The organism is Limnohabitans planktonicus II-D5 (assembly GCF_001270065.2).
GTDB classification, from domain to species: Bacteria; Pseudomonadota; Gammaproteobacteria; order Burkholderiales; family Burkholderiaceae_C; genus Limnohabitans_A; species Limnohabitans_A planktonicus.
The window spans coordinates 1-57,671 of record NZ_LFYT02000011.1; the positions used below are offsets into that span (position 1 = coordinate 1).

Consider the following 57,671-nt stretch of genomic DNA (forward strand, 5'->3'; position numbering starts at 1 on the left):
GAGGCCAACAGCGTGGTGGAAGTGCAAGACTTGGTGACCGCAGGCAACACTGCTCTGGCAAAGATCGAGAACTACAACGGCACCACAGCCCTGAACGTGGAAGACTACGCAGCAGCTGGCATCACCGGCGTGACCACCGACAACTTGGCCGCCGTCAACGCCCAAGTGCTGGCCGCAAAAGCAGGCGAGGCCAACAGCGTGGTGGAAGTGCAAGACTTGGTGACCGCAGGCAACACTGCTCTGGCAAAGATCGAGAACTACAACGGCACCACAGCCCTGAACGTGGAAGACTACGCAGCAGCTGGCATCACCGGCGTGACCACCAACAACCTGGCCGCCGTCAACGCCCAAGTGCTGGCCGCCAAAGCAGGCGAGGCCAACAGCGTGGGTGAAGTGCAAGGCTTGGTGACTGCTGGCAACAATGCATTGGCAAAGATCGAGAGCTACGACGGCACCACCGCCTTGGGCTTGGAAGACTACGCAGAAGCTGGCATCACCGGCGTGACCGCAGAAAACCTGGCCGCCGTCAACGCCCAAGTGCTTGCCGCAAAAGCAGGCGAGGCCAACAGCGTGGTGGAAGTGCAAGGCTTGGTGACTGATGGAAATAACGCGCTGGCAAAGATCGAGAACTACGACGGCACCACAGCCCTGAACGTGGAAGACTACGCAGAAGCTGGCATCAACGGCGTGACCGCAGAAAACCTGGCCGCCGTCAACGCCCAAGTGCTGGCCGCAAAAGCAGGCGAGGCCAACAGCGTGGCGGAAGTGCAAGGCTTGGTGACTGCTGGCAACAATGCATTGGCAAAGATCGAGAGCTACGACGGCACCACCGCCTTGGGCTTGGAAGACTACGCAGAAGCTGGCATCACCGGCGTGACCATTGACAACCTGGCTGCCGTCAACGCCCAAGTGCTGGCCGCAAAAGCAGGCGAGGCCAACAGCGTGGCTGAAATTAAAACCTTGGTGGCTGCTGGCAACGCTGCTCTGGCAAAGATCGAGAACTACGACGGCACCACAGCCTTGGGCTTGGAAGACTACGCAGCAGCTGGCATCACCGGCGTGACCGCAGAAAACCTGGCCGCCGTCAACGCCCAAGTGCTGGCCGCAAAAACAGGCGAGGCCAACAGCGTGGCTGAAGTGCAAGGCTTGGTGACTGCTGGCAACAATGCATTGGCAAAGATCGAGAACTACGACGGCACCAACGCCCTGAGCGTGAACGACTACGCCGCCGCAGGCATCACCGGTGTGACCGCAGAAAACCTGGCCGCCGTCAATGCCCAAGTGCTGGCCGCAAAAGCAGGCGAGGCCAACAGCGTGGTGGAAGTGCAAGACTTGGTGACCGCAGGCAACACTGCTCTGGCAAAGATCGAGAACTACAACGGCACCACAGCCCTGAACGTGGAAGACTACGCAGCAGCTGGCATCACCGGCGTGACCACCGACAACTTGGCCGCCGTCAACGCCAAAGTGCTGGCCGCTAACGAAAACGGGGCCAACTCCGTGCCTGAAGTGCAAGCCTTGGCGAGCACAGCAGCAACTGCACATGAAACAGCACGCCTTGCAATCAGTGCAGCAGCTCAAGCTAACGACGCAAATGGAACAGAGAGAGCCAGCCTGACCCAGTACACCGCTCTCGGTGTGACAGGTGTGAGCGACTCCAACTTGGATGCAATCAACAGCGCCCTAAACAGCACAAACGTGAATGAATCCGACGCAGACAGCACGGGTGAAGTGCAAGCGATGGTCAGCAGCTACAACGTCATCTTGTCTGCGGCAGATGGCAAAGCAGGCAATGTGGGATCAGCTTCTCCAACGTTTGCAGACTACAAAGCCATTGGCGTCAACAACGTCAGCAGCACCGCTGGTGCGAGTTTGCTGAGCGATTGGGTTGACACCAAAAACAATACGGACGTCGACACGATCTCTAAATTGCAAGCCAAAGCAAATGACGTCAAAGTCATCATGGATGTGGCGGCACTCACATCATCTACAGCGCTAGAGTACTCGACCTATCCCGCTTTGCAAACGGCGTTGGGCAACTTAGGCATCACGGGTGTGAACAACAACAATGTGGGCGCTGTGTGGGTGGCCATACGTGACAGCGCCAACAGCGGCTCAGACGTGGATGCCCGCAGCAAGTTGCAAGCCATGGTTAATGCTGCAAACGATCAACCAGTCGTGGTTGCAGGCCCTACAGCCAGTGTGAAGTTGACAACGAATGAAGACAATCCAATTACTTTTGTCATTCAAGATAAATTGACGGGTCTGGTGACCGATCCAGATGTCGGTGCTGCTATCAAAGGCATCAGCATTCACACGCTGACGACGCCAATAACATCGGGAGCTTGGAGCTACAGCACGGATGGCGGTGTGACTTGGAGCAGCTTTCCTGCAAGCATCAACTCGGCTGCAAATTTCAACAGTGCTTTGTTCCTGAATGCGAGTGATCAATTGCGGTTTACCCCAACAGCCAATTACAACGGTAATGGTGGTGGTATCGACTTCCGTGTCGTTGACAATACTTTTTCAAACACCGTCAGTGGCTCGCTGGTTGACATTGCTGTTAACGGTCGTTCGGGCCAATCCATGTCGTCGGGTGCGCTTAATTTTTGGGCATCAATCACAGCTGTGAACGATGCCCCCGAATTGGCCACTGGTTCAGGCATCACCTACGCATTGCCATCAACACCCAAGTCTGGATCGGCTCCTACAGGCCAAGCGGGCACACTGGTCAGCGACTTGATAGGGAATCACATCACAGATGCCGACAGCGCATCAGCTGCAGAGGGTATCGCCATCACACACGTAGATACCACCCGTGGCTCGCTGTGGTACAGCCTTGATGGGGGCGTGAACTGGATACACATCGAAGGCAGTACAACACTCAACGCGGCCAACGCTTTGTTGTTGGCCTCAGACTCCAACAACCGCATCTATTTTGAACCCACCCCAGGCGCTACAGATGAGACTGCCATTTCCGCGGCTTTGAAGTTTCGCGCCTGGGACCAAACGACTGGTGCCGAGGGCAATTACGTCGACACCACCGCAACAGGAAACACGGCGTTTTCAAGCGCCGAAGTGTCGGTCAGTCAAGCCGTTTCCCCCGTGGTGATCGATTTGAACCGCGATGGCGTGCTGAGCTACAGCCAAGTGGCGATGGACGTGGATGGTGATGGACACTTGGACCAAACTGCTTGGGCTGGTGCCCAAGACGGCGTGTTGGTATGGGACAAGTTGGGCGATGGCAAGGTGCACGATCACAGCCAATACGCGTTCAGCCAATACGGCGCTGCAGGCAGCACCGATTTGCAAGGCTTGGCCACTGGTTTTGACAGCAACCAAGATGGCGAGCTCGATGCCAAAGACACCAGGTTTGCCGAGTTCAAAGTCTGGCAAGACGCCAATCAAAACGGCATCTCTGACGCCGGTGAAATGCACAACTTGGCAGATGTGGGCATTGCTTGCATCTACCTCACCAGCGATGGTGTGCGCAGCAACCCTGCGACTGGCGTGATCGAATCTGGCCACACCACGGCCAGGGCCACCGATGGCTCTAGCGTGTTGGTATCTGATGCCGCTTTTGCTTACAGCGCCTTGGCCTACAGCGTGAATGGCAACAAATTGAGCTTGTTGGGGGGCGACATGAACCTCGACTTTTCGAGCCTGGCAGCCACGCACAAAAACCTGGCTGTAGTTGATTTGTCTGGCTCTGGTGCCAATACCTTGAAACTTTCACTGAACGACGTACTGGCCACAGCCACCAGCAACGGCATGCACAAGCTGACCTTGACGGGCGATGCAAACGACACAGTGGTCATGGACATGGCCGACTGGACGAAAAAGGACGCGACGGTGACCGAAGGCAATCACACCTATGCGGTGTACAACAACAGTGGGGCGAGCTTGTTCGTTGATGAAGCAATGAAGTTAAACATCCTTTAACCCATATGACTGGTGTCATGCCGACTATGTCCAGGTGGCTGGCGAAGTCGGGGTGCAAGGTCAAACGTCTGACATGGCGAGGAGCTTGCGCGCTCCTCCACCGTCACTGCGAGTGAGCTTGTGCGTTCCTCCACCGTCACTGCGAGGAGCTTGTGCGTTCCTCCACCGTCACTGCGAGGAGCTTGCGCGTTCCTCCACCGTCACTGCGAGGAGCTTGCGACGTGGCAGTCCAGCTTCGGTGCTCATATGAGCAGGGTTGCCACTTTAAATGCAAGTTGCTGGATTGCCGCGCTTCGCTCTCAATGAATGAGCCGTGGTAAGCCTACGTCTGCGTCTGCGCAAGCAAAAGGGTTTGGGGAACTCAGGCCAATTGCAGAAATTCCAGGATTTCTGGCAAGTGGTCGTCGAAATCGCTCAGGGCATGGTCGCTGCCCTCGATCAGGCGCACACGGCCGCTTTGGTGAGCGGTCAGCATTTCGCGCCAGTCCAGCACTTCATCTCCTTTGGCGATCAGCGTCAGGGTGTTGGCCGGGTTGACCTGTGACTGCGCTTGCAAATCCAGCAGCTCTTGCACGAAGGCCACCTCAAAAAATACGCTTTGTGACGTGTCGTGCCAGGCCGGGTGTTCGCCGATGTAGGCCGCCAGATCACGCGCCGGGTTCACCGCCGGGTTGATCAGCACCGCCGGACAGCCCAGGTGCCGGGCCAGCCAGGCTGCGTAAAAACCGCCCAGGGATGAACCCATCAAAGCCGTATGGGCCAAGGGCCAGTCCGCCAGCCCCGCCAGCAAGAGGTCCATGGCTTGCCGTGGCGAAGCAGGCAGTTGCGGACACCACCAGATCACCTCGGGGTACTGCGCGGCAACAAGAGCGGCCATTTTGCGGGCTTTGACCGACTGCGGCGAAGAGCGAAAACCGTGCAGGTAGAGCAAATGGGTTGTTTTTTGCATGGCGTCAAGGGCTCCCACGGGGCCATGGTGATTGGGGAGCCACCCCGGTTCAACAAAGATGTCGGGCTCTGAGAATGCCGAGCTACAAACTCGGCCCTCTTGGCGGGTAAAGCTTGTCAAATCTCGATTTTGGAGCCCAACTCCACCACCGCATTGGTGGGCAAGTTCAGAAACTCAGCCGCTGCGCTGGCGTTGTGGTGCATTTGGGCGAAGAGTTTTTCACGCCAAGTAGCCATGCCACCGCCAATGGTGGAGATGACGATGTCACGCGACAGGAAGTAGCTGGTCATCATCGGGTCGATTTTGTAACCTTCGTCCTGGATGGTGGCCAGGGCAGTCGGCAAATCGGGGTTGTCCTTGAAGCCGTAGTTGACGATGACTTGCCAACAGTCGTGTCCCAGCGGGGTCACTTCCAGTCGCTCATTGGCATCCATGCGGGGCACTTCGTGGCTGCGCACCGTCACGAACAGGTTGCGCTGGTGCAAGACCTTGTTGTGCTTGAGGTTGTGCAACAAGGCGTTGGGCACGTTCCCTGCTTGGGAGGTGAGGAAAACGGCCGTCCCCTCGACCCGGGTGGGTGGAGCAATGAAAACAGCTTCCAAAAAGTCAGTCAGACGCAGCGAATCAGAGCGCAGCGATTCGTTGAGCAGGCGTCGCCCATCGTGCCAGGTCAGCATGAGCGTGAACACGGCACCACCAATGGCCAAGGGGAACCAGCCACCGTCAAACAGCTTGAGCAGGTTGGACGCCCAGAAGGCCAGATCGACCACGAAGAAGAAACCAGTCGCACCAATGCACAGGGCCAAGGGCAGTTTCCAGGCGTAGCGGATCACAAAGAATGTGAGCACGGTGGTGATCAGCATGTCGGTGCACACGGCAATGCCGTAGGCTGCAGCCAGGTTGCTGGACGACTTGAACATGACCACCGCCAGGACAATGGCTGCAAACAGACCCCAGTTCACAAAGGGCATGTAGATCTGGCCCGTGTCCGTTTCGCTGGTGTGCAGCACCTGCAGGCGCGGCAGGTAGCCCAGTTGAATGACCTGCTTGGTGACGCTGAAGGCGCCAGAGATCAGGGCCTGTGAGGCAATGACCGTGGCCATGGTGGCCAGACCGACCAAAGGCAGCAGCGCCCAGTCCGGGGCCATCAGGTAAAAGGGGTTTTTGACGGCTTCGGGGTTGGACAACAACAAGGCACCTTGGCCGAAATAGTTCAGGGTCAGGCACGGCATGACCACGCTGAACCAGGCCAGGCGAATCGGTTTTTTGCCAAAGTGGCCCATGTCGGCATACAGCGCTTCACCGCCAGTCACACACAAAACCACCGCGCCCAAAATGATGAAGGTGGTGCCCGGCTCGTTCCACATGAAGCCCAGCGCGTAGTGCGGGCTGATGGCCAGCAAAATTTCAGGGCGTTGCACGATGTGTGACACGCCCAGCACGGCAATGGTGCCAAACCAAACCAGGGTGATGGGACCAAAAAACTTGCCAATGCCTGCGGTGCCACGCTTTTGCACCCAAAACAGCACAAACAGAATGACCAGCGTGAGCGGAATCACCGATTTCTTGAATGTTGGAGAGATGACTTCCAGACCTTCGACTGCCGACAGCACCGAAATGGCCGGGGTGATGACCCCGTCGCCATAAAACAGGCAGGTGCCAAAAATGCCCACCACCAGCAGCACCTTGCGCAGTTGAGGCTTGTCTTTGACCGATTGCGAAGCGAGCGCCAACATGGCCACCAAGCCCCCCTCGCCATGGTTGTCGGCGCGCAGCACCAAGACCACGTATTTGACCGACACGATGGTCGTCAAGGTCCAAAAGAAGATGGAGAGGATGCCGTAAACATTGGCCGGGGTGAAAGGCACATGGCCGGAGCCAAAGACCTCTTTCATGGCGTACAGCACGCTGGTGCCGATGTCGCCGTAAACCACGCCAATGGCGCCCAAGGTCAGTGCAGCGAGAGAGGATTTTGTAGAAGACACAAAAAAACAGCCTGACCGGGGTCAGGCTTTTGATGACTGAGATGGGCGCTATTTTGCGCCTGATCAAGGACTGCTGTCACCGTTGATAAGTGCAATTTGTTGCAGCGCAACAACTTTAGTCGTACACCTCGGCCTCGGGGTCGGTGGCTTCCAGCTCGTAACTGGCCGCCAACATGGCCAGGCGGCCAATGACGCCATACATGTAAAAGCGGTTGGGCACGCTGGCCCCGGGTTTGACGCCCGGCTGGGGCAGATGCGGACTTTCGGCAAAGGCCAAAGGCACAAAGCTTGCGCCCGGCGCGTTCAGGTTTTCGTCCACGCCGCGCTCGGCGTGCACACGGTAGAAGCCGCCCACCACATAGCGGTCCATCATGTAAACCACCGGCTCGGCCACGGCGTCGTTGATGCGCTCATTGGTCAGCACACCTTCCTGGATGATCACGTCGTTGACGGTCTGGCCATCCTTGATGACGTTCATCTTGTTGCGGGTTTTGCGATTGAGGGCATCCAAATCGGATACATCGCGCACGGTCATGATGCCCATGCCATAGGTGCCGTTGTCAGCCTTGACGACGACAAACGGCTTTTCATTGATGCCGTATTCCTTGTATTTGCGCTTGATCTTGGTCAGCAGCGCGTCCACATTGCTGCGCAGGCACTCCATGCCCGTGCCCTCGGCAAAGTTCACATCACCGCACTGACTGAACATGGGGTTGATCAGCCAGGGGTCGATGCCCAGCAGTTTGCCAAAGCGCTTGGCCACCTCTTCGTAGCTCTGAAAATGCTTGGTCTTGCGGCGCACGCTCCAGCCCGCATGCAGCGGCGGCAGCAAAAATTGCTCGTGCAACTCTTCCAGAATGCCGGGAGCACCGGCCGACAGGTCGTTGTTGAGCAAGATGGTGCAGGGGTCAAAGTCCTTGAGGCCCAGGCGGTGCTTGCTGCGCACCACCGGCTCCAGGGTGATGCTTTCACCATTGGGCAGCTCAATGGTGGTGGTTTCCTTGATCTCGGGGTTGATCGAGCCCACCCGCACGTTCAGGCCCGCCATGTGGAAAATGCGCTGCAGTTGCAACACATTGGTCAGGTAAAAGGTGTTGCGCGTGTGGTTTTCGGGAATGATCAGCAGGTTTTTGGCCTCGGGGCAGATCTTTTCGATGGCTGCTTGCGCGGCCTGCACGGCCAAGGGCAACATCTCGGGGGTCAAGTTGTTCCAGCCACCGGGGTAAAGATTGGTGTCCACCGGCGCGAGCTTGAAGCCGGCATTGCGGATGTCCACAGAGGTGTAGAACGGGGGCGTGTGCTCCATCCACTCCAGACGGAACCAGCGCTCGATGGCGGGCATGGAGTCGAGAATGCGCTGCTCCAGCTCATTGATGGGGCCGGTCAGGGCGGTGACGAGATGAGGAACCATGGACTTGCCTTCAGTGAACCAGAAAATCAAAGGAATGATATGGGGACGTTTGGCGGCATTGCAAGCGCCCAGCGGACAGCCGCCCACCGGGATGTGATCAGACGCGCACTTCGCCCTCGCCCAGCACCACGTACTTGAGCGAGGTCAGGCCCTCTATGCCCACGGGGCCCCGGGCGTGGAACTTGTCGGTGCTGATGCCGATTTCGGCACCCAGCCCGTATTCAAAGCCATCGGCAAAGCGGGTGCTGGCGTTGACCATGACGCTGGACGAATCCACCTCACGCAAAAAACGCTGGGCATGCATGTGGTCGCGGGTCAGGATGGCGTCGGTGTGGTGGCTGCTGTACTGGTTGATGTGGGCAATCGCCTCATCCACACCTTCAACCACCTTGACGCTGATGATGGGCGCGAGGTATTCCTCGAACCAGTCCTGCTCGATCGCGTCTTTCAAATTGGCCCCAGTGACCTGGCTCAAGATGGCCTTGGCTTTGGGGCAACAACGCATTTCCACGCCTTTGGCCGCATAAATCGCGCCGATTTTGGGCAAGAATTCGCCCGCCACGCCACGCGCCACCAGCAAACTTTCGCTGGCATTGCAAGGGCTGTATTTTTGGGTTTTGGCGTTGTCGGCCACCCGGACCGCCATGTCGATGTCGCAGGGGTCATCCACATAGGTGTGGCAATTGCCGTCCAGGTGCTTGATGACGGGCACTTTGGCTTCGGCGCTGATGCGCTCAATCAGGCCCTTGCCGCCTCGCGGGATGACCACGTCCACATATTGCGGCATGGTGATGAGCTGCCCCACGGCGGCACGGTCGGTGGTCTGCACCAGTTGCACCGCATCCATAGGCAAACCACTCTCGGTGAGCGCCTGCTGCACCAGTTTGGCCAGGGCCTTGTTCGACTCGATGGCCTCGGAGCCACCGCGCAGGATGCAGGCATTGCCACTCTTGATGGACAGGCTGGCCGCTTCGATGGTGACGTTGGGGCGGCTCTCGAAAATCATGCCGAACACGCCAATGGGCACCCGCATCTGGCCCACGCGGATGCCGCTGGGCACCTGCTTCATGCCGATGATTTCGCCGATCACGTCGGGCATGGCGGCCAGCTGCTCGCAGCCTTGGGCGCAGGTTTCCAGCACTTTAGGGGTGAGCTTGAGGCGGTCCACCATGGGCTCAGACAAGCCGTTGGCCTGGGCGCGCGCCAGGTCTTTGGCGTTGTCCAGCTGCAAGGCTTCGGTGTTTTCACGCAGCAAATCAGCCAATCGACGCAAGGCCTGGTTCTTGACAGCGGCCGAGGCCTTGGCCATCTGGGCCGAAGCCTGTTTGGCTTGCAGGCCCAGGGCCTGCAAGTGTTCAACGGTGTTCAATTCAGTCATCCGGCCATTTTCGCAGATGCGCAGGCCGGGTTCTTTGAAAGAAATATGACGCCGCTTTGAGGTTTATCAGTTCGGCGCCGAGGCCGCAGACAAGGGTGGATTGGGGTCTTGTAGGTCGGTGGTCGAAGACCCCGACATGGGTGAGCACAGCGTTCAGGCCCCTGCCGGCGGTATGGGTGATGGGGAAATGTCGGACTCTTCGAGTGCCGACCTACGAGGGCACTTATTGCTGCGACGAAACTGGCTGGGTTCTTGTAGGTCGGTGGTCGAAGACCCCGACATGGGTGGGCCACGGGCTCAGGCTCATGCCGACGGTATGTGTGATGAGGAAATGTCGGACTCTTCGAGTGCCGACCTGCGGGGCATTTTTCGAAGGTGAAACGGTCGGACCGACGTGCAACGCTTTTTTTGCGCTGGGACTGCCTCAGCGCACGATGCAAAAACGTGAAAAGCGCACGGCCAGGCGTTGCAGGGCCTGCCAGGGGTCGGTGGGCCAGTCGGGCACTTTCAGGCCTTTGACGATGCCATCGACCTGATGGGCCGCTTGCAGCAGGCCGTTCAGGCGGGCTTCGGTCATGCGAGGCAACACGCGCTCGAACAGGCGTTCGCGCGGACCCCACACGCGCTGCTCACGCAAGGCCATGGGCATGGGTTTGCCTGCGGCGATGGCGTCCTTGACGCGTTTCAAGGCGCGGATGTCTTCTGCGATGGTGTAGTGCACCAGCACAGCGGCTTCACCCTCAGCCTGCAGGCCGTCGAGCATGCGTTGCACACGGACCACTTGCCCGGCCAGCACGGATTCGGAGAGTTTGAACACGTCGTAGCGCGCCACATTGAGCACGGCCGATTCGACCTGCGCCTGCGTCAGCTCACCAGGCGGGTACAGCAAACCGAGTTTTTGAATTTCCTGATGGGCCGCGAGCAGGTTGCCCTCGACCCGATCGGCAAAAAACTGCAGGGCGCGCTGGCCTTCTTCGCCTGCCGCCACGTTTTGCCCTTGGCGTTGCAGGCGCTGGGCAATCCATTGGGGCAAGGCATGGCGCTCGACCGGCTCGACGGGAATCATGACGCCGCCACCCTCGAGTGCAGTGAACCACGCCCCTTTTCGCGTGGCAGCATCCAGGCTGGGCAGCAAAAACATCGTCAGGGTCGAGTCGTTGCCTTGCGCCGAGGCCACCAGTTGCTGAATGGCCGTGCTGCCTTCCTTGCCCGGTTTTCCGGTGGGAATGCGCACTTCGACGATTTGTTTGTCGGCAAACAGGCTGAGCGAGCCGCCTGCGGCCAGCACCTCGCTCCAGTCAAAGTGTGCACCTGCCACGGTGTGGACCGAGCGCTCGGTATAGCCCTGGGCGCGGGCACTGGCACGGATGGCGTCGGCGGCTTCTTGCATCAACAAGGCTTCGTTGCCGTGCAAGGTGTAGAGGCTGCGCAAGCCCTTTTGCAGGTGCGCAGCAAGCTGTGGAAGTGCCAGTTGCATGAAGGCGCTCAGGGTTTGGGAGCGGTCACAGGTTTGGCTTTGACAGCCGACAGGCGTCGCATGATCTGCTGCACGATGTCGGTCTGCATGTCGCGGTACATCATGCCCTGCTCGATCTCTTTGGACAGCGCAGCCGTTTCGCTGAAGCTCAGGTCACGCTGCTGGGACAGCTCCACCGATTCGATCAGCTCTGCGCCTTGCGGCGTGCGCAAACGAAAGCGTACGCGCAGGCGCAATTGCATCTCACGGATCTGCCCCGAGGCATTCATGCCCACAATCACCTGCTGGCGCTCTTCGCTGAGGATGTCGAGGATTGCATCGGCTTGGGGCATCTGCTTGGGATCGGTCCACAACTCAATGCGGCCGGTGCCCAGCAAATTGCGGCGCAACTCCACCCCCAGGGGCGATGTGGCAGAAAAATTGCCGTACAAGGTCTTGAAGGCGTAGTTGCCCGCCTGACGCAGCTGAAAGCCGCAGCCCGTCAGCAACGCCGCCACAGGCAGCAGGCCCAGGGCGGTCACAAGGTGGCGACGGGATGCGGTCATGCGGCGCAAGCGGTTCACACCACGATGTTGACCAGACGGCCAGGCACCACAATGACTTTTTTGGGCGCAGCGCCTGCGGCCTGTTTGACAAAGGCTTCGCTGGCCAGTGCTGCCGCTTCAATCTGTGCTTTGTCTGCCGATGCACGCACCAGGATGGACCCGCGCAGCTTGCCGTTGATTTGCAGCATCAGCTCGATCTGGTCGCGCTCCAAAGCCGACTCGTCCACGGTGGGCCAAGGGGCGTCAAGCAACTCGCCCACGGCCTGGGCGTAACCCAGCTGCTGCCAGATTTCGTCGGTGATGTGCGGGCAAGCGGGGTAGAGCATGCGCATCAAAAGCGAAACGCCTTCGCACAGGGCTGCGGTGTCACCCGGGCTGCCATCGGGCTTGAAGTCTTCCAGCGCGTTCAGCAGCTTCATGCAACCGGACACCACCGTGTTGTATTGCATGCGCTCGTAGTCGTAACCCACTTGCTTGAGCACCAGGTGCATTTCTCGGCGCAAGGCCTTGGCCGAATCGCACAAGGCTGCTTGGCTCAGGTCCTGGCCCGTGGCCGAGCGCAGCAACTCGTGGTGCTTGAACGCGAAGTTCCAAACGCGGCGCAAGAAGCGGTAGCTGCCTTCCACGGCCGAGTCGTTCCACTCCAGCGTCACCTCAGGCGGCGCGGTGAACATGGTGTACAGACGGGCCGTGTCGGCGCCGTAGCGCTCGATCAGGTCCTGGGGGTCCACGCCGTTGTTTTTCGACTTGGACATGGTGCCCACGCCTTCGTAGTCAATGGCAGTGCCCACGGGCAAACGGCCATCGCCGCTGTCGGCTTCGTTCTTGAGCTTGGCGCCCACCACTTTGCCGGTCTCGTCGAGCACGTGCTCCACATCGTGCGGCCAGAAGTAGTCTTTGCCGCCCTTGGCGGTGCGGCGCGAGTAGATGTGGTTGAGCACCATGCCCTGCGTGAGCAATTTGCTGAAGGGCTCGTCCACCTTGACCAAACCCAAGTCGCGCATGACCTTGGTCCAAAAGCGGGCATACAGCAGGTGCAGGATGGCGTGCTCGATGCCACCGATGTATTGATCCATCGGCATCCAATAATCCGCGCCCTCGGCCACCATCTTCTCGGAGTTGGTCGGGTCGCAATAGCGCATGAAGTACCAGGACGAATCCACGAAGGTGTCCATGGTGTCGGTCTCGCGGCGAGCAGGTTTGCCGCACACCGGGCAGGTCACGCCCGCATGGAAACCTTCGTGCTTGTGCAGCGGATTGCCCGAGCCATCGGGGATGCAGTCTTGCGGCAGCACCACAGGCAGGTCTTTTTCGGGCACCGGCACCGCGCCATGTTCGTCGCAATGGATGATCGGGATCGGCGTACCCCAGTAGCGCTGGCGGCTCACGCCCCAGTCGCGCAGACGCCAAGTGGTTTTCTTCTCGCCCAGGCCTTTGGCAGCGAGCAACTCAGCCACTTTGGTGACGGCTGCTTTTTGGTTCAGGCCGTCGAGTTCGCCGGAGTTGACGCAAACACCATCTTTGGTGGCGTACCACTCGGCCCAGGCCGAGGCGTCGAAACTTTTACCGCCCGCGTCCACCACCGAGGCCGTTGGGGGCTTTGTCGCCGGTGAGGAATCGGAGCCTGCGACTGACGAACCGGGGGCAAAGCCCCCAGCGGCCGGAGCCAACGACACCACCTGCCGAATCGGCAAGTCGTACTTCAAAGCAAACGCAAAGTCGCGCTCGTCGTGCGCAGGCACGCCCATCACGGCGCCATCGCCGTAGCTCATGAGCACGTAGTTGCCGACCCAGACCTCGACCTTCGCGCCGGTCAAGGGATGCGTCACGAACAAGCCCGTGGCCACGCCTTTTTTCTCTTGGGTGGCAATTTCGGCCTCGGTCGTGCCGCCGCTCTTGCACTCTTCCAAAAATGCCGCCAACGCGGAGTTCGATGCAGCAGCATGCAGCGCCAGCGGGTGCTCGGCGGCTACAGCACAGAAGGTCACACCCATGATGGTGTCGGCGCGGGTGGTGAAGACATACATCTTGCCGTCGCCAATCAGCTGACCGTCAGCACCTTGGATGTCGTGCGGGAAAGCAAAGCGCACGCCTTCGCTCTTGCCAATCCAGTTTTCCTGCATCAATCGCACTTTGTCGGGCCAGCCGTTGAGCGTGGCCTTGTCGTTGCCGATCTGCACATGGTCCAGCAGCTCTTGGGCGTAAGCGGTGATGTTCAGGTAATAACCCGGAATCTCGCGCTTTTCAACCGGAGCGCCTGTGCGCCAGCCTTTGCCATCGATGACTTGCTCGTTGGCCAGCACGGTCTGATCCACCGGGTCCCAGTTCACAACCTGGGTCTTTCGGTAGGCGATGCCTTTTTCCAGCATCTTCAAAAACAGCCACTGGTTCCACTTGTAATAGGTCGGGTCGCAGGTGGCGACTTCGCGTGACCAGTCGATGGCCAGGCCCATGGCCTGCATCTGCTTTTTCATGTACGCGATGTTCTCGTACGTCCATTTGGCCGGGGGCACGCCGTTCTTCAAGGCGGCGTTTTCGGCGGGCAGACCAAAGGCGTCCCAGCCCATGGGCATCAACACGTTGAAACCCTTCATGCGCAGGCTGCGCGTGAGCATGTCGTTGATGGTGTAGTTGCGCACATGGCCCATGTGCAGCTTGCCGCTGGGGTAAGGCAGCATGGAGCAGGCGTAGAACTTCTTTTTGCTGGCGTCTTCGATGACGCGGTAGGCATCGCGGGCCGTCCAGCGGGACTGCGCTGCGGGTTCGACTTCGAGGTGGTTGTACTTGTCTTGCATAAGGGTCGATTGTAGAGGCGCGCGGGGGTTGGCCCGGACGCCCCGAATGCAGGCACCTGCCGGTCAACGCTGAGGGTTGGGCTGGGTTTGGGCGACGAAACCGATGCGCGACAAACCCGCTTTCTGGGCCAGGCCCATGGCTTCCACCACACGGCCATAGGGCACGGACTGGTCTGCGCGCAACTCCAGTTCGGTGTTGGGGTTGCGCTTGGCGGCTTCGGCCAGGCGCAGGCGCAGAACTTCGGGGGTGATGGGTCGGTCGTCCAAAAACAAATCACCCTGTGCGTTGACCACCAGGCTCACCGCCTGCGGGGTTGCGCCCGCCTCCCCACCTTCGCTGCTGGGCAGGTCCAGGCGGATCGCACTGGTCATCAGGGGAGCAGTGAGGATGAAAATCACCAACAACACCAGCATCACGTCCACCATGGGCGTGACGTTGATCTCGCTCATGGGCGCATCGGGCTTGGTGCTGGCCAGACGACCAAAGGCCATGGCTCAGTCCTTGTGCCCGGCCAAAAGGCCCAGCACATCGTGGGCAAAACCTTCAAGCTCGGCTTCAATGTGCCCGACTTTGCGGCCCAGAATGTTGTAGCCCAGCACCGCAGGAATGGCCACGGCCAAACCGGCGGCCGTCATGATCAGGGCTTCGCCCACTGGGCCTGCCACCATCTCAATACGCAGTGGACCGCCCTCAGCCATGCCGGTCAGGGCATTGAAAATGCCCCAGACCGTGCCCAGCAAACCAATGAACGGCGAGGTCGAGCCCGCCGTGGCCAGCAGCAACTGTCCCCATTGCAGACGGCGCACCACGCCTTGCAAGCCATCGCGCAGGTTTCGGGTCAATTGCTGGTGCCGATCACCGGAAGAAGCCAGGGTGCCCGCCACGGGCAGCGCCGCCGCTTGCAACAAGGGTGCCACGCAGGCCTCACGGTCAAACTGGGCCACGCGTTGCTGCGCATCGTCCCAAGAGGATGCCTGCCAAAAGGCCGCCGTGCTGCGGCGCACATCCAGCGATACACGCGAGAGCAAACGCCATTTCCAAAGAATCACCACCCAACTGCCCACAGACAAGGCCAGCAACACCAGCGCCAGCAGGCGGCTGACGCCGTCGCTGTGCAGCAAATAGTCATTGAGGTTCATGGCAACAGCTGTGGATGGGCAATTCAGCGCAGGTTCAACACATCAAACATGTCAAACAAGCCCCGCTCCTGACCGGCCAAATAGCGCACAGCGCGCAGGCTTCCCTGTGCGTAGGTGGAGCGACTGGAGGATTTGTGGGTCACTTCGATGCGTTCACCGATACCCGCAAACAACACCGTGTGGTCGCCCACAATGTCGCCGCCCCGGATGGTGGAAAAGCCGATGGTGGAGGGGTCGCGCTCGCCGGTGTGGCCAAAACGCTCGTACACGGCGCACTCATTCAGGTCGCGGCCGATGGCTTCGGCGATCACTTCACCCATCTTGAGGGCCGTGCCCGAGGGTGCATCGACCTTGTGGCGGTGGTGGGCTTCGATGATTTCGATGTCGTAGCCGGTGGACAGGGCCTGCGCCGCCATTTGCAAAAGCTTCAGGGTCACGTTCACGCCCACACTCATGTTGGGGGCCATGACGATGGCGATGTCCTTGGCGATGTCGGCGATCTCGGCCTTCTGGGCGTCTGAAAAGCCGGTGGTGCCGATCACGGCCTTGACGCCCAACTCGCGGCAAACTTTCAGGTGCGCCAAGGTGCCTTCGGGGCGGGTGAAGTCAATCAGAAAACCCGAAGGCTTCAAGCCCTGATGCAAGTCGGACACCACCTGCACACCACTGGCTTGCCCCGAAAAAATGGCGGCGTCCTGGCCCAAAGCGGGGCTGCTCGGCAGGTCCAAAGCCCCGGTCAGGCGGCAATCCGCAGAAGCCTGTATGGCCTCGATCAGCATGTGCCCCATGCGGCCAGAGGCCCCTGCGACGGTGATGGACAAATCGGTCATGGCGGTCATCTCATGTGAACAAAAAAGTGCGAAGGGGCGTACCCGGGCACTTTGGGTCAGCGCGGTGTGGGCTCCAGCGCAGGGTAGCTGGCAGGCAAAGCGGTGCTGCTCGGGCGGGTGTTGTCTGCGGCGCTCTTGGAGGGGGGGAACTTTTTCAAATCTTCCTCGCTGGCCTGCAAGTTGGGCACTTTGGAAACCGTGCGTTTGGTCACCAAACGACCCACAAATTCGGATTCACTGGGCAGTTCGTCGTTGTCGATCTGGGCCAGCACATCGCCCTTGAAGAACACGGTCACACGAAAGTTTTGCGGGGCCACGCCTTGACGCTTGATGCTGAAGGCGTAATCCCAACGGTCTTCATGGAAGACGCTGGCCACCAAAGGCGTGCCCAGGATGTCCTTGACCTGAGCGCGAGACATGCCAGGCCGCAGCGCTTGTCGCTGCTCTTTGGACACAAAATTGCCCTGCACCACTTCGGCAACATAGGGTTTGAACGTGTCTGAATTGACACCCGAAGACATGCCACTGCACCCCGCCAAGCTGATGCCCAGCAAGAGCGAAGTGAGCAAGACACGAGAAAAGCGGAATGTCATGAGATCTGTCATGTGAAGGGCGGGCCGATATGATCGGACGATTGTAGCGGCAGCTTCAAGCCAGCCCATGATTGGCTTACCTCGGACACATCCCTCATGACACAAATCGACGAACTCAAAAACAACGGCCTCAAAGCCACCCTGCCACGCCTGAAAATTCTGGAAATTTTTCAAAGCGGCGTGCAGCGGCACATGACGGCCGAGGACGTGTTTCGCCACTTGATGCATGACAACACCGACATTGGCCTGGCCACGGTGTACCGGGTGCTTCTTCAATTCGAGCAAGCGGGCATCTTGAGCCGCAACCATTTTGAAAGCGGCAAGGCGGTCTATGAGCTCAATGAGGGGCAGCACCATGACCACGTGGTGTGTCTGGACTGTGGCCGTGTGGAGGAGTTCTTCGACCCGGAGATCGAGTCCAGGCAGCAAGCCGTGGCCGAGGCCAAGGGTTTTGTCATCGCCGACCACGCCTTGAGCCTGTACGCGCATTGCACGCAAAACCCTTGCCCTCACCGTCAGCGCTGAGGTGCAACCACCCTTACCTGCTGCGTCTTACTCCATGGCCCGTCGCTGGCGCTCGATGAAGTCCTGGTAAGTGTCTATGCCACGCATTTGCAAGATGGTGTTGCGCACGGCGGCCTCGACAAGGACCGCAATGTTGCGGCCCGCCACCACCTGAATGATCACTTTGCGCACAGGAATGCCCAGCACGTCCTGCATCAAGGGCTCCGAAGGCAAGCGCTCATAGTCGCGCTCCAGCGTTTCGCGGCGAACCAAGTGAACGATCAGTTTCAGACGCATCTTGCGACGCACCGCCGTCTCGCCAAAAATCGCCCGGATGTCGAGCAATCCAATGCCTCGCACTTCGAGCAGGTTTTGCAACAAATCGGGGCAACGCGCCTCGATGGTGGTCTGGTTGATGCGGTACAGATCCACCGCATCGTCGGCCACCAGACCGTTGCCACGGGAAATCAACTCCAGCCCCAGTTCGCTCTTGCCCAGACCGGACTCGCCCGTGATCAGCACGCCCATGCCCAAAATGTCCATGAACACGCCATGCATGGTCATGCGGTCGGCAAAGTGTTTGGACAGATAGGCCCGCAGCACGTCGATCACGAAAGCCGACGATTGATCGGTGGCAAACATCGGAATCTGGGCACGCTCGCACATGGACAAAAGCTCATCGGGCGCATTCTGACCATCTGCCAGAACCAGCACAGGTGGCTCCAAGGTCACGATGCGGGCGATGCGCCGTGCACAATCTTCGCGGGAGCAATTGCTCAGATAGGCCACTTCTCTGGGGCCCAGGATCTGCACCCGGTAGGGGTGAATGTAGTTCAGGTAGCCCACCAGGTCAGCGCCGGAGCGGGCTTCGCGCACCGCCACTTCGTCAAAGCGCCGCTCGGAGGCACCCAGCCCCGCGACCCACTGCCATTTGAGCTTGCCCCTGTGGTCCTCAAAAAGGACGTCGGCACTGATGACGCTGGGCTTCATGACTGAGACTGACCCAAAAAATGGCGTTCAGGCCGCTTGGGCCGATTGCCATTGGGCAATCAATTGGTGTAAATTTTCTTGAACCGTGCTGCTTTTGATGTTTTCGCGCAAAACCGTGTCACTGAGCAGTTCTGCAATCTCGGACAAGATTTCCAGGTGCTTTTGCGTGGCCGCCTCTGGCACCAACAAAAAGATCAACAAACTGACCGCTTGCTCGTCTGGCGCGTCAAAACCAATGGGCTGGGCCAGCTGAAAAACAGCCGCCATGGGTGCCTTGAGGCCCTTGATGCGCCCGTGCGGAATGGCCACGCCATGACCCAGACCGGTCGAACCCAGGCGCTCTCGGGCAAAAAGACTGTCCGTGACCAAGGCGCGGGAAAGCCCATGCAGATTCTCAAAGAGAAGTCCAGCTTCTTCAAACGCACGTTTCTTGCTGGTGGCTTGCACACCAACAAGAACTTGAGCAACAGGCAATATGGATGATAGACGGTTCATGTTCGAGGGCGGATTATGCACCTGTCGCGACGCCCCGGCTGAAAGTGCCATGGCGAGCCGCCACAATCAGGGCCGGAAAATGATGAGGCCCTCTTTGAAAACGGACACCTGAGGCAATGAAAAGGGCCGCTTGAAGCGGCCCAGAATCCATGTTTTGGAGTTTGAGGATCACATCATGCGCTTGGGGGCACTGTGGTGGTGATCGGTGATGCGGTCCTTGTGCTTGACCACTTGCCGGTCCAGTTTATCGACCAGTTCGTCCACTGCGGCGTACAGGTCTTCATGCGCACTTTCGGCAAACAGGTCGTTGCCTTTGACGTGGATATTGCATTCCGCACGTTGACGCTTTTCTTTTTCCTTCAGTTTCTCGACGGTCAGCAGCACTTTGACATCGACCACCTGATCGAAATGCCGGGTGATTCGATCAAGTTTCCCCGTGACGTATTGACGCAGTGCAGGGGTCACTTCCAGATGGTGTCCGCTGATGGTTAAATTCATAGTCGTCGCCTCCAAAGAACCAGGGTTGATAAAGCCCCACTGAAGCAGGGCTCCGAAACCACCTTGTGCGGGTGATTCAGCCCCACTATGCGCCCGCCCCCTTGGAAAAGCAATCCACACCCGGTTAACCCCCTAGAACGGTCCGTCATTAACCACAAACGGGTATTTCAGTGCTATCGTGCGTGTTGAAACATTCAGGCCCTGACCGGGCTGTTGGCCTCATGCAAACGGATGTGACCGGCCAGCCAGACCGAGGCCACACTGGCCACCACCCCCAAAAGCCCCGCCACCCAGTAATGGGTCAACTGCCCTTGTGCATCTCTGCCAATGATCAGACCCGAGACCATCGCCGCCAAACCCATGGCGGCCGACTGAACCGCTGAATTGAGGGTCATGAAGGTGCCCCGAAGGCGCGGCTCCACTGCCGAAGACACCAGCGCCATGCCAGGAATCATGCGGCCACTCATCAAGGTGAAAAACAGCGTGGAAATAGCCAGCAAGCCCGCCAGTGGCAATCCCTGAGACAAGGTGGTGGCCATCAGGGGCACCGCCACAGCCAGGGCCAGGCGTTGAAACACCACCACTTTGCCCGCGCGATCGGTCAATCGGCCAAAAAAACGCGAAGACAACAAGGTCGCGACCCCGCCCAGCAAATAGACCCAGGGCACCTGATCGGGCCGCATGCCCGAGTTCGATTGCAGGTAAATCGTGATGTAGGGAATGACGGTGAAGCCGGCAAACATCATCAATGCCGACAAGGCAAAGGCTTTGAGGTGATTGGGCTCAGCCAGCACCTGCCCAATGCTGCGCCACACCGAAGTGCGTTGCGGGTGGTGCAGATGCGCATCCAGGTTCGGCAGCGTTTGCCAGGCCGCAAAACACAAAACCCCCACCAAGGCCGCAATGCCGAAGAAAGGTGCGTGCCAGCTCAGGTGCGCCGCCAAAAACAGCCCCAGCGGCACGCCTGCCACCGTGGACACGGAAAACGAGGTCATGACCACCCCCATGGCACGGCCACGCCGCTCAAAGGGGATCACATCGGCCACGATGGTTTGGGACAAAGCCGACAAGACCCCGCCAAACAGCCCCGCAGCCACACGCGCCACCATGAGCCAGCCATAATCTGGTGCCAGACCACAGGCCAAAGTGGCCACGCCGAACAGGGCGTACATGCTCAGCAACAAGCGCTTGCGGCTGAATTTGTCCACATAGGTGGCAGCCACCACCCCCGACACACCCGCAGACAAGGTGTAAGCCGATACCAGCAGACCAAATTCTGCGTTGCTGATGCCAAACAACTCCGTGAACTGAGGCCCCAAAGGCATCATGATCATGAAATCAAGGATGTGGGTGAACTGGATGCCGGCCAGGGTCAGCAAGAGCCAAAGCTCTCGCCGAGGTGTTAATGATGCGGTCATGGGAATGTGTTGGGTCAATCGAGGGAATCTAACACCCTCAGGACAAGACGCGAAAACACCGCCTGCTCACAGTGCGATAATCAAACCACATTTTTGGAGACCCCCACCGTGGAAACTACCCCGAGTCGGTAGCTTTCGAACGCATTGAGCACCAACGCCCATCGTTCGAAAGCTGCAGCAAACCTTCGCCGCCCCTTTGAACTTTTGGCACCTGGCCATTTTTCGGATTCGCCATGCTCAACATCTTCACCCTCGTCAACGGCCGCCTCTTTCAAGAAGAGATCGAGTCGCTCGAAGAACTCTCCCGCTTCCAGCCCATCTGGGTCGACCTGGAGTCGCCCACCGTTGAAGAAAAACGCTGGATCAAACAATACTTCGGACTGTCGATCCCGGAAGATGCGATGGACGAGGACATTGAGGAATCGGCCCGCTTTTACGAAGAGGACAACGGCGAGTTGCACATCCGCTCGGACTTTTTGATCGCCGACGATGACGAGCCCCGCACCGTGCGCTGTGCTTTCATCTTGAACCAGCACAACGCCGACCTGAAAAGCCAGGGCGTGCTTTTTTCAATCCACGACGAGGACGTGCCGGTGTTTCGCCTGCTGCGCATGCGCGCACGCCGGGCACCCGGCCTGATCGAAGACGCCAAGGAAGTGCTGCTCAAGCTGTTTGACGCCGACGCCGAATATTCGGCCGACACGCTCGAAGGCATATACGACCAACTCGAAAAAGTGGGCAACACCGTGCTCTCCGGTGACGTGACGGACGCCATGGCCAGCGAAGTGCTGGGCGCGATTGCAAGACAAGAAGACATGAACGGGCGCATCCGCCGCAACGTGATGGACACGCGTCGCGCCCTGAGCTTCATGATGCGCTCCAAAATGCTGAACGCCGAGCAGTTTGAAGACGCACGGCAGATCATGCGCGACATCGACTCGCTGGACTCGCACACCGCATTTTTGTTCGACAAGATCAACTTCTTGATGGACGCCACCGTTGGTTTCATCAACATCAACCAGAACAAAATCATCAAGATCTTCTCGGTGGCCAGCGTGGCCTTGCTGCCGCCCACCCTGATCGCCAGCGTGTACGGCATGAACTTCCAGTTCATGCCCGAGCTGTCGCAAAAATGGGGCTACCCCTACGCTTTGGTCTTGATGATCGCCAGCGCCGTGGTGCCCATGTGGTATTTCCGCAGGCGCGGTTGGCTCAAGTAAAGCCCTCTCAAACGGGTGGGCGCTTGGCCAACCACTGCGACAAAATGGCACGGCTGTAGCGGCTGGCCACCTCACGGATGAAGCGATTGAAATCGGCGTGCGCCGCGTCATCTGCGCGGTCCGATATGGTGCGCACAGCTGCAAACGGCACGCCATAGTCCCAGCACACCTGAGCCACCGCTGCGCCCTCCATCTCCACCGCCAACGCATCTGGCAAGGCTTGGCAAAGCGCCTGACTTTCGGCGTTGGTCGAGACAAAGCGGTCACCGCTGACGATCAAGCCCTGGTGTACCTTGGGCGAACTCAGTTGAAACTGGGCCAAGGTATCAGGGCCCAAATGCCACTCAGCCGACTGAAGCACCTGCTGCGCGGCCTCGGCCAGTTGGGCCGACAAAGCGGCATCGGCCTCAAAAAGAGCCCGACCATACAGTGGCACCTCGTGCCTGGGAAACAGTGGCGAGGCATCCATGTCGTGCTGAACCAAGCCGCTGGCCACCACCACATCGCCCACGCTCACCCCCGGACCCAATCCACCCGCCACGCCGGTGAACACCAGCGCATCCACCCCAAAGCGCTCCAGCATCACCGTGGCGGTGGTGGCCGCGGCCACTTTGCCGATGCGCGAGAGCACCGCCACGACCGCATAACCTTGCCATTGCCCCACCCAAAAGTCGCGCCCCGCCACCACCACCCGCTGCTCATCGGGCATATCGGCCAGCACAGCGGCCAGCTCTTCGTGCAGGGCACTCATGATGCCGATCACCGCCATGGATCATCCTTTGTTCTGTGCATCACAAACAGGCGTCAAAATGAAAACGGCCACAAGAGAACCTGCGGCCGCCAAACTCAGCCCCGGCACATCCCGGGGCAGTTCAACTTCAAGCTTTATTGCGCAACTCACGCCGCAAGATTTTGCCCACAGGCGTTTTGGGCAACTCGGAGCGGAACTCGATCACGCGAGGCTGTTTGTAAGCGGTCATGTTCTCTCGGCAATAGGCCATGATTTGCTCAGCGGTCAAAGCTGGGTCTTTCTTGACCACCACCAACTTCACGGTCTCACCGGTTTTTTCGTCGGGCACCCCGATGGCCGCGCATTCGAGCACGCCTGGGCAAGCCGAAGCAACTTCCTCGACCTCATTGGGGTAGACGTTGAAGCCACTGACCAAAATCATGTCTTTCTTGCGGTCAACAATCTTGAAGAAGCCGCGCTCATCCATGGTGCCCACATCGCCCGACTTGAAATAACCATCGGCTGTCATGACCTTGGCGGTCTCGTCTGGACGCTGCCAGTAACCCGCCATGACCTGAGGGCCTTTGATGGCGATCTCGCCAGGCATCCCCAGAGCGGTCACTTCCTGACCATCGTCGTCGAGCAACTTCATCCAGGTGCCGGGAATGGGCACACCAATCGTGCCGGTGAACTCGGTGCTGGTCGTTGGGTTACAGCTGGCCGATGGGCTGGTTTCGGACAAACCGTAGCCTTCGCAAATCGGGCAACCTGTTTTCTCCAGCCAGAGCTTGGCCACGCTCGGCGTCACAGCCGTACCCCCGCCCAATGACACTTTCAGGTTGGACCAATCGACCGTGCCGAAATCCGGGTGATTGGCCAGTCCGTTGAACAAGGTGTTCACGGCCGGAAAGCTGTGGAAAGTGTGCGTGGACAGCTCTTTGAGGACCGCTGGCAAGTCGCGCGGATTAGGGATCAGTATGGTTTTGCCCCCCATGCGCAAACCCAGCATCATGTTCACCGTGAAAGCGAAGATGTGGTACAGCGGCAAAGCGCACACCGAGGTGGCCTGCTGCCCGGCCGGAATGCGCTTCATGACGGGCTCGTTCCAGGCCTCAGACTGCAGCACGTTGGCAATCACGTTGCGGTGCAGGAGCACGGCCCCCTTGGACACGCCCGTGGTGCCGCCGGTGTACTGCAACACAGCGATGTCGTCAGGCGACAAATCGGGCTTGCGAAAAGCCTGCTGACGACCTTGACTCGTTGCATCATTGAATCTGACGGCTTGGGGCAAGTTGAAGCTTGGCACCATCTTCTTGACATTGCGGACCACGTAGTTGACCAGGCTGCCTTTGAGCAGGCCCAAACGATCGCCCATGGAAGCCAGCACCACATGCTGCACTGGGGTTTGGGCGATGCATTTTTCCAGTGTTGCAGCAAAGTTTTCGATGATCACAATCGCCTTGGCACCGGAGTCCTTGAGCTGGTGCTCCAGTTCGCGGGCGGTGTACAGGGGGTTGACGTTGACCACCACCAAACCGGCCCGCAAGATGGCTGCCACAGCCATCGGATACTGGGGCACATTGGGCATCATGATGGCGACGCGGTCACCTTTGATCAAACCCAGAGACTGCAAATAAGCGGCCAGGCCTAAGCTTTCTTGGTCGACCTGGGCAAAGCTGAAATCTTTACCCATGAAACTGTAGGCTGCGCGGTCTGCAAATTTTGAAAAACTCTCATCCATCAAACCGACCAGGGAGTTGTATTGGGTCGGATCAATGTCGGCCGGGACGCCTTCGGGGTAACTGTTCAACCAAACGGGATTCAGGTTCATATAGGGTTCTCCTGAGAGTCAGTCTAACCCACAACTGACGACAAACTGACTCTCGAAAATACTGGATTTCCCGAGTACTCATTCCAATGACTGCGTCCAATGGGCGTCGTCCTTTGCACGGCGAAAGAACCATGCATAAAAAATCAAGCCACCCACCGCAACGGACGCCAAAGAAAAGACCGGATCGTAGGTCACTGAAGTGAAGAAGGCAGAGGCGGGCAAAGACGAGTCTTCGTAGCCAAAGCACACGACAAGAAAAAAGTTATTGGCTGTGTGCAGCCCTATGGAAAGTTCAAGACCAGCATCTCGCAGGGCCACCAGCGCAAGCAACAAACCCATGACGAAATAAGTGATTGCCATGATGCCCATGCCATGCACGACGGCTTCAGGATTCAACAAGTGTGGAATTGCAAAGACTATCCCACTGAGCACAGCTGGGACAACAGGTTTGCGAAAGATGCGCCCCATGGCTTGCAAAAAATACCCCCTGAAAAACAACTCCTCCGCTGCACACTGCAGCGGCGTGAGCAGCAGTGCCAGCACCAGAAAAAGAACCCAACGTTGAAACTCAAAACTCCAAACATAACGCGCGGGGTACAGCGCACTTTCAAGCAACACCCCTGTGAGCAGGATTGCACCCCAAACGGCACCGCCTTGAAACATCCTGCTCCAAGAGATTGCCTTGCGGGTGGTGACCAATGTGCGCAAGGGTCTTCGGTGCAAAAAAACATGAACAATCAGTACCCCCAACAACAGCATCATCAGGCTCGCGTTGAGTGCCAAATATTCACGCGCAGTCCCCAAGGGCAGGCTACCGACCACCCAATACACCAGGCCACCACCCAGCAGCCACACCATGGTGATGAGAAACACACCCAAGGTGTAACGCCACCTCCCGTTGAGCCCACTGTCGGTTAACGAAAAGAAAGCGGCGGCTGAAGCACGTAGCGTCACAGGGTGATGAACCATGAATCAGGTATCCATACAAAAAGTCATTCAAAGGCGACGCGGCAGTCCGCGTCAACATCCGTCAATTTTATGATTCTGAAAATACACAAAAACATTGAATAACCTGATCAGACAAACGAGTGACACCCCGTTTTTCAATCATTGTTGTTTCGGCCCTGTGAAGTTTTCAATGCTCAAAAGTGTTGATAGGGTCGGCGGTCGAAGACCCCGACATGGGCCTGTGACGAAACCCATGTTGTCGGACTCTGCGAGTAACGACCTGCGAGATGACATGTCTCACACCTTTCAAACTTCAGCGTGCCGGATCCATAGGCCCAAAAAAAGGGGCCAGATGGCCCCTTTAATGCGTACAGCGGATGTGTCAAGCCTTCAAAGCCATCAGCACTTCATCCAGCATCTTCTTGGCATCACCAAACAGCATGCGGTTGTTCTCTTTGTAAAAAAGCGGATTGTCCACCCCCGCGTAGCCGCTGGCCATGGAGCGCTTCATGACGATGCTGGTGCGGGCCTTCCAGACTTCGAGCACCGGCATGCCAGCGATCGGGCTGGTCGGGTCGTCTTGGGCGGCCGGGTTCACGATGTCGTTGGCACCGATCACAATGGCCACATCGGTGTCCGGAAAGTCGTCGTTGAGTTCGTCCATCTCGAACACGATGTCGTAAGGCACTTTGGCCTCGGCCAGCAAGACGTTCATGTGGCCGGGCATGCGGCCCGCTACGGGGTGGATGCCAAAGCGCACGTTCACGCCTTTTTCACGCAGTGTCTTGGTGATTTCAAACACCGTGTGCTGGGCTTGGGCCACCGCCATGCCGTAGCCGGGCACCACAATCACGTTCTTGGCGTCGCGCAACATTTCGGCGGTCTCAGCGGCCAAGATGGGGCTGACTTCACCTTGCGGCTCGGCCGCTTCGCCCGTGGGCTTGGGCGCAGCCGCCGTGGTGCCAAAGCCCCCGGCGATCACGCTGATGAAGCTGCGGTTCATGGCGTTGCACATGATGTACGACAAAATCGCACCACTGGAGCCCACCAAGGCACCGATCACGATCAACAAGTCATTGGAGAGCATGAAGCCCGTGGCCGCTGCGGCCCAGCCCGAATAGCTGTTGAGCATGGACACCACCACCGGCATGTCCGCGCCGCCAATGGCCATGACCATGTGGATACCAAACAGCAAAGCGATGATGGTCATGATGATCAAGGGCACCATGCCGTCTTGCACGGTGTGGGCGTTCATGAACTCACGGCCAAAGTAAATGACCGCAATCAAACCCACCAGATTGAGCCAGTGGCGGGCGGGCAGCAGCAAGGGGCTGCCGCCGATGCGGCCAGACAACTTGCCAAACGCAGCCACCGAACCCGAGAAAGTCACCGCGCCGATGAAGATGCCGATGTAGATTTCACCCGCGTGGATAGCGTGCGCTGCGCTGTCCAAATTCTTGGAAGCTTCGGGGTCCACATAGGTGGCGTAACCGACCAGCGCCGCCGCCATGCCGACCATGCTGTGCATGAGCGCCACCAGCTCGGGCATTTGCGTCATCTGCACTTTGCGCGCAGCGTACAAACCGATGATCGCGCCCACCAGCATGGCACCCACGATCATGGGAATGCCCTCGGCCGTGACTTGCGGGCCAAAGATGGTGGCCAGCACGGCCAGGCTCATGCCGATCATGCCGTAGAGGTTGCCGCGCCGTGCGGTTTCCTGGTTGGACAAACCGCCCAGGCTGAGAATGAAAAGAATGGTCGCGCCGATGTAGGCGACCGTGGCCAAGCTTGAGTTCATAAGGGTCTCTTTTATCAATCGGTCGGGTACAGAGCTAAAGATCTGTCCCCGAAGTCATTACTTGCGAAACATCGCCAGCATGCGCTGGGTGACAGCAAAGCCGCCAAACATGTTGATGGCCGTGAGCACCAGCGCCAATGCGGCCAAAATGCCAATCAGCGTGTTGGGCCGTCCGGCCGCAGCCAAAGGCGAAATCTGCACCAGTGCACCGATGGCGATGATGGAGCTGATCGCGTTGGTCACGCTCATGAGCGGGGTGTGCAAAGCGGGCTTGACGTTCCAGACCACCATGTAGCCCACAAAGCAGGCCAACACAAACACCGTGAAGTGCGACAGGAAGGCCGCTGGCGCATACGCGCCCACCAGCACCAGCAGCACAGCGGCGACCGCCGACACGATGAGCAACTGGCCCACGGGCATGGGGCCCGATGGCTCGCCATGGCCGTGGCCTTTTTTGGCGGCAGGTGCGGCAGCGGGCTTGGGTGCAGGCTTGGGAGCCACCACCAATGGCGGCGCAGGCCAGGTGATTTCACCGTCCTTGATGACCGTCAGGCCGCGAATCGCATCGTCTTCCATGTTGACGTTGATCACGCCGTCTTTGGTCTTGCACAGCTCTTCGGTCAGGCGGAACAAATTGGTGCCGTACAGCGTGGACGACTGGCGCGCCATGCGCGAGGCCAGATCGGTGTAACCGACGATGGTCACGCCGTGCTTGACCACGGCTTTGCCGGGCTCAGTCAGTTCGCAGTTGCCGCCTTGCTCTGCGGCCATGTCCACGATCACGCTGCCGGGCTTCATGCTTTGCACCATCTCGGCGGTGATCAGCTTGGGTGCGGGCTTGCCGGGAATCAGCGCGGTGGTGATGATGATGTCGCACTCTTTGGCTTGTTTGGCGTACATCTCGCGCTGCGCGGCCTGGAAGCCTTCGCTCATGACCTTGGCGTAACCGCCGCCGCCCGAGCCTTCTTCTTCGTAGTCCACCTTGACGAACTCACCACCCAGCGACACAACCTGATCGGCCACTTCGGCGCGGGTGTCGTTGGCGCGCACAATGGCCCCCAAACTGGCGGCCGCGCCAATGGCGGCGAGTCCTGCCACACCGGCACCGGCGATGAACACTTTGGCGGGGGGCACTTTGCCCGCAGCCGTGATCTGGCCGTTGAAGAAACGGCCAAAGGCGTTGGCCGCTTCGACCACAGCGCGGTAACCGCTGACACCGGCCATCGAGGTCAGGGCGTCCATCTTCTGGGCGCGGCTGAGCGTGCGGGGCAGCGCGTCAATCGACAGCGCCGTGACCTTTTTGGCCGCGAGCTGCTGCATCAAATCGGGGTTTTGGGCGGGCCACAGAAAGCCGATCAAGGTCTGGCCTTCGTGCATCAAAGCCACTTCATCGGCAGTGGGGGCACGCACCTTGAAAACGATGTCACTGCCGCTCCATAGCGCAGCGGCGTTGGGTGCAATGGTGGCACCGGCTTCGACGTATGCGTCGTCAGACAGATCAGCCAGCTCACCAGCACCACCTTCCACCGCCACATCAAAGCCAAGTTTGACCAGTTTGGTCACCACATCGGGCACAGTGGCCACACGTTTTTCACCGGGGTATATCTCTTTCGGCACGCCTATGCGCATGGTTTATCTCCTGAAATAATGAAACCGCTGGACCTGCTCATGGTGAAGCACAAGTCAACCAGACAATATAAACCGAAAGTCAGAGCACCCTCCCCCTGACTACCCCGGGCATACCCTGATATGTTCAAAACGATAATCATCCCATGGACACACGCTGGAAACCCAATGTCACCGTCGCCGCCATCATCGAGCGTGATGGCCGCTACCTGCTGATTGAAGAACACACCCAGGAAGGCTTGCGCCTGAACAACCCTGCGGGGCACCTGGACCCGGGTGAATCACCCGCCGAAGGCTGCGCCCGCGAGGCCCTGGAAGAAACCGCTCACCCCTTCACCCCTACGGCCCTGGTGGGGGTTTACCTTTCGCGCTTTCAGCGTCCGGCCACCGGCGAAGACATCACGTACTTGAGGATGGCCTTTTGTGGCTCCATTGGCGACATGCAAGCCGACAGACCCCTGGACAGCGGCATCGTGCGCACCCTCTGGATGACCCCCGAGGAAATCCGAGACAGTGCAGCGCGACACCGCAGCCCACTGGTTTTGCGCTGCATCGAAGACCATCTGGCAGGGCAGCGCTACCCCTTGGCCCTGATCTACACAGACGACGCTGTCGCTGGACTGCCCAACTTGATGGGATGAACACCATGATTTTTGACCCCCTCTGGCTGATCACAGGTGCCGCCGCTTTGGGTGCCGGGGTGCTCAATGCCATCGCCGGTGGCGGAAGTTTTCTGACCTTTCCAGCCCTGGTGTTTGCGGGTGTGCCGCCCCTGGCGGCCAATGCCACCAGCGCCATGGCCGTGAGCCCCGGCTACCTGGGCAGCACCTTGGGCTTTCGAGCAGAAATTCAGGCCCTTCCCCGCAGCACTGTGCAGCGCGAAGTTGCCGTGGCCGCCTTAGGTGGCCTGATGGGTGCTGGCTTGTTGCTGGTCACCCCTGCGCGCCTGTTTTCGGGTCTGGTGCCTTGGCTGCTGCTGTTGGCCACACTGCTGTTTGCAGCAGGCCCATGGCTTGCAAAGCGCAACCAGGGACAGGGTCACCCCGCATGGCGGTTGCCGAGCCTGCTGGGGGTGGCCATTTATGGCGGTTACTTCAATGGCGGTCTGGGCATCTTGCTCATGGCGCTTTACACCTTGACGGGCGAACAGCGCCTGAACACGGTCAACGCGCTCAAAAACCTCAACTCCTTTGTGCTGTCGCTGCTGTCGGTGGCTGCCTTTGCGGTGGCGGGGGCCATTGTTTGGCCGCAAGCGGTGTGGATGATGGCGCTGGCCACCCTTGGCGGCTGGGCAGGTGCGCGCCTGGCCAAACGCCTGCCGGTGCAATGGGTCAGATGGCTGGTGATCGGCACCGGCCTGGTGATGAGCGCGGTGTTTTTCAGCCGCCTGCCCGCTTGATTCGGCGCCAGACTGTTGATCCGCCACGCTGAAGTTTGAAATGTGTGATAGGTGTCATCTCGTAGGTCGGTACTAACAGAGTCCGACATGATGGGTTTGGGCACAGGCCTCTGTCGGGGTCTTCGACCGCCGACCTACAACATCTTTGAGCATTGAAAACTTCACAGGGCCGAATCAATAGATGGCGTTTCTGGTGAACGCCTGTTGGCCGGGCATTTTGCCGTAGCCTGCCAGCGACACCGCCAAAGGGATCAGCGCACAGGCAGCAGCCAGGTGTTTGAGCGTGTGCCCGGCAATCAGCTGATGGGTCCACAGGAAGATCTGCTCATCTTGCATCTCCACCCACTTGGCCAACACATAAAAGCCCACCAGCGCCAGCCAGGGCGACTTGAAGGTCCACCGACCAGACCCCTCACGCAGCGACAAAGCCGCATGCGCCACCACCAGCGCCAGGCCGCCAAACTGCAAAACCGCCCAAGGCATGACATGGCCGCCCCACACAGGCAAAGCAGCAGACACGCCACCGGCCACCATGACACCCAGAGCAAAGCGCGTGGCCCAAACCACTTGCAAGCGATCGGCCGCGGCCCAGCCCAGCACCCCGGCAAAGGTCACGGCCATGCCCAGGCGGTCCAGCACCAGTGTCGCAGGCACGGGATGCCAGTGGTACACCGTAGACCCCGCCCAGGTCAGCACCAGACCCGCAAACGCCAGCATGGCGGGCCTTCTGGCCAGCGACGTGCGGGGCACTGTGAGGTGAATGCGCCAGACGCCCCACGCCCCCACCCACAACATCGGCCAATTGCTCAGCACATCCAGGGTGTTGGGAATGCCCCACCAGCTGCGCGCATCGACAAACGGGTGTCCATGGGCATGCAAGTGGGTGTGTCCGTGGGCGTTCAAGGACACGCCCAGCGAGGCCAGCCACTGCGGGTCGATGAACAGGCTCAAGCACCACAGCATCGCCCAAAGCATGAGCACCTTGATCCCGACACCAACGGCGGCATCGTCAGACGCCGCCGGCCAGACTGTTGAAGTTGTTGAAAAAGTAAAAAAAGACATCGCAAAGCCTCCAGGCACAACAAACATGTGCGGAAGTTTCACGGTCGCATGCCCCGAAAGTGGTGATTTATTGATTAAAGTTCAAGGTCCAGGTTCATCCAGTATCAAATTTCAGTACCCATGAGCACCACCGCCGATTTGGTCAAAGCCATCAAGCAAGAACTCAAAGCCACCGGCATGACCTATGCCGACTTGGCCGTCGCCCTGGGCATGGCCGAGTCCAGCGTCAAGCGCATGCTGGCCAAGGCGGACATGTCGCTGTCCCGCGTCGATGAGGTCTGCCGGGCCTTGAAGCTGGACTTTGCAGAACTGGCCCGGCGCGTGGCAGATGCGCAGCCCCTGCTGAGCCAACTGAGCCAAGAGCAAGAGCGGGCCGTGGTGGCCGACAAAAAGCTGATGCTGGTGGCCATTTGCGTGCTCAGCCAGTGGTCCCTGGAGCAGATCACCGCCTACTACCAGCTCAGCGATGCCGACTGCATCCGCTGCCTGGCGCAGCTGGACCGGATTGGCATCATCGAATTGCGCCCGCTCAACCGTTACCGCCTGCAATTGGCCAAAACCTTTCGCTGGCGCCCCCATGGCCCGGTGATGCAGTATTTCCGCGAACACGCTCTGCTGGACTATTTTTCAGGGGGTTTTGATGCACAAGGCGAAGGGCTCTTGTTGGTGCACGGCACCATCAGCCGGGCCTTGGCGCCGTCTTTTCTGGAACGCCTGCAACGGGTGGCGCAAGACTTTGCCATGCAACACCAGTCCGACCAGAAGCTGGCCACCGAACACCGCGAAGGCTACACCCTGCTGCTGGCCATGCGCCGCTGGGAATTTGAAGCTTTTCATGCGCTGCGGCGCTGAACCATCCGCTGTCGGACTCTTCGAGTGCCGACCTACAGTGCAGCTGTTTTTGTAGGTCGGCGGTCGAAGACCCCGACGTTGGCGTGGTTTGTAGGTCGGCGGTCGAAGACCCCGACGTTGGCGTGCCAGCGGCTCATGCCCAGGCCAGCGGTGTGGGTGATCGGGGAGTTGTCGGACTCTTCGAGTGCCGACCTACAGTGCAGCTGTTTTTGTAGGTCGGTGGTCGAAGACCCCGACGTTGGCGTGCCAGCGGCTCATGCCCAGCAAGCGGTGTGGGTGATCAGGGAGTTGTCGGACTCTTCGAGTGCCGACCTACAGTGCAGCTGTTTTTGTAGGTCGGTGGTGGAAGACCCCGACGTTGGCGTGCCAGCGGCTCGTGCCCAGGCAAGCGTTGTGGCTGATCGAGGAGATGTCGGACTCTGCGAGTGCCGACCTACAGTGCAGCTGTTTTTGTAGGTCGGTGGTCGAAGACCCCGACGTTGGCGTGCCAGCGGCTCATGTCCAGGCCAGCGTTGTGGGTGATCAGGGAGTTGTCGGACTCTTCGAGTGCCGACCTACGGTGCAGCTGTTTTTGTAGGTCGGCGGTCGAAGACCCCGACGTTGGCGTGCCAGCGGCTCATGCCCAGGCAAGCGTTGTGGGTGATCGGGGAGATGTCGGACTCTTCGAGTGCCGACCTACGGGGATGCATTGGTAGGTCGGTGGTCGAAGACCCCGACGTTGGCGTGGTTTGTAGGTCGGTGGTCGAAGACCCCGACGTTGGCTTGCCAGCGGCTCATGCCCAGGCAAGCGTTGTGGGTGATCGGGGAGATGTCGGACTCTTCGAGTGCCAACCTACGGAGTGGTCGGGGGACTCGTGGGTTGGGTGAACACGGTCAATACGCCGGTGTAACCGTACAGGTGGTGGCGGGCGATTTCGCCTGCGGCGAAAAAGCCGACCAGGGGCACATCGCCCAGTGCGTGGCGGATGATTTGCAGCTCGGCGCTGGGGCCGCCAAAGTGTGGACCCCCTCGGCCAGTACAGCTCACGTAGACCGCACCTGCGATCCGCTGACCTGGCTGGGGCACCGCCCGAAGGGGGTCGTCGCTCAATGCATGGATGGCCTCAATCGACAGCATCTCGGGCTCCAGCGCTTCGCGAATTTCTGCGCAAACACGCACCAGATCAGCGCGGGCTGCTTGCACATTGCGGCGACAAAACGTCAGGCGCATGCCGGGCTCCAGATGTTCGGCAATCACCAGGCCTTGGCGTGCGGGGTCCAGGCCCACGATGTGGCGCACCCGCACATCGCTGCCCAGCTGACCTGTGCGCTGCACACCGGCCTGCCCGGCAGGGCTCAGGCCCACCAAGGTGCCGCGCACCACGCTGATGGCCTTTTGTGGCTCGCTCAAGGAGATTTGCAAATCGCTGAGCATCGTCTCCAGCGCTGGCTCATTGGCCAATTGGAGCGCCACATGCTGGTCGGCCTCGGTGATTTCCCTCTCGGGCGAGATGGGCTGGCAGCCTTGCGTGACGCGCGACAACCATCCCACTTCGGGCCCGAAGGCCACGCCGCTCAAGCCGCCTTCCAGCACCCCGCCATGCGCCGCATCGCCGCCACTGAGCGCAAACTGGACGCTGCGTGTGCGGCTTGAGGTGAGACCGCCAAACAAGTAGCCTTGTTGCGTGCGCTCAGCCATCTCGACCACCAGCTCGGCCAAGTCAGGGGTGGCCGGGTCGGCATGCACCAGTGCCGCATCGGCGGTCCAGTTGGAAGGCAAAGGCGCTGCGCCGGAAAACACCCGGTAATGTTCGGGCGGCAGGTCGCACAGCATCACCGCCATGGCCGGTTCGTCAAAGTATTCGGCGTTGTTGACCGCAATGCCCACGCCGGTGGTGCCGGCCCAATCGCTCACCTGCGGCAGTTCTTCGCGCAGATGCGCCAAAAGCGCCTGGGCCTGGGTGGCGTAGTGGTCGGTGATGTAGAGCAGCGCCAGCCGGGGCTGGCTGGCGAAATCGGGCAGACTCATTTGCGCCCGCAATTGGGCCAGCACCAAGCCTGCGGCCATGCGCCACTGGGGGTGTGTGGCATGGCCAAAGGGAAACAGTTTCATGTGGTGACAGACCGAGCAGGGGCGACTTTGCGTGGTGCCTTTTTGGAAGATATGGCTGAAGCGGCCGATTTGGCTGTGGCGTTGCTTTTGACCGACTTTGACGCAGGGCTTTTAACCGGTGCTGGTTTGACCTCTTGTGCGGGAGCCTTCTTGGCTTTGCCAGAGGCCTTGCGTTTTGGCTTGGCCACATCCGGTTTCATCGCCTCGGCCGCCACATCTTTCAGGGCCGTGCTGGCGATGGCTTGAAACTGCTGCGTCAATGCATTCCACCACTGCATGGGGTCAACGGCAGACTGCGCCGCCGTGTTGGCCGCTGGTTCCTGCTCGGGGGGGCCATTGCTGGTGGCCTCCTTGGCAGAGGTTTGCGCCGCTTGTGGTGCAGCATGTGCCGCCATATCCGAAGCAGGTTGAGGGGCGGGCTTGGGCGTAAACAGCGAAGTTTTGGGCGCAGAAGCTGCCTCGGGCGCTGCCGCATCGCGGGTGGGTGAAAGGTTCGAGGGTGGCTTGGCCGTGAACGCTTTGGCCAGATCGGCCATGTTGACGTTCATGCTTTGCAGCGTGGACAAGGTCATCTTTTGCACCTCCATCGCCTGGATCGAGGCCTTGAGCGCCGTGGCGTTCTGGTCCAGCCAGAACTGCACCGCCTTGAGCTCCTGGATGCGTTTGTCAATCTCTTCCACGCTCAATGTGGGTGCCACCCAACTGGCCATGCCAGGCATGGCACCGGTCGCAGGCTGGGCCTGTGCTGCAGATTGTGTGAGGTTTTTCAAAAAATCAAATCCCGGTACAAATGAACCAAAACCGAATGCATGGGGGTCACTCATGGGTGTTCCTTGGAGAAATTCCGAATTCAACGAATTCATCGAATCGAGCTTACTCCAAAAAGCTTACCCCAATCCCTGCAAACCCCAAGTCAAGCAGCGCCCACAGCGCAGACCCATCAGGCTCGTATCTGCTGGTGCCTGCGCCAAGTCATCTGGCCCTCCATCATAGCCACGGGCAGGTCCCTGAATTCAACGCTTGAGTGAGTTTGGGTTTGTCTTTGTCTTCGAGGCTGAGCGCAGTTGCGACACCGTTGCCCATGCCGGGCATACCCCAGCCCGCGGAGAAAAGCTGGGCGCATGTCATGCACATACAGGCTGGCGCGTATCGGAGGCTTGTCTTGCCAGGTCTTGTCGACCCGGCAGAACGCTTCATGCCGGCGACAACCAGCGTTTGAGCATGGCGGGCGCAGGTGGCCCGATCACCTTTTGGGTTTGGCCTTTGGCGTCCACCAGCACCACATAAGGCGTCACGTTGGGCCAAGCCGGATCGACCGCTTGGCGAATGGCGGGCTCGAAGCCGTCAAAGGCGTACATCTGCGTCATGCCCTTGAAGTGGGTGGCGTGGCGCAGTGCCTGCTGACCGGCCACATCCATCATGACGGCGTTCAGTTCGACATGTCTTTCGGGTTTGTCTTTGCGCTGTTGCACCGCTTTGTGCAGCACTGCAAACGCAGCAGGGCAGGTGCTGCAATACGAGGTGGTGAACAAATAAGCCGCAGGGCGTGGGCCGTGTTGCAAGGCATGCGCCCAGGTTTTCTCGTCGAAAGGCAGTACCGTGCGCTGGGCGGCTGGCTTGGCTTGTCCCTGTGGGTGTGCGTGGTGGTGTGCTTGCGCCCAAACCGCCGAGGCACTCAGGGACAGCACGACAGTGCAGATGGCGCGTGCCGTGGTTTTAAAAACGGAGTTCATGGACTTGCGTCTCCTGTGTGTTGCGCCAAACCACCACCATGCGTGGGCCACTTTGGGCCAAGCGAGGGTGATCGTTGTAGCCCGTGGCTTGGCCCAAGGTTTTGAGGGTGAAATGTTGCCCGCCATCGGTGGATAGCCAGGCTTTGAGCGTTGTCAGAGCGCCTTCGCTGCTGCGCCAAACCACGGCAACGGTGGGGCCATGGGCCAGCACATCGGCATGCTCAGCACGCGGATCGGGCAGCACGCGCAGGGTCTCGGGCAAGGGCTCGCCCTGGGCATTCAGCCGGGCATAGCGCACGGCGGCCTGGTCTTGCCCAGCCACTTTGCGGATGCCAAACCAGACAGTGTGGTAACCCGAAGTTCCTGCGTGGAGTGCCAAACCGGGGCCGTGGTGCGGGCAGGCGTTGATCTGCCAGTCGTCAAGCGTGCTGCGGGTGATGCGATTAGCCGGGGCACCGACGCTGGCAAAAGCATGGTCGCGGATGCTGCCCTCAAACACATGCCGCCAGGTGGCTTGCAACTGGCCTTGCGGGTTGCGGGCCAGGCCAATGCGGCAGCACTCACACGAGTGGTCGGCCAGCTTGGTGTCGGGGCCAAAGGTCTGGCCGCCGTCTTTGGACTCGTTGCGGTAAATCGCAGCGCCTGCATATTTTTGCGCTGAGCCTTTGGGCGGCTGGTCGCGCTTGTCCACCCACAGCGTGTGCAGCACACCCTGCGCGTCAAAGGCCACCGAATCAAATCGGTGGGTGATTTCCTGCCGATCCTGGTGCACGGTGAATGGGGCGCTGAACGTTTGCCCGCCATCGCTGCTGCGCAGCATGCGGATGAAGCCGGTGTAAGGCTTGGCCAGCGGCATGGTGTAGCTGATCACCGCCCAGCCTTGGGGGCCAAATACTATTTTGGGGCGGCTTTCGCCATCGGCCGCAATAGGGTCGGCTCCGGTGTTCAGGATGCGTGCTTCGCTCCACTGCAAAGCAGCGCCCAAAGGTGTGCTTTGCACAAAGAGTTGCGCTTGTGCATTCAAGCCGACCACCCACAAACGGCCATCAGGCGCAATGGCTGCGCCTGTGGCCAGTTGCGGGCGCTGGTGGCGGTGCTGTGAAGTCGCAGCAGGTTTGCTGGATTCCTTGGCAGCCTCTTGCGCCCCAGCCTGCGGCACCACACACAGCCAAGCCATCGCCAGGCCCAACACGACACACCAACGGTTCAAAAATTTCATGGACTTCTCTTCCAAAGGGGGGAAATTGAATGATCGATTCGGCCTTGTTAAGTTTTCAATGCGCAAAGATGTTGTAGGTCGGCGGTCGAAGACTCCGACAGGGGCCTGTGCCCAAACCCACCATGTCGGACTCTGCGAGTACCGACCTACAAGATGACATGTCTCACTCATTTCAAACTTCAGCGTGCCAGATCCATATGGATTCGACCCCGTGAAGTTTGCAATGCGCAACGATGTTGTAGGTCGGCGGTCGAAGATTACGGCAGGGGCCTGTGCCCAAACCCACCATGTCGGACTCTGCGAGTACCGACCTACAAGATGACATGTCTCACGCATTTCAAACTTCAGCGTGCCGGCTCCATATGGATTCGGCCCCGTGAAGTTTTCAATGCGCAAAGATGTTGTAGGTCGGCGGTCGAAGACTCCGACAGGGGCCTGTGCCCAAAACCACCATGTCGGACTCTGCGAGTACCGACCTACCAGATGACATGTCTCACTCATTTCAAACTTCAGCGTGACGGCTCCATATGGATTCGGCCCCGTGAAGTTTGCAATGCGCAAAGATGTTGTAGGTCGGCGGTCGAAGACTCCGACAGGGGTCTGTGCCCAAACCCACCATGTCGGACTCTGCGAGTACCGACCTGCGCGATGACATGTCGCAAAGATGTCGTAGGTCGGCGGTCGAAGACCCCGACATGGGGCCTGTGCCCCAACCCACCATGTCGGACTCTGCCAGTGCCAACCTACGAGAGGCCATTTCTCTGATTTCAAACTTCAGCGCACCGGATCAATCATGCCGACCGACGGGCGCAACCGTTTTTTAAAGGCGGCGTCCCTGTATCAAACGCACCAAAACCACCACCACGGCTATGACCAGAAGAATGTGGATGAACCCGCCCATGGTGTAGGAAGACACCAAGCCCACCAACCACAGCACCAGCAAAATAACGGCAATTGTTTCAAGCATGGTGGCAACTCACTTCTTGGGTTTGTTTTTGGGCTTGTCAACTTCATGACCGATCACACCGCCCACGGCGGCACCGCCCACTGTCCCCGCCGTGCTGCCGCCGGTCAGGATGGAACCCCCAACGGCACCCACCCCAGCGCCAATGGCGGTGTTTTTTTCCTGCTGGGTCATGCCTGCGCAGGCGGCCAAGCCCATGGCTGCCATGGTGAGCGCCAAAGCGCCGGTGATTCGAAGAGTGTGTGGCTTTGACATGGTTGAACTCCTTTTGTCTGGATCGGTGAAAGCTTGACCCCTGCCCGCACCAACACAGTGCCCGCAGACCAAGCCAATTGAGCATAGGAACTGCCGATTGGAATGTCTGTGCCCCCGCACACCTTGGCAACACAAGCGCCTGTATCCCCCAGATGCAGTGCACAACCCCGCCCACGTCAAATTCTGCAAGTGCCCACCTGCAACGCCAGCGCCACAACGAAAAACGCACCCGAAGGTGCGTCAAAGTTGGATGAACTTTTGAAAAACCGCGTCAAAACGGGATGTCGTCGTCCATATCGTCAAAGTTGCTGGCCGCTGGCTTGGGTGCCGGGGCCGTGGCCGGGCGCTGGGCGGCGGGTGCACCGGCCGGGCGCGCTGCCGGGGCTGACTGGCGTGGGGCGTAACCGCCACCGTCTTCACCGCCCGAAGGACCACCCATGCCTTGGCGGCCGCCCAGCATCTGCATGGTTTCGCCCCGGATTTCGGTGGCGAATTTCTCAATGCCGTCTTTGTCGGTGTACTTGCGGGTGCGCAAGCTGCCTTCGACATAGACCTGGCTGCCTTTTTTCAGGTACTGACCCGCGATTTCGGCCAGCTTGCCAAAAAAGCTGATGCGGTGCCACTCGGTGGCCTCCTTCACCTCGCCAGTGGCTTTGTCTTTGTAGCGGTCGGTCGTGGCCACGTTGATGTTGCTCACAGCGTCGCCAGAGGGCAGGTAACGGGTTTCGGGATCGCGGCCCAGATTGCCGACGATGATGACTTTGTTGACGGATGCCATGAAAAACTCCTCGAATAAGCGTGAATTATGCGGCCTTTATACAGCCGGTTGTACCGGGGCCAAGACGCGTGCAGCGCGTCCTGGGGTCTGCATGGGCCAGGCCACCACCAGCCAAACCAGCATGGCCGCCGCGCAAGCCAAAAACAGCGCGGGACTGCCCCATTTTTTAACCAAGGCACCGCCCAGCCAGCCACCTGCAAAAAAGCCCAGCGACTGCAGCGTGTTGTACACCCCCATGGCCGCGCCGCGCACTTCGCTGGTGGCCAGACGTGAAGCCATACTGGGCTGGATGGCTTCAAGCACGTTGAAACCGCAGAAAAACGCAAACATCAAGGCCGCCATGGGCCACAAGTGCGCCGTGGCTGTCGATTGCAACAACAATCCCAGCTGCACCAGTGCAATCAGCGCAATGGCGGACAAGAACACCTTTTTAAGATGTCCGCGCCGCTCCATGACGAAGACGCCGCCCATCAACACAAACGAGGCCAGCACAGCGGGCAAATACACATGCCAATGCTCTGCCTTGGGCAAGCCAGCCTGCACCAACATGGCAGGCACCGCCACCCACATGGCCAACTGCACGGCGTGCAACACAAACACCCCGAAGTTCAGCCGCAACAGACCGGGGTGGCGCAGTACGTTGGTGAGGCTGCCTCGCCCTTTGGCAATCAAGGGTGGCGGGGCCGCAGGCGTGACCCAGACCACCACGATCACCCCCAATAAGGCCAGGATGCCGGTCAACACAAACAAGCCCGACAGGCCAATGGTTGCCGCCAGCAAGGGCGCGACCACCAAAGACAGCGCAAACATCAGACCAATGCTGGCCCCGACCATGGCCATGGCCTTGGTGCGCACCTCGTCGCGTGTCAAGTCGGCCAGCAAGGCGGTCACCGCCGCAGACACCGCCCCGGCACCTTGCAGGCTGCGCCCCAGCAGCAAACCGGTCAAGTCGGTGGCACCAGCCGCCCAAAAACTGCCCAGTGCAAAAATGATCAAGCCCAGCACGATCACCCGCTTGCGCCCGAACCGGTCCGACGCCATGCCAAAAGGCAGCTGCAAAAAGGCCTGCGTCAGCCCATAAATGCCCATGGCCAGCCCCAGCAAGGCCGGGTCTTCGCCACCCGGGTATTGGCGTGCTTCCAGCGCAAACACAGGCAACACCAAAAACAAGCCCAGCATGCGCAGGGCAAAAATCGAGGCCAGTGAGGTGCTGGCGCGGCGCTCCAAGGGCGTCATCGCGGTGGATGGCAGCGCAGCGGCGGCAGTAATGGCTGGGGATGGGGTCACTGGAACAAGACAGGGCGCGAATTTGGAAAAGCGGTGATTGTCCCTGATTGGCGATCCCACCTGTCAAAAACAAGACTGGCGGGGATAATCAAAGGTTTTGCCGACTGAGCCCCTTTGCCGTGACTTCAGACCCGAATTTTTCACTGCCCGACCACGAGAACGACCGCTATCTGGGCGCTGCCCTGCGGCAGACCCACATCAGCGTGCGCGGGGCGCGCACCCACAACCTGAAAAACATCGACCTGGACATCCCGCGCAACCAGCTGGTGGTGATCACGGGGCTGTCGGGCTCGGGCAAATCCAGCCTGGCCTTTGACACGCTGTACGCCGAAGGCCAGCGCCGCTATGTGGAAAGCCTGTCGGCCTATGCGCGGCAGTTTTTGCAACTGATGGACAAGCCCGATGTGGACCTGATCGAGGGCCTGTCGCCCGCGATTTCCATCGAGCAAAAAGCCACCAGCCACAACCCGCGCTCCACCGTGGGCACGGTGACCGAGATTCACGACTACCTGCGCTTGTTGTATGCCCGCGCCGGCACGCCCTATTGCCCCGACCACAATTTACCTTTGCAAGCGCAGACCGTGAGCCAAATGGTGGACGCCGTGCTGGCCCTGCCCGAAGACACCAAGCTGATGATCTTGGCACCCATTGCGCGTGAGAAAAAAGGCGAGTTTGAAAAAGTCTTTGAGCAAATGCAGGCCCTGGGCTATGTGCGCTTTCGCATCAATGGCAAGACGGTGGAAGTGGAAGACCTGCCCACCCTCAAGAAAACCGAGAAACACAACATCGACGTGGTGGTGGACCGCATCAAAGTCAGGTCGGAAGAGGATGCGAAGGCCAGAGACGCCCTGCGCCAGCGACTGGCCGAAAGCTTTGAAGCCGCGCTGCACCTGGCCGAGCACCGCGCTGTGGCGCTGGAGATGGACACAGGAAAAGAACACCTGTTCAACGCCAAGTTTTCATGCCCGGTGTGCACCTATTCCATCAGCGAGCTGGAGCCGCGGCTATTCTCGTTCAACTCGCCCATGGGCGCGTGCCCGACTTGCGACGGCATTGGCAGCATGGCGTTTTTTGACCCGGATCGGGTGGTGGCCTTCCCTTCGCTCAGTTTGGCCAGTGGTGCCATCAAGGGCTGGGACCGGCGCAACGGGTTTTACTTCAGCATGCTCGAAAGCCTGGCCAAGCATTACCAGTTCGACATCGAAACGCCATTCGAGAAACTCGCGCCCATCCATCAACAGGTGTTGCTGCAAGGCTCGGGGCTGGAAGAAATCAAGTTCAGCTACACCATGGAGTCAGGGGCTTCGCAGGGCAAAAAGGTCAGCAAAAAACACCCGTTTGAGGGGATCATCCCCAACATGACGCGGCGCTACCGCGAGACAGACTCGGCCGTGGTGCGCGAAGACCTGGCCCGCTACCGCAACATGCAGGCCTGCACCAGCTGCCACGGCACCCGCTTGCGGCGCGAAGCCCGCCATGTGCGCATTGGTGAAGGCGATCAAGCCCGCGCCATTTACGAGATCAGCCACATCACCCTGGGCGAGTCGCAGCAGTACTTTCAGGGCCTGAAAATGCACGGGGCCAAGGCCGAGATCGCCGACAAGGTGGTGCGCGAAATCGCGCTGCGCCTGAAGTTTTTGAACGATGTGGGCCTGAATTATTTGAGCCTGGACCGCAGCGCCGACACCTTATCCGGCGGCGAATCGCAACGCATCCGCCTGGCCAGCCAGATCGGGTCAGGGCTCACGGGCGTGATGTATGTGCTCGACGAGCCCAGCATCGGATTGCACCAGCGCGACAACGACCGCCTGATCGGCACGCTGCAACACCTGCGCGACATTGGCAACAGCGTGCTGGTGGTCGAACACGACGAAGACATGATCCGCGTGGCCGACCACGTCATCGACATGGGGCCTGGCGCGGGCGTACACGGCGGGCGCGTGATGGCGCAAGGCACTTGCGCCGACATTTTGGCTGCGCCCGATTCGGTCACCGGCCAGTACATGTCAGGCCGCAAAAAGATCGAGATTCCGAAGCGCCACAAGGCGGGCAAAGACTTCATCGAGATCGTGGGCGCATCGGGCAATAACCTGAAAAGCGTGAACGTGAAGTTTCCCGTGGGCTTGCTCACTTGCGTGACGGGTGTCTCAGGCTCGGGCAAATCCACTTTGGTCAACGACACGCTTTACACCGCTGCCGCGCACCAGATCCACCGCGCGCACGACGAAGCTGCTGCGCACGAAGCCATCTTGGGTCTGGAGCACTTCGACAAAGTCATCAACGTGGACCAGTCGCCCATTGGCCGCACGCCGCGCAGCAACCCCGCCACCTACACGGGCCTGTTCACCCACATCCGAGAGCTGATGGCCGAAGTGCCCGCCGCCCGTGAGCGCGGCTATGGCCCGGGGCGTTTCAGCTTCAACGTGACCGGTGGCCGCTGCGAGGCTTGCCAGGGCGACGGCATGGTGAAGGTGGAGATGCACTTTTTGCCCGACGTGTACGTGCCCTGCGACGTGTGCCACGGCATGCGCTACAACCGCGAAACGCTGGAGGTGCAATACAAGGGCCAGAACATCGCGCAGATTTTGAACATGACGGTGGAGACGGCATATGCATTTTTCAGCGCCGTGCCCAACATCGCCCGCAAACTGCAAACCCTGCTGGACGTGGGCCTGACCTACATCCGTCTGGGCCAAAGCGCCACCACCTTGTCAGGCGGCGAGGCGCAACGCGTCAAGCTCGCGCTCGAATTGTCCAAGCGCGACACCGGCCGCACCCTGTACATATTGGACGAACCCACCACCGGCCTGCACTTTGCCGACATCGACCTGCTGCTCAAAGTGCTGCACCAACTGCGCGACGCGGGCAACACCATCGTCATCATCGAGCACAACCTCGACGTGATCAAAACCGCCGACTGGCTGATCGACATGGGGCCTGAAGGCGGCGCAGGCGGCGGCACGGTACTGGGCGAAGGCACCCCCGAGCAACTGGCCAAAAACAAGGCGAGCTTCACGGGGCATTATTTGGCGCGATTGCTCAAGGCGTAAAAAATGGACGACATGAAAATGATTTGGCGCGATTCACTCGAATCCGTGGACTGGAGCGAACTGTCTGCCTTGTATCTGGCTGCCCCACTTGGAATCAAACCAGCCAAAAACCTGAAAACTGTGTTCAGCAACAGCATGTTTCGATGCTTTGCATACGACGATGGACGTTTGGTTGGTGCAGGTCGTGTTTTGGCGGACGGGGCAGACTGCGCTTACCTCTGCGATGTGGCAGTTTTACCCAGCTATCAAGGTACGGGGCTCGGCAAAGCCATCGTTCGTCGGCTGGTAGCGCTCTCACAAGGCCACCAAAAAATCATTATTTACGCAGTCCCCGGAAAAGAAGACTTTTACCGTGGACTGGGTTTTCACTCGATGAATACAGCCATGGCGATTTTCAAAGACGAAGCCGCTGCTATAGCCAGGGGCTACATCGCTGATCGTTAGCACCCTCCTTGAACACCCGCCATGTGATGTAAGCCGTGTCTTCACCCCGATTTGAACCATCTCGAAAACTTCAAACACCCATGAAAACTGTCATCCGTGCTTTCTTCAGAACCCTGCGCATCGTGTTGGGTCCGTTCATGCTCCTCAAAGAGCGCCTGACCCAGCCCACCGGCGTGGTGCGAGAACCTGTGGCGCAAGCCAGCGTAGATCAGCAATGCCAAAGCCTGGCGCTGTACCAGTTCAGCACCTGCCCGTTTTGCATCAAGGTGCGCCAGGAAATGCGTCGCCTGTCCTTGCCCATTGAAAAACGCGACGCTCAGCACAACAGCGCTCACCGCGATGAGTTGCTGCAAGGCAGCGGCGCGACAAAAGTGCCCTGCCTGAAGATCACCGAAGCCAACGGTCAAATCCGCTGGCTGCAAGACTCGGGGGCCATTGTGGCCTATCTGCGCGAGCGCTTTGCAGCGCCTCATGATCCGGCCCGATGAAGTCTGAAATTTTTTGCACGGTTAACCCGTAGGTCGGCACTCGCAGAGTCCGACGTTTGTCCGCTTCGGCACAAACCCCATGTCGGGGCTGAAGCCACCGACCTACAAATACATGACCCCGTAGGTCGGCAACAGACACATGGACCCCGTAGGTCGGCACTCGCAGAGTCCGACGTTTGTCCGCTTCGGCACAAGCCCCATGTCGGGGCTGAAGCCACCGACCTACAAATACATGGCCCCCGAAGGTCGGCAACAAATACATGGCCCCCGAAGTTCAGCAACAGATACAAGGACCTCGTAGGTCGGCACTCGCAGAGTCCGACGTTTGTCCGCTTCGGCACAAACCCCATGTCGGGGCTGAAGCCACCGACCTACAAATACATAGAGCCCGTAGATCGGCAACAGACACATGGACCCCGTAGGTCGGCACTCGCAGAGTCCGACGTTTGTCCGCTTCGGCACAAGCCCCATGTCGGGGCTGAAGCCACCGAACGACAAAGCTCATAACCATTAAAGACTGCTCAAGGTCGGAGCACGAAGAAACCATCATGAAAAAACGCAGCCGCATTGGACATGCCAAAGCGCTGCGTTTTTCTTGTTAGCCCTGACGGGCCTGTCCCACTCAATACACCGGCTGATGCTGCTTCAAGCTGGCGATGACTTCCGCCGTCAGCGCAAAGCCCTGGCCGTATGCGGCAGCCAGTTCAGCACAACGCTTGGCAAACTCATCCACCCCTTGGCCGTAGATGAACTGCAGCGCACCACCCGTCCATGCCGGAAAACCGATGCCGAAGATCGAGCCGATGTTGCCGTCGTGCACCGAGGTCAGCACGCCTTCTTGCAGGCAGCGGGCGGTTTCCACGGCTTGGCGGTACAGCAGGCGGTCTTTGATGTCTTGCTGGCTATAGGCCACATCAGCTTTTTCAAAACGGGTTTTCAGTTCAGGCCACAGCACTTTTTTCTGACCAGCGGGGTAGTCGTAAAAACCACCGCCTGCGGCGCGGCCGGGGCGCTTGAGTTCTTTGACCATGCGCTCGACCAGCAGTTCACCGGGTGTGGCGGTGTGGGTTTTGCCTTCTTTGGCGAAGTCTTCGCGGGTTTGGTCCAGCACATGCACCGACAAAGACAGCGCCGTTTCGTCCAGCACCGCCAGCGGGCCGACGGGCATGCCCACTTGCATGGCCAGGTTTTCGATCACGGGGGCGGGGATGCCCTCGCCCAGCATGGCCGCGCCTTCCATCACAAAGGTGCCAAAGGTGCGGCTGGTGTAAAAGCCACGCGAGTCGTTCACCACAATCGGCAGCTTGCCCAGCGCCTGCACGTAGTCGTACGCACGGGCGATAGTCTCGTCGTCGGTCTGCGCGCCACGAATGATCTCCACCAGCTGCATCTTGTCCACCGGACTGAAGAAATGGATGCCGACGAATTTCTCGGGCTTGGCGCTGGCTGTGGCCAAGCCGCTGATGGGCAAGGTGGAGGTGTTGCTGGCAAAGAAGCCGCCTTCGGCCAACATGGGTTCGGCCTCTTGCGTGACACGGGCTTTGAGTTCGCGGTTTTCAAACACGGCTTCGATGATCAGGTCGCAGCCTTTCAGGTCTGCTGCGCTGGCCGTGGGCTGGATGAGTGACAACAAGGCCGCTTGTTTGTCTGCGGCCATGCGGCCTTTGTCCACGCGCTTTTGCGTGAGCTTGTGGCTGTAGGCCTTGCCTTTTTCAGCGGCTTCCAAGCTCACGTCTTTGAGCACGGTGGCGATGCCCCGGCTGGCTTGTGAATACGCAATGCCCGAGCCCATCATGCCCGCGCCCAGGATGCCCACTTTTTGCGGCTTGTAACGCGGTGCAGCCTTGGGGCGGCTTTGGCCGCCCTTGATGCTGTTCATGTTGAAGAAGAAGGTGTTGATCATGTTGCGCGCCACCTGGCTGGTCATGAGACCTGCGAGGTAACGGCTTTCGATGCGCATGGCGGTGTCAAAGTCCACCATCGCGCCTTCGACCATGGCGGCCAGCGCCGCTTCGGGTGCTGGATAAAGGCCACGTGTTTTTTGTTTGAGCACTGCAGGGGCCACACTCAGCATGCCCGCGATCTTGGGGTTGCTCGGCGTGCCGCCGGGCATTTTGTAGTCCTTGCGGTCCCACAAGTGTTGGGCCGCTTCGGGCTGGCCTTGCGATGCCGCAATGTGCGCCAAAGCGCGAGGGCGCAGCTGGTCGTCACTGGCCACGATCTCGTGCACCAGGCCGAGCTTTTGCGCCTCTTCGGGGCCAAAGAGTTTGCTCTCCAGCACATAGGGCTGCGCGGCCAGCAGGCCCAGTTGGCGCGTCATCTTGGTGATGCCGCCGCCGCCAGGAATCAAGCCCAGCGTGACTTCGGGCAAGCCAAATTGTGTTTTGGGGTTGGCCGTGGCGATGCGGTGGTGGCCGATGAGCGCCACTTCCCAGCCGCCGCCCAGCGCCGTGCCGTTCAGGCAGCTGACCACGGGCACGCCCAGCGTCTCGATGGTGCGAAAAGCTTTCTTGATGCCTTCGATCTCGACAAAGACACGCGGGCCGTCCGAGGCTTGCGAGCGCATCACGCCTTTGAGGTCGGCCCCCGCAAAAAAGGTGGACTTGGCCGAGGCCAGGATGATGCCTTGGATGCTGGCTTTGTCTTTGAGGACTTGCTCGGCTGCTTGAGTCAAGTCGGCCTGCCATTGCAGGCACATGGTGTTGACCGGCGAGCCTTGCTCGTCAAAGGTGATGGTGGCGATGCCGTCCACCAGTTCGTAGCGCAGTGTTTTCAAAATCATGATGGTGTCTCCCCGGTCAAACGCGTTCAACGATGGTGGCAATGCCCATGCCGCCGCCCACGCACAAAGTGGCCAAGCCGTAGCGCAACTTGCGGCGGTGCAGCTCGTCGATCAGGATGCCAATGATCATCGCACCCGTGGCCCCGAGAGGGTGGCCCATGGCAATGGCACCGCCGTTCACGTTCACTTTGTCGTGCGGGACATGCATCTCTTGCATGAACTTCATGGGCACGGCGGCAAAGGCTTCGTTCACCTCGAACAAATCGATCTGGTCAATCGAAAGGCCCGCCTTGGCCAGCGCCTTGCGGGCCGCTGGCATGGGGCCTGTCAGCATGATGGTGGGGTCAGCGCCCGACAAAGCCACCGACACGATGCGGGCGCGTGGTGTGAGGCCGTGTGTTTTGCCCGCGGCTTCCGAGCCGATGAGCACCGCTGCTGCGCCGTCCACGATGCCGGACGAGTTGCCTGCGTGGTGCACATGGTGGATGCGCTCGACCTGTGGGTAACGCTGCAAGGCCACCGCGTCAAAGCCCATCGCGCCCAGTTGTTCAAACGATGCTTTGAGGCCGCCCAGTGTTTCCACCGTGGTGCTGGGTTTGATGAATTCGTCTTTCGCCAGGATGACCTGGCCCAGCTTGTCTTTGACCGGCACGACCGAGCCATCGAAGTAGCCCGCAGCCCGCGCTGCCGTGGCGCGCTTTTGCGACTCCACCGCGAAGGCATCCACATCGTGGCGGCTGAAGCCACTCATGGTGGCAATCAAATCTGCGCCAATGCCTTGGGGCACAAACAGCGTGGCGCTGTTGGTTTCAGGGTCTTGCGCCCAAGCGCCACCGTCCGAGCCGATCGGCACGCGGCTCATGCTTTCCAGGCCACCGGCCACGACCAGGTCTTCCCAGCCGCTGCGCACTTTCATGGCGGCCATGTTGACCGCTTCCAGGCCAGAGGCGCAAAAGCGGTTGAGCTGCACGCCCGAACAGCGCCAGTCCCAACCGGCTGCCAGCGCCGCCACTTTGGGGATGACCGAGCCTTGCTCGCCAATGGGCGAGACCACGCCCATGACCACGTCGTCCACCGCTGCGGTGTCAAACTGGTTGCGGCTTTGCAGCTCGCGCAGCACGCCACTGAGCAAACTGATGGGCTTGACTTCGTGCAGGCTGCCGTCTTTCTTGCCTTTGCCACGCGGTGTGCGTATGGCGTCGTAAACAAATGCTTCACTCATGCTGTCTCCTAGGGGTCATTTGGGGGTTAGCCCGCTGTTGTGAGGTTTGCCTTTCAGTATAGACTTTTACCAAGCAAACGCTTTGTAAAAATACCAAACCCCAAGTCTTGAAGGTGACACCATGATTGAACGCACACTGTTTTCCGCCGACCACGAAGCCTTTCGCGACAGCTTTCGCCGCTTCATGGACAAGGAAATCGCCCCCCACCACGACGCCTGGGAAGAACAAGGCTATGTGGACCGCGCCGTGTGGGACAAGGCCGGTGAAAACGGCTTTTTGTGCATGACCCTGCCCGAGGCCTATGGCGGCTCAGACGCTGACAAGCTGTATTCGGTGGTGCAGATGGAGGAACTCTCACGCGCAGGCTTCACCGGCATCGGCTACGGCCTGCACAGCGAGATCGTGGCCCCATACATCCTGCATTACGGCACCGAAGCACAAAAGCAAAAGTACCTGCCCAAGCTGGCGAGCGGGGAAATGGTGGGCGCGATTGCCATGAGCGAACCGGCTGCAGGCTCGGACCTGCAGGGCGTGAAAACTACCGCCATGCTGCAAGCGGACGGCACGTATTTGATCAACGGCAGCAAGACCTTCATCACCAACGGCTGGCACGCCGACTTGGTCATCCTCGTGGCCAAGACCGACCCGGCTGCGGGTGCCAAGGGCACCAGCTTGTTCTTGATCGAGCGCGGCATGCCCGGCTTTGAAAAAGGCAAGCGCCTCAAAAAGCTGGGCCTCAAAGCGCAGGACACGTCTGAATTGTTTTTTGACAACGTCAAGGTCAGCGCCGACCAACTGCTGGGCGGCACCGCCATGCAGGGCAAGGGCTTCATTTGCCTGATGGAGCAACTGCCTTGGGAGCGCCTGCAAATCGCGATTGGCGGCATCGCCGCTGCGCAAGCGGCCATCGACTGGACGGTGCAATACGTGAAGGACCGCAAGGTGTTTGGCCAGGCCGTGGGCAATTACCAGAACACCCGCTACACCCTGGCCGAGCTGCAAACCGAGGTGCAAGTCGCCCGCGTGTTCGTGGACAAGTGCAGTGAGCTGCTGCTGCAAGACAAGCTCGACACGGCAACGGCCAGCATGGCCAAGTACTGGTGCACCGACTTGCAATGCAAAGTCATGGACGAGTGCGTGCAGCTGCACGGCGGCTACGGCTACATGTGGGAATACCCCATCACCCGCGCCTATGCCGACGCCCGCGTGCAACGCATCTACGGCGGCACCAACGAGATCATGAAAGAAGTGATTTCGCGCAGCATGGGTTTGTCGGGGCGCTGAAAGTGCCATCGCCAGCGAACATGATGTTGGATTTTTGTAGGCGCTTGCCTGCAAGCGATCACCCCTGGATCACGCTCGCTCATTGCCAGCAGGGCTGGTTCCTACACATGACAAATAAGCCAGCATGACTGAGCTGGCAGAACCCAAACGCGCGCGGGGTCGCCCCAAAAAAACCGAGGGCGAACGGGACGACGGGAACCGCCGCCAGGCGCTGATCTCTGCTGCGGCACAGCTGTTTCACCTCAAGGGCTATGACGCTACCAGCACCCGCGAAATTGCGGCGCAGGTGGGCATGCAAGCGGGTTCGCCCTTTTATCACTTTGGCAACAAGCAAGACCTGCTGCTGGCCGTGATGGTGGAAGGCATGAAGCAGGCCATTGAGAGACAAAGGGCTGCCTGTGCAGCGCAAGGCAAAGACCTGAGCGCCCGCGAACAATTGCGCACCCTGATCCGCAACCAGTTCGATGTGCTGCTCGGGCCTGACAGCGATTTCATTCCGGTGATGCTGTACGAATGGCGTTCGCTGAACGACGCACAGCGCCAAACCATCACGCGCATCAAAGACGACTACGAAGCGGCCTGGACGCCCGTGCTGCAAGCCCTGCACGATACAGGCCAGCTGCAAGCGCCCGTGGGCCTGGCCCGACTCATGATTTTTGGTGCCCTGAATTGGTCGGTGCAGTGGTATGAAGCCCCCAGCACCACATCCCCAAGTTCGCCCACCCGACGCGCCACGCTGGACGAATTGACCGAATCCGCATTGCAGCTTTTTTTGCCCGACCGCGCCGCAGCTGCTGCGACGTGAACGATCCCCACACACCCGGAGACACACCATGCAATACACCCACGAACACCGCGAAATCCAGAACACGCTCAAGCGCTTCATCGAAGCCGAAATCAACCCCCATGTGGACGAGTGGGAAGCAGCCGAGATTTTCCCCGCGCACGAGGTCTTCAAGAAGATGGGCAACTTGGGCCTCTTGGGCCTGACCAAGCCCGAGGCCTTTGGCGGTGCGGGGCTGGACTATTCGTACAGCCTGGCCATGGCGGAGGCCCTGGGGCATATTGACTGCGGCGGCATCCCCATGGCCATTGGCGTGCAGACCGACATGGCCACACCTGCACTGGCCCGTTTTGGCAGCGATGAATTGCGTGCACAGTTTCTGGCCCCGGCCATTGCGGGTGACATGGTGGGCTGTATCGGCGTGAGCGAGCCCGGTGCGGGCAGTGATGTGGCGGGCATCAAGACCGTGGCCCGCAAGGACGGGGACGACTACGTGATCAGCGGCCAGAAGATGTGGATCACCAACAGCTTGCAGGCCGACTGGATGTGCATGCTGGTCAATACGGGAGAAGGTCCCATCCACAAAAACAAAAGCCTGGTCATGGTGCCCATGCGCGAGAACGGCAAGCTGCTGCCCGGCATCGAGGTGGGCAAGAAGATCAAGAAGATCGGCATGAACAGCAGCGACACGGGCTTGATTTATTTTGACGAAGTGCGCGTGCCCCAGCGCTACCGCATCGGCGCAGAAGGCCAGGGCTTCATCTACCAAATGCAGCAGTTTCAGGAAGAGCGCCTGTGGTGCGCGGCGAGCACGCTGCAGTCGCTGACCAACTGCATTCAGTGGACGGTGGAGTGGGCGCAAGAGCGCAAGCTGTTTGGCAGCACACTGGCAGACCAGCAGTGGGTGCAGTTCAAGCTGGCCGAACTCAAAGCCGACGTAGAGAGCCTGCGCGCCCTGACTTACCAGGCTTGCGAACACTACATCGCTGGCGAAGACGTGACCGAATGGGCCACCATGGCCAAACTCAAAGCGGGGCGCCTGAACCGCACGGTGCCTGACACCTGTCTGCAGTTTTGGGGCGGCATGGGCTTCACCTGGGAGAACAAGGTCTCGCGCATGTACCGCGATGGGCGTCTCGCCTCGATCGGCGGCGGCGCAGACGAGGTCATGCTGGGCATCTTGGCCAAGATGATGGGCATTGCCAAGCGGCCGCAAAAATGAGCTGCAAGGCCTGTTGATTCAGTGCCAAGGCGTTTGGGCACACCTGGCCTCTGACCCGGTGAGGCATCAGGCCAGCGCGCCGCGCACATCACTCGGCAAGCACAGCGGTTGTTTGGTCTGTTCATCGTGGTGCAAGCAGTCTTGGCTGTGGGCTGCTTCAATCAAAGATGTCGTGCAGCCAGGATTTCTTGCGTTTGTAGGCGTCACGATCACCAAATCCATAACGCCCATCCCCATAGGTCTGTGTGTGCGGTTGAGCCGCAGCAGGCTGGGGCGCATGGGGCACAGGCGCGGCTTGCGCAGGGCTGGCTGCAAGGGCGCGGTCTAGCAGTTTGTCCAGTTCGCCGCGATCGAGCCAGATGCCCCTGCATGCAGGGCAATAGTCAATTTCAACACCTTGGCGCTCGGCCATGACCAGGGGTGTGTCGGTGCAAGTAGGGCATTTCATGATGACTCCTTTGAATTTGGACAGGCGCAGCATGTGATTGGCTTGTTGGTGGATTCCCTTGCTTCATTTGTCAGTGCAGAACCGTCCGAAAAACGGGCTAGTTGCCATTGAAGCCAGCACTGTCATGGCGCAAGGTGGGTCAACTTTATGCAGGTCAAGCACAAAGAAAAAGAAGACAATGACTGATCAATCCTCTTAAAAAATCTGCCCATGCGCACCACCTTCAACTACAAGCACTTGTATTACTTCTGGGTCGTTGCCAAGGAAGGCGGCATCACCCGCGCTGCTGACAAACTCGACATGGCCGTGCAAACGGTGAGTGCCCAAGTGCGAGAACTGGAGCGTTCGCTGGGGTATGCCCTGCTCAAACCGGCGGGTCGTGGACTGGCTTTGACCGATGCCGGACTGGCGGCCATGCAACAAGCCGACCAGATTTTTCAGCTGGGCGAAGATCTGCCCGCCAAGGTGCGAGATGCCGTGAGCTCGCCCACCGTGCGGCTGGCCGCAGGCATCTCGGACGGACTGCCCAAGCTGGTCGTGCGCCGCCTGATGCAGCCTGTGATGGGCGAGCCGAATTTGCGCTTGTTGTGCCACGAGGGCGAGTTTGACGAACTGTTGGGCGACTTGGCCTTGCACCGTTTGGACGTGGTGCTCTCAGACCGCCCGGCGCCGAGTAACGCCAACATCAAGCTTTACAACCACGCACTGGGCTCATCGGCTGTGTCTTGGTACGGCAGTGCAGCCCTGGTCAAGTCGGCCAAAAAGAGTTTTCCAGCCAGCCTGTCCGATGTGCCGGTGCTGCTGCCCACCGGTCACACGGCCGTGCGCACTCGGCTGGACCATTGGTTTGAGCACCACGGCGTCACGCCGCGCATCGTGGGCGAGTTTGAAGACAGCGCCCTGCTCAAGACCTTTGGCGAAAGCGGCATGGGCGTGTTTCCAGCGGCCGAATGGGTACACGACGAATTGTTGGCCCACTACGATGTGCAGCGCCTGGGGCCTTGCGAGGGTGTGAAAGAAAACTTCTTCGCGATTGGCACCGAAAAGAAAGTGCAGCATCCACTGGTGCAGCGCCTCTTGCAGGCCAGCGTCTCGGCCCATTGAGACACCAGCTTCAGACGTAAAAAAAGCCCCCAGGGCTTTTGACCCTGGAGGCTTGTTCACGAACGCAGCGCCTCAGGTTTTGGCCGAGCGCACACTCAGCAACATGGTCGCGGCCAAGATGCCCACCACCACACCCAGCGAGACGCCCACGGGAATCTTGAACACATCGATCAAGCACATCTTGGTACCGATGAACACCAGGATCACAGCCAAACCGTAGTTGAGCAAGTGGAACTTGTTGGCCACAGCCGCCAGCAAGAAGTACATGGCACGCAAACCCAAGATGGCGAACACGTTGCTGGTCAAGACGATGAAGGGGTCCGAGGTGATCGCAAAAATCGCCGGGATCGAATCCACTGCAAAGATCACATCGGTCAAGGCGATCAGGCAGATCACCATGAACAGCGGCGTGGCGATCTTCTTGCCGTTTTCCACCGTCCAGAAGTTTTCACCATCGTAGTTTTTGCTGACCGGCAACACCTTGCGCAGCAACTTGAGTGCGGGGTTGTCTTCCAGATCAGGCTCCTTGCCAGCAGCCCACCACATCTTCACACCCGTGAGGATCAGGAAAGCACCGAACACATACAGCACCCAGTGGAACTCGGCCAGCAACCAGCCCCCCACCAAAATCATCACCGTGCGCAGCACGATGGCACCGATGATGCCGATCATGAGCACACGTTTCTGGAAATTAGTGGGCACAGCAAAGTAGGTGAAGATCATCAGGAAGACAAAAATATTGTCCACCGCGAGTGATTTCTCGATCAGATAGCCGGTCAGGAATTCCAAGGACTTGGTGTTCGCTAACTCCAACGATCCTGTCGTGTCCTTGATGGCCCACCAAAACAGGCCGTTGAACAAAAAGCTCAAGGCGATCCAGATCAGGGACCAGTTGAGCGCCTCCTTGACGCCGATGTCGTGCGCGCCTTGCTTTTTGAGCACCACAAAATCCACAAACAGCGACACCAGCACAATGGCCACGAATGTGGCCCAAAGCCACAGGGGAGCAATGGTTTCCATTTCTTACCTCTTTCTTGTTCAAGACACTCTGAAAGCCGAATCGATCTGTCAAATGTTGCGAAGCTGTAGTCGGACACCCGACAGAACGATGGACTTGAAGGCCTCTATTTTTACTGAATAAAACTACCAATCATTCTTATAAAAACAGAATATCACACTGAATTTTCTTGCTGTTTTCTGAAGGCCTGCGTGGGCACCATGCCTTCTCTACCCCCTGAACGAATCATGTCTTTCTTCAAAACCCTGTATTCCTCCCTGAAAAAGACCATGCCCACGCGTGAATCACTGGCACAGCACCCTTGGCTGCGCCCGGTGGCACACCATCTGCTCAATCCTCAGCTGTGGCGGCTACAGCGCGAGTCGGTGGCACGCGGCGTGGCCATCGGCACCTTTTGGGCCTTCGTGATCCCCTTGGGACAAACTTTTGTGGCCGCTGCCCACTGCACCTGGTGGCGCGGCAATATTCCCGCTGCGGCCATCATGACGATGTTGACCAACCCTTTGACGTTCGGTTTTTGGCTCTGGCTGGCCTACCCTGTAGGCAACATGGTTCTGGGGATGCCTGTGCCCGCACAAGCCTTGCCCGATACAGACTGGGCGCACAGCCTACAAGAGGTCGGCGGCCCGGTGTTGCTGGGCATGGGCATTTTTGGCCTGGGCGGCGCAGCCCTTGGCTATCTGCTGGTCAAACTCAGCTGGCGGCTACGTGTGGCGCTCAGGCGCCACCAATCCAACTCAGGAGTTTGAACCTGTTGATACGGCACGCTGAAGTTTGAACTGTGTGAGACATGCCATCTTGTCGGCACTCGCAGAGTCCGACATTTTGGTTCTGCACAGGCCCCATGTCGGGGTCTTCGACCGCCGACCTACAACAATGTGTGAGACATCGCCATCTCGTAGGTCGGCACTCGAAGAGTCCGACGTTATGGGTTTTGGCACAGGCCCATGTCGGAGTCTTCGACCGCCAACCTACAACAAGGTGTGAGGCTTCTCATCATGTAGGTCGGCACTCGAAGAGTCCGACGTTATGGGTTTTGGCACAGGCCCATGTCGGAGTCTTCGACCGCCGACCTCCAACATCTTTGAGCATTGAACTCTTCACAGGGCTGAATCAATTGCAAACGCATTTGACCGCTTTGAACCCGCTGGAAACCCCTGGGCAACGCCCTCGGGCGCTTTGAACTGCGTTTTCCAGGTTGAAAGTCCGTTAGAAGTTCGGCCCGCCAAACAAAAACCGCCAGACCCTTGCGGGCACTGGCGGTTTTTTCATGCAGCTAAAGCTGCAAGCTTTACTTCTTGTCGCTGAAGTAGCCCGAGGTCACTTTCCAGCGGCCGTCGGTGATTTGCGACATGCGCGAGGCGTTGCTGCCCAAACGCTTGGTGGCGGTGAAGGTCATCTCGCCTGTGCCGAAAATATCGGGTGGGATCACCATGGTGTCCATGGCCTTGATGATGCTCTCTGTGGTCACATTGGCACCCGATTTTTCAATGGCGCGCAAGAATGCGTCAATGGCGTTGTAGCCGTAGACCGAGAACACGGTCGGGTCTTCGTTGAACTTGGTCTTGTACTTGTTGGCCCAAAAACGGATGGGCTGTGCGGCCTCGTCCAGGTAGGGGTGCTGGGTCGACATGGTGGAATAAAAGCCATTCATGGCGGGGCCACCCAACTTGTGAATCAGGTCGGTATATGACGCGCTCGAACCGAGGAAGGTCGGGTTGAAACCCAGGCGACGTGCCGTGGCGATGCCGCCAATGGTTTCGCGGATGATGGTGCCCATGACCACGAAGTCGCACTTGGACGAGGCCAGCTTTTGCATCTGCGAAGCAAAGTCGGTGGCACCGCGTTTGTAGGTGGTGACTTCGGCGAACTGCATGCCCATGCTCTTGAGCCCTTCTTCGGCACCACGGAACACCTCCAAACCGAATTCATCGTCCTGGTGCATGGCGCAGATTTGCTTGGCGTTCTTTTCCTTCACCAAAATCGGCACACCCAGACGCATCTGGTCGTAGTAGGTGGCGGCAAAAGAGTACTTGAGCTTGTGGAAGGGCTCGTACATTTCACGCGCAGCCGTGACCGGGAAGAAGTTGATCACGTTCTTCTGGAACTGCACCGGCATGGCGGCCATGTTTTGCGCCGTGCCAATGTGGCCGATCATGGCGAAAATTTTGTCCTGGTTGACCAGCTTTTGCGCGGCCAGCACGGCGCGGCGGGGGTCATAGGCTGAGTCTTCGACCAGCAGCTTGAACTTGCGGCCATTGATGCCGCCTTGCTCGTTGGCTTCGTCCACGCGCAGCATCATGCCCAGGCGCACTTGCTTGCCAAAGCCCGCCAACGGGCCAGACAAGTCCTGGATCGAGCCGAGCACGATTTCGTTTTTGGACACGCCTTGCGTCTGGGCCATGGCCGCGCCAGCGGTCAGGGCCATCGCGGCAGCGATCAGGCTGAGTTTGAGTTTCATGGTGCAAGTCTCCTGTTGTGGTGATTGGGGATGGAATCAGCGGTACATCGCCTCGATTTGTGGCGCGTATTTCTTCTCGACCAGTTTGCGCTTGAGTTTCATCGTTGGCGTGAGTTCTTCGTCTTCGGCGCTCAGTTGGGTGTCCAGCAGCCAGAATTTCTTGATCTGCTCGACGCGTGCGAACTTCTTGTTGACCCGATCCAGCTCGGCCTGAATCAGGCTTTGCACCTCGGCGCTGTGCGTCAGGCTGGCGTAGTTGGAGAAAGGCACATCGTTGTCCTGTGCATATTTCTCGACGTTCTCTTGGTCGATCATGACGATCACGGTCAGGTAAGGCCGTTTGTCGCCAATGACCACCGCGTCGGTGACGTAGGGCGAAAATTTCAATTCGTTTTCCAACTCGCTGGGTGTGATGTTCTTGCCGCCAGCCGTGATGATGATGTCTTTCATCCGGTCCGTGATGCGGAAAAACCCTTCCTCATCCACCACGCCCACATCGCCCGTGTGCAGCCAGCCGTCGGCATCAATGGTCTCGGCGGTTTTTTCAGGCAAGTTCAGGTAGCCCATGAACACATTGGGGCCGCGCACCAGAATTTCGCTGGTCACCGGGTCCAGA

50 protein-coding genes (1 of these 50 running past the window's edge) are annotated in these 57,671 nt (G+C 59.4%); 15 read left to right on the top strand and 35 right to left on the bottom strand.

Annotation, left to right across the window (positions count from 1 at the left end):
- The coding region (locus tag H663_RS41605) for a beta strand repeat-containing protein (protein WP_165803899.1) at positions 1-3,942 on the top strand (3,942 nt) is incomplete at its 5' end.
- 361 nt (positions 3,943-4,303) lie between these two features.
- On the opposite strand, the gene H663_RS30500 is transcribed toward H663_RS41605, so the two are convergent.
- From H663_RS30500 to H663_RS30550, 11 genes are all read right to left on the bottom strand, one after another.
- Positions 4,304-4,891 (bottom strand): YqiA/YcfP family alpha/beta fold hydrolase, encoded by a 588-nt coding sequence (locus tag H663_RS30500; RefSeq protein WP_053173742.1) that lies wholly within the window; start codon positions 4,889-4,891, stop codon positions 4,304-4,306.
- Between the two features lie 116 nt (positions 4,892-5,007).
- The gene (locus tag H663_RS30505; RefSeq protein WP_165803900.1) at positions 5,008-6,876 is read right to left on the bottom strand and encodes a potassium transporter Kup; all 1,869 of its coding nucleotides are present in this window, start codon (positions 6,874-6,876) and stop codon (positions 5,008-5,010) included.
- 115 nt (positions 6,877-6,991) lie between these two features.
- Positions 6,992-8,287, bottom strand: a complete 1,296-nt coding sequence (gene gshA / locus H663_RS30510; RefSeq protein WP_053176692.1) for a glutamate--cysteine ligase — start codon at positions 8,285-8,287, stop codon at positions 6,992-6,994.
- Between the two features lie 97 nt (positions 8,288-8,384).
- On the bottom strand, positions 8,385-9,665 hold the full coding sequence (locus H663_RS30515) for a glutamate-5-semialdehyde dehydrogenase (RefSeq protein ID WP_053173740.1): 1,281 nt from the start codon (positions 9,663-9,665) through the stop codon (positions 8,385-8,387).
- Positions 9,666-10,089: 424 nt separating this feature from the next.
- A complete protein-coding gene (gene holA / locus H663_RS30520) occupies positions 10,090-11,142 on the bottom strand; it encodes a DNA polymerase III subunit delta (protein ID WP_053173738.1) in 1,053 nt (350 codons plus the stop codon).
- Positions 11,143-11,150: 8 nt separating this feature from the next.
- The gene (locus H663_RS30525) at positions 11,151-11,687 is read right to left on the bottom strand and encodes an LPS-assembly lipoprotein LptE (protein ID WP_053176690.1); all 537 of its coding nucleotides are present in this window, start codon (positions 11,685-11,687) and stop codon (positions 11,151-11,153) included.
- A gap of 14 nt (positions 11,688-11,701) precedes the next feature.
- Positions 11,702-14,482 carry a leucine--tRNA ligase gene (locus tag H663_RS30530; RefSeq protein WP_053173736.1) on the bottom strand — a complete coding sequence of 927 codons (2,781 nt, stop codon included), beginning with the start codon at positions 14,480-14,482 and terminating at the stop codon, positions 11,702-11,704.
- A 63-nt stretch (positions 14,483-14,545) separates the two neighbouring features.
- Positions 14,546-14,974 (bottom strand): ExbD/TolR family protein, encoded by a 429-nt coding sequence (locus tag H663_RS30535; protein WP_053173734.1) that lies wholly within the window; start codon positions 14,972-14,974, stop codon positions 14,546-14,548.
- Positions 14,975-14,977: 3 nt separating this feature from the next.
- Positions 14,978-15,622 carry a MotA/TolQ/ExbB proton channel family protein gene (locus H663_RS30540; RefSeq protein ID WP_053173733.1) on the bottom strand — a complete coding sequence of 215 codons (645 nt, stop codon included), beginning with the start codon at positions 15,620-15,622 and terminating at the stop codon, positions 14,978-14,980.
- Positions 15,623-15,645: 23 nt separating this feature from the next.
- Positions 15,646-16,461 (bottom strand): 4-hydroxy-tetrahydrodipicolinate reductase, encoded by an 816-nt coding sequence (dapB, locus tag H663_RS30545; RefSeq protein WP_053173730.1) that lies wholly within the window; start codon positions 16,459-16,461, stop codon positions 15,646-15,648.
- A 47-nt stretch (positions 16,462-16,508) separates the two neighbouring features.
- Complete coding sequence (locus tag H663_RS30550) at positions 16,509-17,045, bottom strand: outer membrane protein assembly factor BamE (RefSeq protein ID WP_240620486.1); 537 nt, start codon at positions 17,043-17,045, stop codon at positions 16,509-16,511.
- Positions 17,046-17,141: 96 nt separating this feature from the next.
- On the opposite strand from H663_RS30550, the gene fur reads away from it, so the two are divergent.
- Positions 17,142-17,570: a ferric iron uptake transcriptional regulator gene (gene fur, locus H663_RS30555; RefSeq protein WP_053173727.1), complete on the top strand. Its 429-nt coding sequence runs from the start codon at positions 17,142-17,144 to the stop codon at positions 17,568-17,570.
- Between the two features lie 27 nt (positions 17,571-17,597).
- Here fur and hprK read toward each other — a convergent pair whose 3' ends face one another.
- The 4 genes from hprK to H663_RS30575 all read right to left on the bottom strand — a co-directional run bounded on the left by hprK (position 17,598) and on the right by H663_RS30575 (position 20,950).
- Complete coding sequence (gene hprK, locus H663_RS30560; protein WP_053173725.1) at positions 17,598-18,539, bottom strand: HPr(Ser) kinase/phosphatase; 942 nt, start codon at positions 18,537-18,539, stop codon at positions 17,598-17,600.
- A 27-nt stretch (positions 18,540-18,566) separates the two neighbouring features.
- Entirely contained in the window at positions 18,567-19,034 is a 468-nt protein-coding gene (locus H663_RS30565; RefSeq protein ID WP_053173723.1) for a PTS sugar transporter subunit IIA, read from the bottom strand.
- 168 nt (positions 19,035-19,202) lie between these two features.
- A complete protein-coding gene (hpf, locus tag H663_RS30570) occupies positions 19,203-19,532 on the bottom strand; it encodes a ribosome hibernation-promoting factor, HPF/YfiA family (protein ID WP_053173721.1) in 330 nt (109 codons plus the stop codon).
- 194 nt (positions 19,533-19,726) lie between these two features.
- Complete coding sequence (locus tag H663_RS30575; protein WP_053173719.1) at positions 19,727-20,950, bottom strand: MFS transporter; 1,224 nt, start codon at positions 20,948-20,950, stop codon at positions 19,727-19,729.
- A 233-nt stretch (positions 20,951-21,183) separates the two neighbouring features.
- Here H663_RS30575 and corA point away from each other — a divergent pair, with 233 nt between their 5' ends.
- Positions 21,184-22,170: a magnesium/cobalt transporter CorA gene (gene corA, locus H663_RS30580; protein WP_053173717.1), complete on the top strand. Its 987-nt coding sequence runs from the start codon at positions 21,184-21,186 to the stop codon at positions 22,168-22,170.
- Between the two features lie 7 nt (positions 22,171-22,177).
- Here the strand turns inward: corA and H663_RS30585 are convergent, their stop codons facing one another.
- From H663_RS30585 to H663_RS30605, 5 genes are all read right to left on the bottom strand, one after another.
- Positions 22,178-22,939, bottom strand: a complete 762-nt coding sequence (locus H663_RS30585) for a 5'-methylthioadenosine/adenosylhomocysteine nucleosidase (RefSeq protein WP_053173715.1) — start codon at positions 22,937-22,939, stop codon at positions 22,178-22,180.
- A 109-nt stretch (positions 22,940-23,048) separates the two neighbouring features.
- Entirely contained in the window at positions 23,049-24,731 is a 1,683-nt protein-coding gene (locus tag H663_RS30590; RefSeq protein ID WP_053173713.1) for a long-chain-fatty-acid--CoA ligase, read from the bottom strand.
- Between the two features lie 78 nt (positions 24,732-24,809).
- Positions 24,810-25,700 carry a CPBP family intramembrane glutamic endopeptidase gene (locus tag H663_RS30595; RefSeq protein ID WP_053173712.1) on the bottom strand — a complete coding sequence of 297 codons (891 nt, stop codon included), beginning with the start codon at positions 25,698-25,700 and terminating at the stop codon, positions 24,810-24,812.
- A 361-nt stretch (positions 25,701-26,061) separates the two neighbouring features.
- Positions 26,062-27,480: a Re/Si-specific NAD(P)(+) transhydrogenase subunit beta gene (gene pntB / locus H663_RS30600; RefSeq protein ID WP_053173710.1), complete on the bottom strand. Its 1,419-nt coding sequence runs from the start codon at positions 27,478-27,480 to the stop codon at positions 26,062-26,064.
- Between the two features lie 57 nt (positions 27,481-27,537).
- On the bottom strand, positions 27,538-29,109 hold the full coding sequence (locus tag H663_RS30605; RefSeq protein ID WP_053173709.1) for a Re/Si-specific NAD(P)(+) transhydrogenase subunit alpha: 1,572 nt from the start codon (positions 29,107-29,109) through the stop codon (positions 27,538-27,540).
- A gap of 143 nt (positions 29,110-29,252) precedes the next feature.
- On the opposite strand from H663_RS30605, the gene H663_RS30610 reads away from it, so the two are divergent.
- Both H663_RS30610 and H663_RS30615 read left to right on the top strand, forming a co-directional pair.
- Positions 29,253-29,747, top strand: coding sequence for an NUDIX hydrolase (locus tag H663_RS30610; RefSeq protein ID WP_053173707.1), 495 nt, complete (start codon positions 29,253-29,255; stop codon positions 29,745-29,747).
- Between the two features lie 5 nt (positions 29,748-29,752).
- Complete coding sequence (locus H663_RS30615; protein WP_053176688.1) at positions 29,753-30,505, top strand: sulfite exporter TauE/SafE family protein; 753 nt, start codon at positions 29,753-29,755, stop codon at positions 30,503-30,505.
- A gap of 174 nt (positions 30,506-30,679) precedes the next feature.
- On the opposite strand, the gene H663_RS30620 is transcribed toward H663_RS30615, so the two are convergent.
- Positions 30,680-31,480, bottom strand: coding sequence for a hypothetical protein (locus H663_RS30620; RefSeq protein WP_133240004.1), 801 nt, complete (start codon positions 31,478-31,480; stop codon positions 30,680-30,682).
- On the opposite strand from H663_RS30620, the gene H663_RS41320 reads away from it, so the two are divergent.
- Complete coding sequence (locus tag H663_RS41320) at positions 31,479-31,691, top strand: hypothetical protein (RefSeq protein WP_133240005.1); 213 nt, start codon at positions 31,479-31,481, stop codon at positions 31,689-31,691. The two genes, H663_RS30620 and H663_RS41320, sit on opposite strands and share 2 nt — an antisense overlap.
- The gene (locus tag H663_RS30625; protein ID WP_053172588.1) at positions 31,688-32,419 is read left to right on the top strand and encodes a helix-turn-helix domain-containing protein; all 732 of its coding nucleotides are present in this window, start codon (positions 31,688-31,690) and stop codon (positions 32,417-32,419) included. The genes H663_RS41320 and H663_RS30625 overlap by 4 nt, the downstream gene beginning before the upstream one ends.
- 832 nt (positions 32,420-33,251) lie before the next feature.
- On the opposite strand, the gene H663_RS30635 is transcribed toward H663_RS30625, so the two are convergent.
- The 8 genes from H663_RS30635 to H663_RS30670 form a co-directional block, all read right to left on the bottom strand.
- The gene (locus tag H663_RS30635; protein WP_053172592.1) at positions 33,252-34,511 is read right to left on the bottom strand and encodes an FIST signal transduction protein; all 1,260 of its coding nucleotides are present in this window, start codon (positions 34,509-34,511) and stop codon (positions 33,252-33,254) included.
- On the bottom strand, positions 34,508-35,335 hold the full coding sequence (locus H663_RS30640) for a PhaM family polyhydroxyalkanoate granule multifunctional regulatory protein (RefSeq protein WP_053172594.1): 828 nt from the start codon (positions 35,333-35,335) through the stop codon (positions 34,508-34,510). Before H663_RS30640 ends, H663_RS30635 begins: the two co-directional genes overlap by 4 nt.
- Before the next feature lie 369 nt (positions 35,336-35,704).
- Entirely contained in the window at positions 35,705-36,244 is a 540-nt protein-coding gene (locus H663_RS30645) for a hypothetical protein (protein WP_053172596.1), read from the bottom strand.
- Positions 36,228-37,463, bottom strand: a complete 1,236-nt coding sequence (locus H663_RS30650; protein WP_240620487.1) for a hypothetical protein — start codon at positions 37,461-37,463, stop codon at positions 36,228-36,230. Before H663_RS30650 ends, H663_RS30645 begins: the two co-directional genes overlap by 17 nt.
- A gap of 820 nt (positions 37,464-38,283) precedes the next feature.
- Complete coding sequence (locus H663_RS30655) at positions 38,284-38,430, bottom strand: lmo0937 family membrane protein (protein WP_116695853.1); 147 nt, start codon at positions 38,428-38,430, stop codon at positions 38,284-38,286.
- Positions 38,431-38,439: 9 nt separating this feature from the next.
- Positions 38,440-38,682 (bottom strand): glycine zipper 2TM domain-containing protein, encoded by a 243-nt coding sequence (locus H663_RS30660; protein ID WP_053172114.1) that lies wholly within the window; start codon positions 38,680-38,682, stop codon positions 38,440-38,442.
- A 271-nt stretch (positions 38,683-38,953) separates the two neighbouring features.
- Positions 38,954-39,460 carry a single-stranded DNA-binding protein gene (ssb, locus tag H663_RS30665; protein ID WP_053172112.1) on the bottom strand — a complete coding sequence of 169 codons (507 nt, stop codon included), beginning with the start codon at positions 39,458-39,460 and terminating at the stop codon, positions 38,954-38,956.
- A gap of 36 nt (positions 39,461-39,496) precedes the next feature.
- The gene (locus tag H663_RS30670) at positions 39,497-40,696 is read right to left on the bottom strand and encodes an MFS transporter (protein WP_053172110.1); all 1,200 of its coding nucleotides are present in this window, start codon (positions 40,694-40,696) and stop codon (positions 39,497-39,499) included.
- Positions 40,697-40,866: 170 nt separating this feature from the next.
- Between H663_RS30670 and uvrA the strand changes: the two genes are divergently transcribed.
- The 3 genes from uvrA to H663_RS30685 all read left to right on the top strand — a co-directional run bounded on the left by uvrA (position 40,867) and on the right by H663_RS30685 (position 44,729).
- Positions 40,867-43,797, top strand: coding sequence for an excinuclease ABC subunit UvrA (uvrA, locus tag H663_RS30675; RefSeq protein WP_165803901.1), 2,931 nt, complete (start codon positions 40,867-40,869; stop codon positions 43,795-43,797).
- Between the two features lie 3 nt (positions 43,798-43,800).
- Positions 43,801-44,241: a GNAT family N-acetyltransferase gene (locus tag H663_RS30680; RefSeq protein WP_338067170.1), complete on the top strand. Its 441-nt coding sequence runs from the start codon at positions 43,801-43,803 to the stop codon at positions 44,239-44,241.
- Positions 44,242-44,321: 80 nt separating this feature from the next.
- Positions 44,322-44,729, top strand: coding sequence for a glutaredoxin family protein (locus H663_RS30685; RefSeq protein ID WP_053172108.1), 408 nt, complete (start codon positions 44,322-44,324; stop codon positions 44,727-44,729).
- 622 nt (positions 44,730-45,351) lie between these two features.
- On the opposite strand, the gene H663_RS30690 is transcribed toward H663_RS30685, so the two are convergent.
- Positions 45,352-47,505, bottom strand: coding sequence for a 3-hydroxyacyl-CoA dehydrogenase NAD-binding domain-containing protein (locus H663_RS30690; RefSeq protein WP_053172197.1), 2,154 nt, complete (start codon positions 47,503-47,505; stop codon positions 45,352-45,354).
- Positions 47,506-47,527: 22 nt separating this feature from the next.
- Positions 47,528-48,733, bottom strand: coding sequence for an acetyl-CoA C-acetyltransferase (locus H663_RS30695; RefSeq protein WP_053172107.1), 1,206 nt, complete (start codon positions 48,731-48,733; stop codon positions 47,528-47,530).
- A 121-nt stretch (positions 48,734-48,854) separates the two neighbouring features.
- On the opposite strand from H663_RS30695, the gene H663_RS30700 reads away from it, so the two are divergent.
- From H663_RS30700 to H663_RS30710, 3 genes are all read left to right on the top strand, one after another.
- Entirely contained in the window at positions 48,855-50,018 is a 1,164-nt protein-coding gene (locus tag H663_RS30700; protein WP_053172105.1) for an acyl-CoA dehydrogenase family protein, read from the top strand.
- A 124-nt stretch (positions 50,019-50,142) separates the two neighbouring features.
- A complete protein-coding gene (locus H663_RS30705) occupies positions 50,143-50,823 on the top strand; it encodes a TetR/AcrR family transcriptional regulator (RefSeq protein WP_053172103.1) in 681 nt (226 codons plus the stop codon).
- 28 nt (positions 50,824-50,851) lie between these two features.
- Positions 50,852-52,024: an acyl-CoA dehydrogenase family protein gene (locus tag H663_RS30710; RefSeq protein WP_053172101.1), complete on the top strand. Its 1,173-nt coding sequence runs from the start codon at positions 50,852-50,854 to the stop codon at positions 52,022-52,024.
- Positions 52,025-52,181: 157 nt separating this feature from the next.
- Here the strand turns inward: H663_RS30710 and H663_RS30715 are convergent, their stop codons facing one another.
- Entirely contained in the window at positions 52,182-52,472 is a 291-nt protein-coding gene (locus H663_RS30715) for a TFIIB-type zinc ribbon-containing protein (RefSeq protein ID WP_053172196.1), read from the bottom strand.
- Between the two features lie 210 nt (positions 52,473-52,682).
- Here H663_RS30715 and H663_RS30720 point away from each other — a divergent pair, with 210 nt between their 5' ends.
- Positions 52,683-53,576, top strand: a complete 894-nt coding sequence (locus H663_RS30720; protein WP_053172099.1) for a LysR family transcriptional regulator — start codon at positions 52,683-52,685, stop codon at positions 53,574-53,576.
- Between the two features lie 72 nt (positions 53,577-53,648).
- Here the strand turns inward: H663_RS30720 and H663_RS30725 are convergent, their stop codons facing one another.
- Complete coding sequence (locus H663_RS30725; RefSeq protein WP_053172097.1) at positions 53,649-54,596, bottom strand: TerC family protein; 948 nt, start codon at positions 54,594-54,596, stop codon at positions 53,649-53,651.
- Positions 54,597-54,821: 225 nt separating this feature from the next.
- On the opposite strand from H663_RS30725, the gene H663_RS30730 reads away from it, so the two are divergent.
- The gene (locus H663_RS30730; protein WP_053172095.1) at positions 54,822-55,343 is read left to right on the top strand and encodes a DUF2062 domain-containing protein; all 522 of its coding nucleotides are present in this window, start codon (positions 54,822-54,824) and stop codon (positions 55,341-55,343) included.
- A 542-nt stretch (positions 55,344-55,885) separates the two neighbouring features.
- On the opposite strand, the gene H663_RS30735 is transcribed toward H663_RS30730, so the two are convergent.
- Together H663_RS30735 and H663_RS30740 are read right to left on the bottom strand one after the other, a co-directional pair.
- Complete coding sequence (locus H663_RS30735; RefSeq protein ID WP_053172093.1) at positions 55,886-57,055, bottom strand: ABC transporter substrate-binding protein; 1,170 nt, start codon at positions 57,053-57,055, stop codon at positions 55,886-55,888.
- A 36-nt stretch (positions 57,056-57,091) separates the two neighbouring features.
- Positions 57,092-57,671, bottom strand: the end of a protein-coding gene (locus H663_RS30740; protein WP_053172091.1) for an AMP-dependent synthetase/ligase. Its footprint extends 1,277 nt past the window's final position; only the last 580 of its 1,857 coding nucleotides appear in the window; its start codon lies beyond the right edge, outside the window — the gene reads right to left on this strand; the stop codon is at positions 57,092-57,094.

Coding starts and splice junctions, on each gene's coding strand:
- H663_RS30500 (WP_053173742.1), bottom strand. CDS start 4,891: ATGCAAAAAACAACCCATTTGCTCTACCTGCACGGTTTTCGCTCTTCG.
- gshA (WP_053176692.1), bottom strand. CDS start 8,287: ATGGTTCCTCATCTCGTCACCGCCCTGACCGGCCCCATCAATGAGCTG.
- H663_RS30515 (WP_053173740.1), bottom strand. CDS start 9,665: ATGACTGAATTGAACACCGTTGAACACTTGCAGGCCCTGGGCCTGCAA.
- holA (WP_053173738.1), bottom strand. CDS start 11,142: ATGCAACTGGCACTTCCACAGCTTGCTGCGCACCTGCAAAAGGGCTTG.
- H663_RS30525 (WP_053176690.1), bottom strand. CDS start 11,687: ATGACCGCATCCCGTCGCCACCTTGTGACCGCCCTGGGCCTGCTGCCT.
- H663_RS30530 (WP_053173736.1), bottom strand. CDS start 14,482: ATGCAAGACAAGTACAACCACCTCGAAGTCGAACCCGCAGCGCAGTCC.
- H663_RS30535 (WP_053173734.1), bottom strand. CDS start 14,974: ATGGCCTTTGGTCGTCTGGCCAGCACCAAGCCCGATGCGCCCATGAGC.
- H663_RS30540 (WP_053173733.1), bottom strand. CDS start 15,622: ATGAACCTCAATGACTATTTGCTGCACAGCGACGGCGTCAGCCGCCTG.
- dapB (WP_053173730.1), bottom strand. CDS start 16,461: ATGACCGCCATGACCGATTTGTCCATCACCGTCGCAGGGGCCTCTGGC.
- H663_RS30550 (WP_240620486.1), bottom strand. CDS start 17,045: ATGACATTCCGCTTTTCTCGTGTCTTGCTCACTTCGCTCTTGCTGGGC.
- fur (WP_053173727.1), top strand. CDS start 17,142: ATGACACAAATCGACGAACTCAAAAACAACGGCCTCAAAGCCACCCTG.
- hprK (WP_053173725.1), bottom strand. CDS start 18,539: ATGAAGCCCAGCGTCATCAGTGCCGACGTCCTTTTTGAGGACCACAGG.
- H663_RS30565 (WP_053173723.1), bottom strand. CDS start 19,034: ATGAACCGTCTATCATCCATATTGCCTGTTGCTCAAGTTCTTGTTGGT.
- hpf (WP_053173721.1), bottom strand. CDS start 19,532: ATGAATTTAACCATCAGCGGACACCATCTGGAAGTGACCCCTGCACTG.
- H663_RS30575 (WP_053173719.1), bottom strand. CDS start 20,950: ATGACCGCATCATTAACACCTCGGCGAGAGCTTTGGCTCTTGCTGACC.
- corA (WP_053173717.1), top strand. CDS start 21,184: ATGCTCAACATCTTCACCCTCGTCAACGGCCGCCTCTTTCAAGAAGAG.
- H663_RS30585 (WP_053173715.1), bottom strand. CDS start 22,939: ATGGCGGTGATCGGCATCATGAGTGCCCTGCACGAAGAGCTGGCCGCT.
- H663_RS30590 (WP_053173713.1), bottom strand. CDS start 24,731: ATGAACCTGAATCCCGTTTGGTTGAACAGTTACCCCGAAGGCGTCCCG.
- H663_RS30595 (WP_053173712.1), bottom strand. CDS start 25,700: ATGGTTCATCACCCTGTGACGCTACGTGCTTCAGCCGCCGCTTTCTTT.
- pntB (WP_053173710.1), bottom strand. CDS start 27,480: ATGAACTCAAGCTTGGCCACGGTCGCCTACATCGGCGCGACCATTCTT.
- H663_RS30605 (WP_053173709.1), bottom strand. CDS start 29,109: ATGCGCATAGGCGTGCCGAAAGAGATATACCCCGGTGAAAAACGTGTG.
- H663_RS30610 (WP_053173707.1), top strand. CDS start 29,253: ATGGACACACGCTGGAAACCCAATGTCACCGTCGCCGCCATCATCGAG.
- H663_RS30615 (WP_053176688.1), top strand. CDS start 29,753: ATGATTTTTGACCCCCTCTGGCTGATCACAGGTGCCGCCGCTTTGGGT.
- H663_RS41320 (WP_133240005.1), top strand. CDS start 31,479: ATGAGCACCTTGATCCCGACACCAACGGCGGCATCGTCAGACGCCGCC.
- H663_RS30620 (WP_133240004.1), bottom strand. CDS start 31,480: ATGCTTTGGGCGATGCTGTGGTGCTTGAGCCTGTTCATCGACCCGCAG.
- H663_RS30625 (WP_053172588.1), top strand. CDS start 31,688: ATGAGCACCACCGCCGATTTGGTCAAAGCCATCAAGCAAGAACTCAAA.
- H663_RS30635 (WP_053172592.1), bottom strand. CDS start 34,511: ATGAAACTGTTTCCCTTTGGCCATGCCACACACCCCCAGTGGCGCATG.
- H663_RS30640 (WP_053172594.1), bottom strand. CDS start 35,335: ATGAGTGACCCCCATGCATTCGGTTTTGGTTCATTTGTACCGGGATTT.
- H663_RS30645 (WP_053172596.1), bottom strand. CDS start 36,244: ATGAACTCCGTTTTTAAAACCACGGCACGCGCCATCTGCACTGTCGTG.
- H663_RS30650 (WP_240620487.1), bottom strand. CDS start 37,463: ATGAAATTTTTGAACCGTTGGTGTGTCGTGTTGGGCCTGGCGATGGCT.
- H663_RS30655 (WP_116695853.1), bottom strand. CDS start 38,430: ATGCTTGAAACAATTGCCGTTATTTTGCTGGTGCTGTGGTTGGTGGGC.
- H663_RS30660 (WP_053172114.1), bottom strand. CDS start 38,682: ATGTCAAAGCCACACACTCTTCGAATCACCGGCGCTTTGGCGCTCACC.
- ssb (WP_053172112.1), bottom strand. CDS start 39,460: ATGGCATCCGTCAACAAAGTCATCATCGTCGGCAATCTGGGCCGCGAT.
- H663_RS30670 (WP_053172110.1), bottom strand. CDS start 40,696: ATGACGCCCTTGGAGCGCCGCGCCAGCACCTCACTGGCCTCGATTTTT.
- H663_RS30680 (WP_338067170.1), top strand. CDS start 43,801: ATGGACGACATGAAAATGATTTGGCGCGATTCACTCGAATCCGTGGAC.
- H663_RS30685 (WP_053172108.1), top strand. CDS start 44,322: ATGAAAACTGTCATCCGTGCTTTCTTCAGAACCCTGCGCATCGTGTTG.
- H663_RS30695 (WP_053172107.1), bottom strand. CDS start 48,733: ATGAGTGAAGCATTTGTTTACGACGCCATACGCACACCGCGTGGCAAA.
- H663_RS30700 (WP_053172105.1), top strand. CDS start 48,855: ATGATTGAACGCACACTGTTTTCCGCCGACCACGAAGCCTTTCGCGAC.
- H663_RS30705 (WP_053172103.1), top strand. CDS start 50,143: ATGACTGAGCTGGCAGAACCCAAACGCGCGCGGGGTCGCCCCAAAAAA.
- H663_RS30710 (WP_053172101.1), top strand. CDS start 50,852: ATGCAATACACCCACGAACACCGCGAAATCCAGAACACGCTCAAGCGC.
- H663_RS30715 (WP_053172196.1), bottom strand. CDS start 52,472: ATGAAATGCCCTACTTGCACCGACACACCCCTGGTCATGGCCGAGCGC.
- H663_RS30720 (WP_053172099.1), top strand. CDS start 52,683: ATGCGCACCACCTTCAACTACAAGCACTTGTATTACTTCTGGGTCGTT.
- H663_RS30725 (WP_053172097.1), bottom strand. CDS start 54,596: ATGGAAACCATTGCTCCCCTGTGGCTTTGGGCCACATTCGTGGCCATT.
- H663_RS30730 (WP_053172095.1), top strand. CDS start 54,822: ATGTCTTTCTTCAAAACCCTGTATTCCTCCCTGAAAAAGACCATGCCC.
- H663_RS30735 (WP_053172093.1), bottom strand. CDS start 57,055: ATGAAACTCAAACTCAGCCTGATCGCTGCCGCGATGGCCCTGACCGCT.